At 70.3% G+C, this 56,125-nt stretch carries 53 protein-coding genes, 2 tRNA genes and 1 pseudogene (2 of these 56 cut by a window edge); 33 read left to right on the forward strand and 23 right to left on the reverse strand.

All coding sequences use genetic code 11. The features are described 5' to 3' along the window. A protein-coding gene (gene araA / locus QH948_RS05670; protein WP_281145883.1) for an L-arabinose isomerase crosses the window boundary here: on the forward strand, positions 1 to 140 show its final stretch. The gene continues 1,372 nt to the left of window position 1, outside the view; the window shows 140 of its 1,512 coding nt (coding positions 1,373-1,512); its start codon lies beyond the left edge, outside the window; it ends in the stop codon at positions 138 to 140. A gap of 65 nt (positions 141 to 205) precedes the next feature. Here the strand turns inward: araA and QH948_RS05675 are convergent, their stop codons facing one another. Next, the gene (locus QH948_RS05675) at positions 206 to 976 is read right to left on the reverse strand and encodes an MBL fold metallo-hydrolase (RefSeq protein ID WP_281145884.1); all 771 of its coding nucleotides are present in this window, start codon (positions 974 to 976) and stop codon (positions 206 to 208) included. A 71-nt stretch (positions 977 to 1,047) separates the two neighbouring features. Here QH948_RS05675 and hrcA point away from each other — a divergent pair, with 71 nt between their 5' ends. The 5 genes from hrcA to QH948_RS05700 are packed head-to-tail and all read left to right on the forward strand — an operon-like array spanning position 1,048 to position 6,184. Further along, entirely contained in the window at positions 1,048 to 2,049 is a 1,002-nt protein-coding gene (gene hrcA, locus QH948_RS05680) for a heat-inducible transcriptional repressor HrcA (protein WP_281145885.1), read from the forward strand. 20 nt (positions 2,050 to 2,069) lie between these two features. Then, entirely contained in the window at positions 2,070 to 3,242 is a 1,173-nt protein-coding gene (dnaJ, locus tag QH948_RS05685) for a molecular chaperone DnaJ (RefSeq protein ID WP_281145886.1), read from the forward strand. Then, positions 3,239 to 3,967, forward strand: a complete 729-nt coding sequence (locus QH948_RS05690) for a 16S rRNA (uracil(1498)-N(3))-methyltransferase (protein ID WP_281145887.1) — start codon at positions 3,239 to 3,241, stop codon at positions 3,965 to 3,967. The genes dnaJ and QH948_RS05690 overlap by 4 nt, the downstream gene beginning before the upstream one ends. Further along, entirely contained in the window at positions 3,964 to 5,199 is a 1,236-nt protein-coding gene (gene tgt, locus QH948_RS05695; protein WP_281145888.1) for a tRNA guanosine(34) transglycosylase Tgt, read from the forward strand. Before QH948_RS05690 ends, tgt begins: the two co-directional genes overlap by 4 nt. A 34-nt stretch (positions 5,200 to 5,233) precedes the next feature. Then, positions 5,234 to 6,184 carry an aldo/keto reductase gene (locus QH948_RS05700; protein ID WP_281145889.1) on the forward strand — a complete coding sequence of 317 codons (951 nt, stop codon included), beginning with the start codon at positions 5,234 to 5,236 and terminating at the stop codon, positions 6,182 to 6,184. Positions 6,185 to 6,203: 19 nt separating this feature from the next. On the opposite strand, the gene QH948_RS05705 is transcribed toward QH948_RS05700, so the two are convergent. Further along, complete coding sequence (locus QH948_RS05705) at positions 6,204 to 6,926, reverse strand: queuosine precursor transporter (protein ID WP_281145890.1); 723 nt, start codon at positions 6,924 to 6,926, stop codon at positions 6,204 to 6,206. Between the two features lie 141 nt (positions 6,927 to 7,067). Here QH948_RS05705 and QH948_RS05710 point away from each other — a divergent pair, with 141 nt between their 5' ends. The 6 genes from QH948_RS05710 to leuA all read left to right on the forward strand — a co-directional run bounded on the left by QH948_RS05710 (position 7,068) and on the right by leuA (position 13,882). Further along, entirely contained in the window at positions 7,068 to 7,496 is a 429-nt protein-coding gene (locus QH948_RS05710) for a DUF5709 domain-containing protein (RefSeq protein WP_281145891.1), read from the forward strand. Positions 7,497 to 7,613: 117 nt separating this feature from the next. Next, positions 7,614 to 8,570, forward strand: a complete 957-nt coding sequence (locus QH948_RS05715; protein ID WP_281145892.1) for a PhoH family protein — start codon at positions 7,614 to 7,616, stop codon at positions 8,568 to 8,570. Next, a complete protein-coding gene (gene ybeY, locus QH948_RS05720; protein WP_219080127.1) occupies positions 8,567 to 9,019 on the forward strand; it encodes an rRNA maturation RNase YbeY in 453 nt (150 codons plus the stop codon). Before QH948_RS05715 ends, ybeY begins: the two co-directional genes overlap by 4 nt. Next, a complete protein-coding gene (locus QH948_RS05725; protein ID WP_281145893.1) occupies positions 9,016 to 10,332 on the forward strand; it encodes a hemolysin family protein in 1,317 nt (438 codons plus the stop codon). The genes ybeY and QH948_RS05725 overlap by 4 nt, the downstream gene beginning before the upstream one ends. Beyond that, the gene (gene era / locus QH948_RS05730) at positions 10,325 to 11,251 is read left to right on the forward strand and encodes a GTPase Era (protein WP_219080123.1); all 927 of its coding nucleotides are present in this window, start codon (positions 10,325 to 10,327) and stop codon (positions 11,249 to 11,251) included. The genes QH948_RS05725 and era overlap by 8 nt, the downstream gene beginning before the upstream one ends. 885 nt (positions 11,252 to 12,136) lie before the next feature. Then, entirely contained in the window at positions 12,137 to 13,882 is a 1,746-nt protein-coding gene (gene leuA, locus QH948_RS05735; protein ID WP_281145894.1) for a 2-isopropylmalate synthase, read from the forward strand. 30 nt (positions 13,883 to 13,912) lie between these two features. On the opposite strand, the gene QH948_RS05740 is transcribed toward leuA, so the two are convergent. Continuing rightward, positions 13,913 to 14,704 carry a transglutaminase-like domain-containing protein gene (locus QH948_RS05740; protein WP_281145895.1) on the reverse strand — a complete coding sequence of 264 codons (792 nt, stop codon included), beginning with the start codon at positions 14,702 to 14,704 and terminating at the stop codon, positions 13,913 to 13,915. A 137-nt stretch (positions 14,705 to 14,841) separates the two neighbouring features. On the opposite strand from QH948_RS05740, the gene QH948_RS05745 reads away from it, so the two are divergent. Both QH948_RS05745 and QH948_RS05750 read left to right on the forward strand, forming a co-directional pair. Beyond that, the gene (locus QH948_RS05745; RefSeq protein ID WP_281145896.1) at positions 14,842 to 15,609 is read left to right on the forward strand and encodes a C40 family peptidase; all 768 of its coding nucleotides are present in this window, start codon (positions 14,842 to 14,844) and stop codon (positions 15,607 to 15,609) included. Positions 15,610 to 15,915: 306 nt separating this feature from the next. Then, a complete protein-coding gene (locus tag QH948_RS05750) occupies positions 15,916 to 18,450 on the forward strand; it encodes a DEAD/DEAH box helicase (RefSeq protein ID WP_281145897.1) in 2,535 nt (844 codons plus the stop codon). A 611-nt stretch (positions 18,451 to 19,061) separates the two neighbouring features. On the opposite strand, the gene QH948_RS05755 is transcribed toward QH948_RS05750, so the two are convergent. Next, positions 19,062 to 20,462, reverse strand: a complete 1,401-nt coding sequence (locus QH948_RS05755; RefSeq protein ID WP_281145898.1) for an HNH endonuclease signature motif containing protein — start codon at positions 20,460 to 20,462, stop codon at positions 19,062 to 19,064. Between the two features lie 309 nt (positions 20,463 to 20,771). Continuing rightward, positions 20,772 to 21,545 carry an isoprenyl transferase gene (locus tag QH948_RS05760; protein WP_281146145.1) on the reverse strand — a complete coding sequence of 258 codons (774 nt, stop codon included), beginning with the start codon at positions 21,543 to 21,545 and terminating at the stop codon, positions 20,772 to 20,774. Positions 21,546 to 21,566: 21 nt separating this feature from the next. On the opposite strand from QH948_RS05760, the gene recO reads away from it, so the two are divergent. Together recO and QH948_RS05770 are read left to right on the forward strand one after the other, a co-directional pair. Beyond that, positions 21,567 to 22,286, forward strand: coding sequence for a DNA repair protein RecO (gene recO, locus QH948_RS05765; RefSeq protein ID WP_281145899.1), 720 nt, complete (start codon positions 21,567 to 21,569; stop codon positions 22,284 to 22,286). Positions 22,287 to 22,296: 10 nt separating this feature from the next. Beyond that, the gene (locus tag QH948_RS05770) at positions 22,297 to 23,100 is read left to right on the forward strand and encodes a Cof-type HAD-IIB family hydrolase (protein WP_281145900.1); all 804 of its coding nucleotides are present in this window, start codon (positions 22,297 to 22,299) and stop codon (positions 23,098 to 23,100) included. Between the two features lie 38 nt (positions 23,101 to 23,138). Here the strand turns inward: QH948_RS05770 and QH948_RS14145 are convergent. The 5 genes and pseudogenes from QH948_RS14145 to QH948_RS05790 all read right to left on the reverse strand — a co-directional run. Next, positions 23,139 to 23,471: pseudogene (locus QH948_RS14145) on the reverse strand (hypothetical protein); the annotation flags it as partial. Further along, on the reverse strand, positions 23,435 to 23,851 hold the full coding sequence (locus QH948_RS05775) for a Fur family transcriptional regulator (protein ID WP_281145901.1): 417 nt from the start codon (positions 23,849 to 23,851) through the stop codon (positions 23,435 to 23,437). The gene QH948_RS05775 and the pseudogene QH948_RS14145, both read right to left, overlap by 37 nt. Further along, complete coding sequence (locus QH948_RS05780) at positions 23,838 to 24,824, reverse strand: metal ABC transporter permease (RefSeq protein ID WP_348634946.1); 987 nt, start codon at positions 24,822 to 24,824, stop codon at positions 23,838 to 23,840. The genes QH948_RS05775 and QH948_RS05780 overlap by 14 nt, the downstream gene beginning before the upstream one ends. Beyond that, positions 24,821 to 25,576 (reverse strand): metal ABC transporter ATP-binding protein, encoded by a 756-nt coding sequence (locus tag QH948_RS05785; protein ID WP_281145902.1) that lies wholly within the window; start codon positions 25,574 to 25,576, stop codon positions 24,821 to 24,823. Before QH948_RS05785 ends, QH948_RS05780 begins: the two co-directional genes overlap by 4 nt. Continuing rightward, positions 25,563 to 26,513, reverse strand: a complete 951-nt coding sequence (locus tag QH948_RS05790) for a metal ABC transporter substrate-binding protein (protein WP_281145903.1) — start codon at positions 26,511 to 26,513, stop codon at positions 25,563 to 25,565. The genes QH948_RS05785 and QH948_RS05790 overlap by 14 nt, the downstream gene beginning before the upstream one ends. Positions 26,514 to 26,596: 83 nt before the next feature. Here QH948_RS05790 and QH948_RS05795 point away from each other — a divergent pair, with 83 nt between their 5' ends. Next, positions 26,597 to 26,896: an antibiotic biosynthesis monooxygenase family protein gene (locus QH948_RS05795; protein WP_219080093.1), complete on the forward strand. Its 300-nt coding sequence runs from the start codon at positions 26,597 to 26,599 to the stop codon at positions 26,894 to 26,896. 18 nt (positions 26,897 to 26,914) lie between these two features. Then, positions 26,915 to 29,047, forward strand: coding sequence for an alpha-galactosidase (locus QH948_RS05800; RefSeq protein ID WP_281145904.1), 2,133 nt, complete (start codon positions 26,915 to 26,917; stop codon positions 29,045 to 29,047). Between the two features lie 21 nt (positions 29,048 to 29,068). Here the strand turns inward: QH948_RS05800 and QH948_RS05805 are convergent, their stop codons facing one another. Further along, the gene (locus tag QH948_RS05805; RefSeq protein WP_281145905.1) at positions 29,069 to 29,758 is read right to left on the reverse strand and encodes a GNAT family N-acetyltransferase; all 690 of its coding nucleotides are present in this window, start codon (positions 29,756 to 29,758) and stop codon (positions 29,069 to 29,071) included. A gap of 147 nt (positions 29,759 to 29,905) precedes the next feature. Here QH948_RS05805 and QH948_RS05810 point away from each other — a divergent pair, with 147 nt between their 5' ends. From QH948_RS05810 to QH948_RS05840, 7 genes are all read left to right on the forward strand, one after another. Beyond that, positions 29,906 to 30,952 carry an iron-siderophore ABC transporter substrate-binding protein gene (locus QH948_RS05810; RefSeq protein ID WP_281145906.1) on the forward strand — a complete coding sequence of 349 codons (1,047 nt, stop codon included), beginning with the start codon at positions 29,906 to 29,908 and terminating at the stop codon, positions 30,950 to 30,952. Between the two features lie 73 nt (positions 30,953 to 31,025). Then, positions 31,026 to 31,997, forward strand: a complete 972-nt coding sequence (locus QH948_RS05815) for a FecCD family ABC transporter permease (RefSeq protein ID WP_281145907.1) — start codon at positions 31,026 to 31,028, stop codon at positions 31,995 to 31,997. After that, positions 31,994 to 33,022, forward strand: coding sequence for a FecCD family ABC transporter permease (locus tag QH948_RS05820; protein WP_281145908.1), 1,029 nt, complete (start codon positions 31,994 to 31,996; stop codon positions 33,020 to 33,022). Before QH948_RS05815 ends, QH948_RS05820 begins: the two co-directional genes overlap by 4 nt. Then, positions 33,019 to 33,825, forward strand: a complete 807-nt coding sequence (locus QH948_RS05825; protein WP_281145909.1) for an ABC transporter ATP-binding protein — start codon at positions 33,019 to 33,021, stop codon at positions 33,823 to 33,825. Before QH948_RS05820 ends, QH948_RS05825 begins: the two co-directional genes overlap by 4 nt. Positions 33,826 to 34,403: 578 nt before the next feature. Beyond that, positions 34,404 to 35,567 (forward strand): tRNA dihydrouridine synthase DusB, encoded by a 1,164-nt coding sequence (dusB, locus tag QH948_RS05830; protein WP_438874124.1) that lies wholly within the window; start codon positions 34,404 to 34,406, stop codon positions 35,565 to 35,567. A 108-nt stretch (positions 35,568 to 35,675) separates the two neighbouring features. Continuing rightward, positions 35,676 to 37,013, forward strand: coding sequence for a citrate synthase (locus tag QH948_RS05835; protein WP_281145911.1), 1,338 nt, complete (start codon positions 35,676 to 35,678; stop codon positions 37,011 to 37,013). A gap of 41 nt (positions 37,014 to 37,054) precedes the next feature. Beyond that, positions 37,055 to 38,119, forward strand: a complete 1,065-nt coding sequence (locus QH948_RS05840) for an HD domain-containing protein (protein WP_281146147.1) — start codon at positions 37,055 to 37,057, stop codon at positions 38,117 to 38,119. Between the two features lie 6 nt (positions 38,120 to 38,125). Here the strand turns inward: QH948_RS05840 and QH948_RS05845 are convergent, their stop codons facing one another. Further along, positions 38,126 to 38,890, reverse strand: coding sequence for an ABC transporter permease (locus QH948_RS05845; protein WP_281145912.1), 765 nt, complete (start codon positions 38,888 to 38,890; stop codon positions 38,126 to 38,128). A 71-nt stretch (positions 38,891 to 38,961) separates the two neighbouring features. On the opposite strand from QH948_RS05845, the gene dnaG reads away from it, so the two are divergent. Next, positions 38,962 to 40,803 (forward strand): DNA primase, encoded by a 1,842-nt coding sequence (gene dnaG / locus QH948_RS05850; RefSeq protein WP_281145913.1) that lies wholly within the window; start codon positions 38,962 to 38,964, stop codon positions 40,801 to 40,803. On the opposite strand, the gene QH948_RS05855 is transcribed toward dnaG, so the two are convergent. Continuing rightward, on the reverse strand, positions 40,800 to 41,636 hold the full coding sequence (locus QH948_RS05855) for a sigma-70 family RNA polymerase sigma factor (protein ID WP_281145914.1): 837 nt from the start codon (positions 41,634 to 41,636) through the stop codon (positions 40,800 to 40,802). The genes dnaG and QH948_RS05855 overlap by 4 nt on opposite strands. 206 nt (positions 41,637 to 41,842) lie before the next feature. On the opposite strand from QH948_RS05855, the gene QH948_RS05860 reads away from it, so the two are divergent. From QH948_RS05860 to QH948_RS05870, 3 genes are all read left to right on the forward strand, one after another. Continuing rightward, on the forward strand, positions 41,843 to 42,337 hold the full coding sequence (locus tag QH948_RS05860; RefSeq protein WP_281145915.1) for a hypothetical protein: 495 nt from the start codon (positions 41,843 to 41,845) through the stop codon (positions 42,335 to 42,337). A 234-nt stretch (positions 42,338 to 42,571) separates the two neighbouring features. Next, positions 42,572 to 42,647 (forward strand) — tRNA-Asn (locus tag QH948_RS05865). A 237-nt stretch (positions 42,648 to 42,884) separates the two neighbouring features. Then, entirely contained in the window at positions 42,885 to 43,538 is a 654-nt protein-coding gene (locus QH948_RS05870; protein WP_281145916.1) for a GNAT family N-acetyltransferase, read from the forward strand. A gap of 50 nt (positions 43,539 to 43,588) precedes the next feature. Here the strand turns inward: QH948_RS05870 and QH948_RS05875 are convergent, their stop codons facing one another. Further along, entirely contained in the window at positions 43,589 to 44,983 is a 1,395-nt protein-coding gene (locus tag QH948_RS05875) for an alpha,alpha-trehalose-phosphate synthase (UDP-forming) (RefSeq protein WP_281145917.1), read from the reverse strand. A gap of 220 nt (positions 44,984 to 45,203) precedes the next feature. Here QH948_RS05875 and otsB point away from each other — a divergent pair, with 220 nt between their 5' ends. Beyond that, positions 45,204 to 46,031, forward strand: a complete 828-nt coding sequence (gene otsB, locus QH948_RS05880; protein ID WP_281145918.1) for a trehalose-phosphatase — start codon at positions 45,204 to 45,206, stop codon at positions 46,029 to 46,031. Positions 46,032 to 46,137: 106 nt separating this feature from the next. After that, positions 46,138 to 46,770, forward strand: coding sequence for a bactofilin family protein (locus tag QH948_RS05885; RefSeq protein WP_281145919.1), 633 nt, complete (start codon positions 46,138 to 46,140; stop codon positions 46,768 to 46,770). On the opposite strand, the gene QH948_RS05890 is transcribed toward QH948_RS05885, so the two are convergent. The 6 genes from QH948_RS05890 to QH948_RS05915 form a co-directional block, all read right to left on the reverse strand. Beyond that, positions 46,760 to 47,689 carry a ketopantoate reductase family protein gene (locus QH948_RS05890; RefSeq protein ID WP_281145920.1) on the reverse strand — a complete coding sequence of 310 codons (930 nt, stop codon included), beginning with the start codon at positions 47,687 to 47,689 and terminating at the stop codon, positions 46,760 to 46,762. The genes QH948_RS05885 and QH948_RS05890 overlap by 11 nt on opposite strands. Positions 47,690 to 47,734: 45 nt before the next feature. Beyond that, positions 47,735 to 49,441, reverse strand: a complete 1,707-nt coding sequence (locus QH948_RS05895) for a hypothetical protein (protein ID WP_281145921.1) — start codon at positions 49,439 to 49,441, stop codon at positions 47,735 to 47,737. After that, on the reverse strand, positions 49,438 to 51,132 hold the full coding sequence (locus tag QH948_RS05900; RefSeq protein ID WP_281145922.1) for a hypothetical protein: 1,695 nt from the start codon (positions 51,130 to 51,132) through the stop codon (positions 49,438 to 49,440). Before QH948_RS05900 ends, QH948_RS05895 begins: the two co-directional genes overlap by 4 nt. Before the next feature lie 4 nt (positions 51,133 to 51,136). Then, positions 51,137 to 51,406 (reverse strand): hypothetical protein, encoded by a 270-nt coding sequence (locus QH948_RS05905; RefSeq protein WP_281145923.1) that lies wholly within the window; start codon positions 51,404 to 51,406, stop codon positions 51,137 to 51,139. Beyond that, entirely contained in the window at positions 51,403 to 52,611 is a 1,209-nt protein-coding gene (locus QH948_RS05910; protein ID WP_281145924.1) for a serine/threonine protein kinase, read from the reverse strand. The genes QH948_RS05905 and QH948_RS05910 overlap by 4 nt, the downstream gene beginning before the upstream one ends. A 128-nt stretch (positions 52,612 to 52,739) precedes the next feature. After that, positions 52,740 to 53,294: a KH domain-containing protein gene (locus QH948_RS05915; protein WP_281145925.1), complete on the reverse strand. Its 555-nt coding sequence runs from the start codon at positions 53,292 to 53,294 to the stop codon at positions 52,740 to 52,742. A 195-nt stretch (positions 53,295 to 53,489) separates the two neighbouring features. Between QH948_RS05915 and QH948_RS05920 the strand changes: the two genes are divergently transcribed. After that, a complete protein-coding gene (locus QH948_RS05920) occupies positions 53,490 to 53,987 on the forward strand; it encodes an ASCH domain-containing protein (RefSeq protein ID WP_281145926.1) in 498 nt (165 codons plus the stop codon). 18 nt (positions 53,988 to 54,005) lie between these two features. Here QH948_RS05920 and QH948_RS05925 read toward each other — a convergent pair whose 3' ends face one another. The 3 genes from QH948_RS05925 to QH948_RS05935 all read right to left on the reverse strand — a co-directional run bounded on the left by QH948_RS05925 (position 54,006) and on the right by QH948_RS05935 (position 55,630). Then, a complete protein-coding gene (locus tag QH948_RS05925) occupies positions 54,006 to 54,473 on the reverse strand; it encodes a hypothetical protein (protein ID WP_281145927.1) in 468 nt (155 codons plus the stop codon). Positions 54,474 to 54,597: 124 nt separating this feature from the next. Next, positions 54,598 to 54,674: transfer RNA gene (locus QH948_RS05930), tRNA-Ile, on the reverse strand. A 38-nt stretch (positions 54,675 to 54,712) separates the two neighbouring features. Next, positions 54,713 to 55,630 (reverse strand): hypothetical protein, encoded by a 918-nt coding sequence (locus QH948_RS05935; RefSeq protein WP_281145928.1) that lies wholly within the window; start codon positions 55,628 to 55,630, stop codon positions 54,713 to 54,715. Positions 55,631 to 55,691: 61 nt separating this feature from the next. Here QH948_RS05935 and QH948_RS05940 point away from each other — a divergent pair, with 61 nt between their 5' ends. Further along, positions 55,692 to 56,125 carry the 5' end (the start) of an AAA family ATPase gene (locus QH948_RS05940; RefSeq protein ID WP_438874125.1) on the forward strand. Its footprint extends 709 nt past the window's final position, so only the first 434 of its 1,143 coding nucleotides appear in the window; its start codon is at positions 55,692 to 55,694; its stop codon lies beyond the right edge, outside the window.

Raw genomic sequence — 56,125 nt, forward strand, 5'->3', positions numbered from 1 at the left:
GCCTCGAGCACTTCGAGGACTTCTCCGACATGGCCGACATCGAACTGGCGCTGATCGACGAGAACACCACCACCCGTGGGTTCGCCGCCGAGCTGCGCTACACCGCCGCGGTGCGCAAGTTCACCGACGGCCTGCGCTGACCTGACACCAGAGGGCGGCGCCTCCCATGGGGGGAGGCGCCGCCCTCTCCTCGTGTCCGGAGGTGTCAGAGGCCGAAGATCGGCAGCTGCTTCCTCGGCGTGATGCCCTTGGCGGCCAGCTCCGCGTAGGCCTTCGGCAGTGCGACGGCGAGCGTCTCGGCAGAGAACGGCCACTCGGTCGCGGCCGCCGCGTCCTCCAGCGCGGTGCCCTGCTGGATCAGCATCTCCGTCTGCCCGTAGAGCATCGAGATCTCGGCGCGGGCGATGAACGCGAAGTCACGGTCGACCACGTCGCCGTGGCCTGGGACGAACCGCGTGGTCGCGTTGGTGGCGCCCAGCACTCCGTCGAGGAACGTCGGCCAGTTGCTGAGGTTGCTGGTCTCGTCCACCTGGATGTCCGCGCCCTCCTCGAGCAGGTCCCCGGCGATCACCACGTTTTCGCCAGGAACGAACACCACGACGTCGCTGCGGGTGTGGGCCTCGCCGAAGTGGAGCGCCTCGACCCGCTGGTTGCCCAGGTCCAGCGAGACGGCCATCGAGAAGGTGCGGGTCACCGGCACCGCCGTCAGGTTCTCGTGGGCCAGCGACTCGACCTCTCCCATGCCCTTCAGGCCGCCGTAGTGGTCCTCGTGTGCGTGCGTGAGGATCACGTGCGTCACGGGCACACCCGCTCGCTCCTCGGCTGAGGCGAGCAGCTCCGCCCCTTGCGCGGGCGTGTTCCCGGCGTCGACGAGCAGGGCGGCGTCCTCGCCGATCACCAGCGTCGAGTTCACCCGGTGGGGCTCGAGGCGGGTCACGAGTACGCGGTTCGTCACGGGGGCCCAAGTCATCGACATGGGTCACATCATAATTCGGCGCTACACTGGCACTCGGCATCCGAGAGTGCCAGGAATCCACGGGAGGTGACATGCTGGACGACCGCAAACTCGAGGTCCTCAAGGCCATCGTTACCGACTACGTGGCCAGCCGCGAGCCCGTCGGCTCCAAGGCCCTTGTCGAGCGCCACCAGCTCGACGTGTCCGCCGCCACCGTGCGCAACGATATGGCCGCGCTGGAGGAGGAGGGCTACATCATGCAGCCCCACACCAGCGCCGGACGCATCCCCACGGACAAGGGCTACCGGCTGTTCGTCGACAAGCTGTCGAAGGTCAAGCCGCTGTCGACCGCGGAGCGCACGGCCATCACGACCTTCCTCGGCGGGACGGCCGACGTCGACGACCTCGTCAGCCGCACGGTCAGGCTGCTCGCCCAGCTGACCCGCCAGGTCGCCATCGTGCAGTACCCCATCGCGCAGCGCGACGTCATCCGGCACCTCGACCTCGTGACGCTGAGCCCCGAGCGGCTCCTGGTCATCGTCGTGCAGTCCAACGGGCGCGTCGACCAGACGACCCTCGAGGCCCCGGTGCTCGACGAGCCGCGCCTGCAGGCGCTGCGGGGCCGGATCGCCTCGGCGATCATCGGTCAGACGGCGGCCGACGCCGCCAGCGTGCTCGCCGGGTTCCTGGAGACCATCGCCCCGGAGGACCGGGCGCTGGCCGGCCCGGTCGTGGCCGCGGTCCTCGAGGCCATCGCGACGCAGCCCGCCTCGCAGGTTCTCGTCGCGGGCGTCCCGAACCTCGCTGGCACCGCGTTCGAGGCCAACATGCGGCCGCTGCTGGAGGCGCTCGAGGAGCAGGTCGTGCTGCTCCGGCTCCTGGGCGAGGCCGCGGGCGACGACGTCACCGTGCGCATCGGCCAGGAGAACCGGGCGCAGGGCTTCCACGCGACCAGCCTGGTGGCCGCTGGCTACGGCGCCCAGTACGGCGCCTCGCTGGGGGTCGTCGGACCCACCCGCATGGACTATCCCTCCACCATCGCCGCGGTCCGCGCCGTGGCACGCTACGTGAGCCGAATCCTCACCGAAGGCTGACGTCCCAACCGAGAAGAGACATGACCAAGGACTACTACGACATCCTCGGCGTCGAGCGCGACGCAACCCCTGAGGCCATCAAGAAGGCGTACCGTCGCCGCGCCATGAGGGTGCACCCCGACGTCGCGCCCGACGACGCCGACGCGGCCGAGAAGTTCAAGGAGCTCAGCGAGGCCTACGAGGTGCTGAGCGACTCGAACAAGCGCGCCGTGTTCGACCGCGGCGGAGACCCGATGTCCGGCGCCGGTTCCGCGGGCTTCAGCGGCTTCGGCGGCGGATTCTCCGGGGGCTTCGATTTCACCAACCTCGTCGACGCGATGTTCGGCCAGGCCGGCGGCCGCGGCCCGCGCTCGCGCGTGCGCCAGGGCCAGGACGCGCTGGTGCGCGTCACCCTGCAGCTGCACGAGGCCGTCTTCGGGGTGACCAAGCCCGTCAAGGTCGCCACCGCTGTCGTGTGCCCGAAGTGCTCCGGCAAGGGCGGCGAGCCCGGCTCCGAGCCCGTCACGTGCTCGACGTGTGACGGCGCCGGCGAGGTCACCGCGATCCAGCGCAGCTTCCTCGGCGACATCCGCACCACGCAGGCCTGCCCGACGTGCCGCGGCTACGGGACGATCATCCCGCAGCCCTGCTCGGAGTGCTCCGGCGAGGGCCGCGTCCGCACCACCCGGACGCTGCAGGTCAAGATCCCCGCGGGCGTCAGCACCGGCATCCGCATCCACCTGGAGGCGCAGGGCGAGGTCGGCCCCGGCGGCGGCCCCGCCGGCGACCTCTACGTCGAGCTGTCCGTCGCCGACCACGAGACGTTCCGCCGCGACGGCGACAACCTCGAGATGGTCGTGAAGCTGCCCATGACGGCCGCGGCGCTCGGCACCACCGTCGACGTCACGACGCTCGAGGCCGAGTGGGAGGGCTCCGACCCGGCCGACCGCAGCGTCGCCGTCGACATCCCGGCCGGCACGCAGTCCGGCACCCGCATCGCGCTGAAGGACCGCGGCGTGCCGAAGCTGCGCGGCGGCGGCCGCGGCGAGCTCGGCGTCACCGTGCTCGTGCAGACCCCGACGAAGCTGGACGATCACCAGCGGGACCTGCTGCGCCAGCTCGCCGAGTCGCGCCGCGAGGACCACCCGGAGGCGGAGACCGCGAAGCACGGCAAGGGCGTGCTCGGCAAGCTCTCCGAGTGGTTCACCTCGTGACCTTCCCGCTGTTCCTGGCCGACTTCGACGAGTCCGTCGCCGTCGGCTCGAGGATCGCCGTCGTAGGGGAGGAGGCGCACCACGGCATCGTGAAGCGCATCGCCCCCGGCGAGTCGGTCCTGCTCAGCAACGGCGCGGGACTCGGCCTGACCGGCACGGTGGTGGCCGTCGACAAGCGGGAGTTCGTCGTCGAGGTCACGGCCCTCGAGCACGCCGGCGACCGGGCCTTTAACTGGACGGTCGTGCAGGCGCTCGCCAAGGGCGACCGGTCCGACCTCGCCGTCCAGATGGCCACCGAGCTCGGGGCCTGCCGCATCCTCGCCTGGCAGGCGTCGCGCTCCATTGTGCGCTGGTCCGGGGACAGGGGTGACAAGTCGCTCGCCAGGTGGCAGGCCACGGCCCGGGAGTCGGCCAAGCAGGCGCGTCGCATGGTCGTCCCCGTCGTCGAGGCCGCCTCGACGGCAGACGTCGTGGCCGCCATCGGCTCCGTGGACGTCGCGCTCGTGCTGCACGAGGACGCGGAGCTGCACATCGCCGACGTCGTGCTGCCCGACCGGGGGGCCGGGCTGGTCATCGTCGGCCCCGAGGGCGGCATCTCGGCCGACGAGCTCGACCGCTTCGTCGCCGCCGGGGCCATGCCGGTGCTGATCAGCGACGGCGTCCTGCGCACCTCCACCGCCGCGGCCGTCGCGCTCGGCCAGCTCGACGTCCTGGCCCGCCGATGAGCGGCTTCTCCTTCGACGTCGCGCACCGGCTCGACGGCGCGCCCGGCCGCGCCGGTGTGATCCACACGCCGCACGGCGACATCGAGACGCCAGCCTTCGTGGTCGTCGGCACCAAGGCGACAGTCAAGGCCGTGCTGCCGGAGAGCGTCGCCGAGCTCGGCGCCCAGGCCGTGCTCGCCAACGCCTACCACCTGTATCTGAGGCCCGGCTCCGACCTCATCGACGAGGCCGGCGGCCTCGGACGGTTCATGAACTGGCCCGGCCCCACCTTCACCGACTCCGGCGGCTTCCAGGTGATGAGCCTCGGCGCCGGGTTCCGCAAGGTGCTCGCGATGGACACCAAGGGGCTCGCGAACGACGACGTCATCGCCGAGGGCAAGACCCGCCGCGCGCACGTCGACGAGGACGGCGTCACGTTCGTCTCGCACCTCGACGGTACGAAGCACCGGTTCACGCCCGAGGTCTCGATGCGGATCCAGCACGAGCTCGGCGCCGACATCATGTTCGCGTTCGACGAGCTGACCACGCTCATGAACACCCGCGCCTACCAGGAGGACTCCGTCGAGCGGACCCACCGGTGGGCCGTGCGCTGCCTCGCGGAGCACGCGAAGCTGACCCGGGAGCGCGCCGACAAGCCGTACCAGGCGCTGTTCGGCGTCATCCAGGGCGCCCAGTACGAGGACCTGCGCCGCCGGGCGGCCGCCGGGCTCGCCGCCCTTGAGATCGACGGGGCGAGCTTCGACGGCTTCGGGCTGGGCGGGGCGCTGGAGAAGGAGAACCTCGGGGAGATCATCGGCTGGATGGTCGACGAGCTGCCCGAGGACAAGCCCCGCCACCTGCTCGGCATCTCTGAGCCGGACGACTTCTTCGCGGCCGTCGAGATGGGCGCCGACACGTTCGACTGCGTCAACCCGTCGCGCGTCGCGCGCAACGCGGCCATTTACACGGCCGACGGGCGCTACAACGTCAACACCGCCAGGCACCGCCGCTCGTTCATCCCGCTGGAGGAGGGCTGCGACTGCTACACCTGCGCGCACTACACGCGGGCCTACCTGCACCACCTCTTCAAGGCCAAGGAGATGCTGGCCTCGACGCTGGCGACGATCCACAACGAGCGCTTCACGGTCCGCCTGGTCGACAACATCCGGGAGGCGCTGAAGGCCGGCGAGTTCCACGCCTACCGCGACGAGTTCCTCGGCCGGTTCTACGGGGACTCCTCGCCCGTCGCCTGACCGGCCGGGGGCGGCCCCGCGGTAGCGTGGGGCCATGCAGTACGCACAGCTGGGGCGCAGCGGAGCCCGCGTCTCCCGCCTGGTGCTGGGAACCATGAACTTCGGCCCGCACACCGACGAGGCGGACGCCTTCGCCATCATGGACCGGGCCTTCGACGAGGGCATCAACTTCTTCGACACCGCCAACGTCTACGGCGGCGCCGAGCACCGCGGCTGGACCGAGGAGATCGTGGGTCGCTGGCTGGCGAAGTCCGGCCACCGCGACGAGATCGTGCTCGCCACCAAGGTGTTCGGCAAGATGAGCGAGCGCATCAACGACCGCGGCCTGTCGGCCTTCAACATCCGCCGCGCGGTCGAGGACTCGCTGCGGAGGCTCGGCACCGACCACATCGACCTCTACCAGATGCACCACGTCGACAGGGACACCGGTTGGGACGAGATCTGGCAGGCGATGGACGTCCTCGTGACGCAGGGGAAGATCACCTACGTAGGCAGCTCGAACTTCGCCGGCTGGCACATCGCGCAGGGCTCCGAGGCGGCCCGCGCCCGCCACGGCCTCGGCCTGGTGACCGAGCAGTCGCTGTACAACCTGCTCGCCCGCGACATCGAACTCGAGGTGCTCCCAGCGGCCCAACACTACGGGCTCGGCGTCATCGCATGGTCGCCGCTAGCCTCCGGTCGGCTCGGCGGCTCTTCCGGCGGCGTGCGTCGGGCCGGGTACAAGGTCGACGACGCCAAGGCCGCGGCCCTGGCGAAGTGGGAGGACTTCTGCGCCGAGCGGGAGCTCAGGCCCGGCGAGGCCGCCCTCGCGTGGCTGCTGCACCGTCCCGGCGTGCTCGGCCCCATCGTCGGCCCCCGCACGCTCGACCAGCTGATCTCCGCCCTCTCGGCGTTCGACATCACGTTCGGCGAGGAAGCCCTGGCGCGGATCGACGAGATCTTCCCAGGTCCCGGCGGCCCCGCGTCGGAGGCCTACGCCTGGTGAGCCCTCGGCCGCGCCCGACTCAGGGAACGGGATCCGGCTCCGCCGCGCGGCCGGCGTAGGACGGCTCGAGCCGCTTCACGACCCGGATCACCCGGTACGTGACGGGCAGGAAGGCGGCCTCCACGCCGACCTTCCACAGGTAGCCGACCAGGATGTAGTTGACCATCGTCGCGCCCGAGATGACGCCGCCGAAGGCGATGAGGCAGAACAGGATGGTGTCAGCCGCCTCACCGACGACCGTCGAGCCGAGCAGGCGTGCCCACAGCGACCGCTCGTCGGTGCGCTCCTTGAGCTTCACCAGCACCCACGCGTTCAGCAGCTGGCCGGCCAGGTAGCCAACCAGCGACGCGACGACGATCCGCGGGACGAAGCCCAGCACCGCCAGGAACGCCTCCTGGTTCGCGTAGTCTGCGGCCGGCGGCAGCGCCCCGACCACCACGAAGGTCAGCGACGCCAGGACGGACACTGCGAACCCCAGGAAGATGGCCCGCCTGGCACCGCGCAGCCCGTAGACCTCGGCGAGCACGTCGCCCAGCACGTAGGTCAGCGGGAACAGCAGGGCGCCGCCGTCGGTGATGAGAGGCAGCAGCGGGAACCCCCACAGCGTCAGCTCCGGCCCGAGCTGGATCAGCTTCGTCGCGGCGATGTTCGAGATCAGCAGCAGCGCGCAGAACAGGGCCACGACGATGTCGAAGATGCCGCGGGGACTCTCGGCGAAACGGGTGCGTGAGGTGGGCGTCACGGGTCAGATCCTACGGCCGACGCGCCGCGCGGCCTCATCGGGACCCTCCGCTCCGGCGACGCGGAGGCCTGATCGGAGGGGAATGCGCGACGCTCGGGGGTTTCGCCTGAACCTGTCGCCCGGGGGTGGCAGACTCAGCACATGAGCGAAGAATTCGGAGACGGCATCCCCGAGGGATCGGAGCAACTCGACCAGCTTCAGCGGTCTGACTCGCTGATCGACCGCGGCGTCGACGACGTGCTGGACGAGGGCTACATCGCCCCGGACAACTGGTCGCCCGCCCAGGGCTTCGGCAACACGCCTGAGGAGATGCGTCAGGGGGAGACCCTCGAGCAGCGCATCAGGCAGGAGATCCCCGAGCCCGTCCCGGATGTCGAGAACTGGAACCCCAACAACGAGAAGCGTGAGGTCGGAGCCGAGCGGGCCGGCCGGCTGATGCACGTGCAGGGGAGCGGCCGGGAGGACACGCTCGGCGTGGATGTCGGCATCAGCGGCGGCGCGGCGTCGGCCGAGGAGGCTGCGATGCACATCATCTCGGACGACCAGAGCGACGACGACATCATCGAATGAGCCGGGCCGCGCCCCGGTAGTAAGCTGGGACGCCGGGCGAGAGACGCCCACACCGACCAGGAGTGAACCCTGAACAGCAGCAACGCACCCGGCCTGCAGCTCGCGACCCGCACCGTGATGGTGCCGAGCTCGATCGACATGGTCACCCTGCTCGGCCCGAGCGACGCCTTCCTGCGGATCCTCGAGGACCAGCTGGCCGCCGACATCCACGTGCGCGGCGCGCGGGTCACGATCAGCGGCGCCGCCGACCAGGTCGCGAAGGCGGCGGAGATCGTCACCGAACTCGTCACCATCCTGCGCACCGGTCAGGGGCTGACCAGCGAGACCGTCGAGCGCGTCATCGGCATGGCGGACGACCCGCACGCGGCCGCCGCCGAGATCCTGACGCAGAACATCGTCAGTTCGCGCGGGCGGGCCGTGCGTCCCAAGACGCTCAACCAGAAGCGGTACGTCGACGCGATCGACCGCCACACCGTCGTGTTCGGCATCGGGCCCGCGGGCACCGGCAAGACCTACCTCGCCATGGCGAAGGCGGTGCAGGCCCTCCAGAACAAGGAGGTCAGCCGCATCATCCTGACGCGCCCCGCGATCGAGGCGGGGGAACGTCTCGGGTTCCTGCCCGGCACGCTGAACGACAAGATCGACCCCTACCTGAGGCCGCTCTACGATGCGCTGCACGACATGGTCGAGCCCGACTCGGTGCCGAAGCTCCTGACGTCCGGGACGGTGGAGGTCGCGCCGCTGGCCTACATGCGCGGACGCACGCTCAACGACGCGTTCATTATCCTCGACGAGGCGCAGAACACGTCGATGGAGCAGATGAAGATGTTCCTCACGCGACTCGGCTTCGGCTCGAAGATCGTCGTCACGGGCGACGTCACCCAGATCGACCTGCCCGGCGGCACCCGCTCGGGGCTCCGGGGCGTGCAGGACGTCCTCGACGGCGTCGACGACATCGCCTTCTGCACGCTGACGTCGCGCGACGTCGTGCGGCACAAGCTCGTCGGCCGGATCGTCGCCGCCTACGACCAGTTCGAGAGTCTCAACCAGCCACGGGAGCAGCACCGCCGATGATCGACATCAACAACGAGTCCGGCCTCGAGGCCGACGAGCTGGGGCTGGTGGCGCTCGCGCGCTTCGCGCTGGCGCAGCTGCGCATCCACCCGCAGGCCGACCTGTCGATCCTGCTGGTCGACGAGAAGACCATGGAGGACTACCACGAACGGTTCATGGACCTCCCCGGCCCGACCGACGTGATGAGCTTCCCCATGGACGAGCTCCGCGCGCCGGCCGAGGATGAGGAGCCTCCGAGCGGTCTGCTCGGCGACATCGTGCTGTGCCCCGCCGTCACAGCCAGACAGGCGGCCGAGAACGGACGCCTCCCGAACGCCGAGGCCGAGTACCTGCTCATCCACGGGCTGCTGCACCTGCTCGGGCACGACCATGCCGAGCCGGAGGAGAAGGCCGTCATGTTCGGGCTCAACGACAAGATCATCGCCGCCTGGGAACTGGCCCGCCCGTGACACAGGCCGAATGGATCCAGGTCATCGGCGCGCTCGTGTGCGCCGTCGCCGCCTCCCTCCTGGCCGCCGTGGAGACCGCATTGAGCGTCATCAAGGGCTCCAGGGCCGAGCGGCTCGTCGAGCAGGGATCCCGCGGCGCCGAGCGCATCCGGCTCATCGCGGCCGACCCCGCACCGTCGATCAACGCGGTGATGTTCACGCGCGCCGCCTTCGAGACCGCCTCGATCGTGCTGGCGGCCATCGTGATGTTCACGCAGTTCTCGGCCGACTGGGTGCGCGCCCTGGTGACGATCGCCATCATGCTCACGGTGTCGTTCATCCTGTGGGGGGTGGCCCCGCGCACGCTGGGCAGGCAGAACCCCGAGAAGACGCTCACCATCTTCGGCCCGCTGGTCACCGGCCTCACCACCGTGCTTGGCCCCGTCGCGCAGCTGATGATCCTCATCGGCAACGCGTTGACCCCGGGTCGCGGGTACGCGGACGGGCCGTTCGCGAGCGAGGCCGAGCTGCGCGACCTCGTCGACATCGCCGAGGCGAACGAGGTCATCGAGGCCGGCGAGTCCAAGATGATCCACTCGGTCTTCGAACTGGGCGACACGATCGTCAAGGAGGTCATGGTCCCGCGCACCGACATGGTGTACGTGACCCGCGACAAGACGCTGCGCCAGCTGCTGAGCCTCGCCCTGCGCTCGGGCTTCTCGCGCATCCCCGTCATCGGCAAGGACCTCGACGACATCCTCGGGGTCGTGTACCTCAAGGACGTGTCCAAGCGCATCTACGACTTCCCCGACGCGGAGCGGCAGGAGAGTGTGGGCGACATCATGCGGCCCGCCGCGTTCTGCCCCGACTCCAAGCCGGTCAGCGAGCTCCTGCACGACATGCAGCTCAGCCACTCGCACCTCGTCGTCGTGATCGACGAGTTCGGCGGCACAGCGGGGCTGGCGACGATCGAGGACATCCTCGAGGAGATCGTCGGCGAGATCGTCGACGAGTACGACACCGATCAGCCCGCGGTCCAGGACCTGGGGGAGGGACGGTTCCGCGTCTCGGCGCGGCTTCCCGTCGACGAGCTCGGCGCCCTGTTCGACGAGAGGATCGACGACGACGACGTCGAGACCGTCGGCGGGCTGATGGCCAAGCAACTCAACCTCGTGCCCATTCCCGGATCGCGCACCGTGGTGAGCGACATCGAACTGATCGCCGACCGGGCGATCGGCCGCCGCCACCAGATCGGCACCGTCCTGGCCCGCAGGCTCAGCGACGAGGAGCTCGCGGAACTCCGCGGCGAAGAAGGAGAACCCGAAGATGACTGACACCGCATTCCACTCGGGCTTCGCCTGCTTCGTGGGGCGCCCGAACGCCGGCAAGTCGACGCTGACCAACGCGCTCGTCGGCCAGAAGATCGCCATCGCCTCCAGCAAGCCGCAGACCACGCGCCACGCGGTGCGCGGCATCATCACGCGCGACGACGGGCAGCTCGTCCTCATCGACACCCCCGGGCTCCACCGCCCCCGCACGCTGCTGGGCCAGCGCCTCAACGACCTCGTCTACGAGACCTGGAGCGAGGTCGACGTCGTCGGCGTCTGCCTGCCCTGCGACCAGCGCATCGGCCCCGGCGACAAGTTCATCATCTCCGAGATCGCCAAGCTGCCGAAGAAGCCGACGCTCATCGCGCTGGCCACCAAGACCGACCTCGTGACGAAGGAGCGGCAGCTGTCGCACCTGGTGGACGTCGCCGCCGTGGCAGAGGAGCTCGGCGTCACGTGGGCAGAGGTCATCCCCTGCTCCGCGACGGCGGGGGACCAGGTCGACACCGTGCGCGACGTCCTCATCTCGCTGCTGCCCGAGGGCCCGGCCTACTACCCGGACGGCGAGATCACCGACGAGCCCGAGGAGACGCTGATCGCGGAGCTGATCCGCGAGGCCGCTCTGGAAGGCGTCCGCGACGAGCTGCCCCACTCCATCGCCGTCGTCATCGACGAGATCATGCCGCGCCCCGACCGCCCGGAGGACAAGCCGTTGACCGACGTGTTTGCGTCGATCGTCGTCGAGCGGGAGTCCCAGAAGGGCATCATCATCGGCCACAAGGGCGCCCGGCTGCGCGAGATCGGCACGACTGCCCGGGAGCAGATCAACCGCCTGCTTGGCACCCGAGTGCATCTGAACCTGCACGTCAAGGTGCTCAAGGAATGGCAGCGCGACGCGAAGTACCTGAACCGGCTGGGATTCTGACACGCCCCCGGTTCCCTGAGCGCCGTGCCCGGTTCCCCGAGCGCCGTGCCCGGTTCCCCGAGCGCCGTGCCCGGTTCCCCGAGCGCCGTGCCCGGTTCCCTGAGCTTGTCGAAGGGCGCCGAGCGGAGCGAGGCGGGCTTTCCGGGTGTAGATGTGTCTCATGGGCGGCGGGTCGCCGGGTTGGGACTGTCCCCTTCGCTGCGCTCAGGGCGCTTCGACAGGCTCAGCGAACCGGCGTGCTGATCTTTTCGAAGAGCGCCGTGCCCGGTTCCCTGAGCGCTTCGACAAGCTCAGCACAGGCCTGTCGAAGGGCGCCGTGTCCGGTTCCCTGAGCTTGTCGAAGGGCGTCGAGCGGAGCGAGGCGGTGTTCCGGGTGTAGATGTGTCTCATGGGCGGAGGGTCGCCGGGTTGGGACTGTCCCCTTCGCTGCGCTCAGGGCGCTTCGACAAGCTCAGCGAACCGGTTGCCTGAGCTCGGCGAGGGCGCTGAGCCGTCCGGCTGGAGGTCCGACCGCTCCCGACCTCACAGACGCCACCCTTACGTGCAGACGCCACCCTTCTTCGCACATGCCACCGCCATGGCGGTGGCATCTGTGTCCAGCGGTAGCGCCTGCACGAAAGGGTGGCGTTTGACGAGAAGGGTGGCGTCGGGACAATCCCGAGGGTCGGTGGGCCAGGCGGACAGGCGGACCGGCCGTTCCCATGCTGAGAAGTCCGGCCATGTCTCTTGCCTCTGCACCCGAGCCGGGTTAATCTCGGCTCCGTGCGTGGCAGGCTTCTCCTCCTTGGCCGCCGCAGCGGGGCCCAGTCCTGAACGACCAGCCGGCCTCCTCGCTGCGGTGAACTCCCGTGCCCGGCACCACACCCCACCGAGGAACCCGAGGACATGACCACCACCTTCAACACCCGCACGCAGTCCGTGCCCACGCAGCAGCCGACGCCGATGCCGGTGCACCGCTACACCCCGTTCCAGCCCGTCGACGTGCCGGACCGCACTTGGCCGACGAAGCGCATCGAGAAGGCGCCGCGCTGGCTGTCGACCGATCTCCGCGACGGCAACCAGGCGCTCATCGACCCCATGACGCCTGCGCGCAAGATGCGCATGTTCGAGCTCCTCGTCTCGCTGGGGTTCAAGGAGATCGAGGTCGGCTTCCCGTCGGCCTCGCAGACTGACTTCGACTTCGTCCGCCAGCTCATCGAGGGCGACAGGATCCCCGAGGATGTCACGATCTCGGTCCTGACGCAGGCGCGTGAGGACCTGATCTCCCGCACGGCGGAGTCGCTGATCGGGGCTCGAAGCGGCACGATCCACATGTACAACGCGACGGCACAGCTGTTCCGCGACGTCGTGTTCCGCATCTCCGAGGCCGAGTGCGTCCAGCTGGCCGTGCACGGCACGGAGACCGTCATGAAGTACGCGGACAAGTTCCTGGGCGACGTCGAGTTCGGCTACCAGTACTCGCCGGAGATCTTCACGCAGACTCCCACCGACTTCGCCGTCGAGGTCTGCAATGCCGTCAGCGACGTGTGGCAGCCCGGCGAGGGTCGCGAGATCATCTTCAACCTGCCTGCCACCGTCGAGCGTTCCACGCCCAACACGTACGCCGACCAGATCGAGTACTTCATCCGCAACGTCAACAACCGCGAGCACGTCGCGGTGTCGCTGCACCCGCACAACGACCGCGGCACGGCCGTGGCCGCCGCCGAGCTGGCGCAGATGGCCGGCGCTGACCGCGTCGAGGGCTGCCTGTTCGGCCACGGGGAGCGCACAGGCAACGTCGACCTCCTCACCCTGGCGCTGAACCTGTACACGCAGGGCGTGGACCCGCAGTTGGACTTCTCCGACATCGACGCCGTACGGCGCACCGTCGAGTACTGCACAGGTCTGCCCGTCCACCCGCGTCACCCGTACGCCGGCGACCTCGTCTACACGGCCTTCTCCGGCTCCCACCAGGACGCCATCAAGAAGGGCCTCGAGCATCTGGAGGCCGAGGCGCTCAGGGCCGGCAGCACCGTCGGCGACATGCCGTGGGAGGCGCCGTACCTGCCCATCGACCCGCACGACGTGGGCCGCACGTACGAGGCCGTCATCCGCGTGAACTCGCAGTCGGGCAAGGGCGGCATGGCCTACCTGATGAAGTCCGAGTACAAGATGGAGCTGCCGCGCCGGCTGCAGATCGAGTTCAGCCGCGTCGTGCAGCAGCACACCGATGCCCGCGGCGGCGAGGTGTCCCCGCAGGAGATCATGGACATCTTCACCGACGAGTACCTCAGCGAGGGAGCGTGGAAGCTGATCAGGGAGGGCTCCACGTCGGCGAACGGCCAGTTCCACGTCGCCGCCGTGGTCGACGGCCCGACGCGCAAGGGCGTCTCCGTCGAGGGTGAGGGCAACGGCCCGCTGTCGGCCTTCGTCGACGCGCTCAGCCGGGAGGGCGCGAGGATCACCGTGCTCGACTACTCGGAGCACGCGCTCCAGTCCGGCGGCGACGCGAACGCCATCGCCTACGTCGAGTGTGAGGTCGGCGAGGGCGACGACGCCCAGGTGCTGTGGGGCGTCGGCATCGACCCGAGCATCACATCCGCTTCGAAGAAGGCGATCCTGAGCGCCCTGAACCGCGCACAGCGCGGCTGAGCCGCCGCCTGCACGCCCTGAATGAGCTGGTCAGCCGAGGCTGACCAGCTCATTCACGTTGTCGGTGGGGAGGCGATCCGCGACGGCCGTCACCTGCATGGCGTCCAGGGACGCCATGCCGTGGTGCACGGACATGAACGCCGTGTCCGCCGCGTCCCGACCGGTCGCGATGCGCAGGAACGCCTGTCGCGGCGCCAGCGTCGTGGCGTCGACAACCCGCCACTGACCGTCGACGAAGGCCTCGGCGACGGCGTGGAAGTCCATGGGGTCCAGTCCTGGCGCGTAGACGGACACCAGGCGAGCCGGGACGTCGAGCGCGCGGAGCAGCGCGACGACCAGGTGGGCGTAGTCTCGGCAGACGCCCTGCCGGGCCAACAGTGTGCGGACGGCGCCATCGGTGGGAAGCGAGGAGCCGGGTACGTAGGTCAGCCGCGTGCCGACCCATGAGCTCACGGCCGCCAGGAGGTCGGCCCCCTGCAGACCTGAGAACTCGGCGTGCGCGGTGGGGGAGAGCTGGTCCGACTCGCAGTAGCGGCTCGGTCGCAGATAGTGGAGAAGGTCGTAGTCGTCGATGGGCGCTGGGGCGCTCAGGCCCTCGATCTCCAGCCGGTAGTCGACGGTTACCTGCCCGGCCCGAACATCCAGCACGTGCCACCGGGCGCCGTGCGGAGCCGGGATGTTGCGGATCGTTGGCGGGTGGCCCGAAGCGGTCGCGGAAAGCGTCTTCGCTCCGTCTCCGCCTGCGGCAGCGGCGATCTCCAGGACGATCGTCGCGTCGGTGGCGGCTGTGATCTCAAGATGGGCGGTCACGGTCCGGTGCATGCGGTTCTCCTGTCTCGGTGGCGTCACCCTACAGCCTGCGAAATTCTAAGAACTTGCATTCAAATCTGAGAAAACTTAAGGTAGCGTGCGGTCAGCCCCCAAGAACGGCCAGCCCGGCCGGACGAAAGGACCACACCATGAACCTGCGAAGGACCATCGCCTCCGTGTTCGTCGCCGTAGCTCTCCTGGGAGCCGGCTTCGTTCCCGCCGCGTCCGCCGACGCGCCGGCACTGCCGGCCAAGTCGTCGGCCTCCGCACCGAAGTCGAGCAAGACGAAGGTGACGTCGAAGCCGTCCACGGTGACGAACAAGACGAAGTTCACCGTCAAGGGCAAGGTGTCCCCGGCACGCAAGGGCGCGGTCGTCGAGCTTCAGCGTCTCAACGGCAAGAAGAAGTGGGTCAAGGTCGCTTCCACGAAGACCAGCTCGTCGGGTGCCTACAAGCTGAGCGCCAAGATCTCGCGGACCAGCAGCAGCGCGACGCTGCGCGTCGCGACGAAGAAGACGGCCAAGTACGCGAGCTCCGCGACGGGCCGCTTCCGGGTAGAGATCCTGACGAAGAAGGCCGCGAAGGCCGTGGCAGTCGCGAAGAAGCAGGTCGGCAAGCGGTACCGCTACGGAGCCACCGGCCCCAGCGCCTTCGACTGCTCAGGGCTGACGAGCTACGCCTACAAGTCGGCGGGCGTGAAGCTGAGCCACTCCGCGAGGACGCAGTCCAGGAACGGGAAGAAGGTCGCCAAGAAGGATCTGCAGGCGGGAGATCTGGTGTTCTTCTACGCTCCCATCAGCCACGTCGGGATCTACATCGGCAACGGCAAGATCGTGCATGCCGGATCCTCGCGCACCGGCGTCGAGATCGCCAAGCTCTCCTGGATGCCCTACAGCGGAGCCCGACGGGTCGGCTGAGTCGGCTGCTCGCCCGCCGGAGTTCTCCCGTCGGCGCGACACGACCGGCGCCAACCGACGCATCCGCAGGGAGTGTAGATCGGCCGGCGAGAGACAACGACGCGGCCATCGAATCCCTTCAGGTGGGTAGGCGGTGGGGATGATGGCGCCAACCCGCAGACAGTCCAGGCACACGTCGAGGGCCCCGGGAAGCGCGCCCGACTAGGCCGGCCGCCGGCGGCGGGCCACCGCGGTACCTCCGAGACGAATGCCGGGGCCGGGAGACCTGGCTCTGCACGTCGACGCCCGGAAGGTAGGGTGAACGCCATGCCGAAGCTCACCGACCGCGTCGCCGGTGACGCCGACACCCTGTACGAGCACTTCACGGCCTGGGCTGAGGGCGAAGGCATCCAGCTGTATCCCCACCAGGACGAGGCCGCGATCGAGCTGTTCAGCGGAAACAACCTGATCCTCGCGACGCCAACGGGATCGGGAAAGTCGATGGTGGCGTTGGCCGCGCACTTCGCGGCCCTCGCCACGGACCGGGTCTCCTTCTACACGGCACCCATCAAGGCACTGGTGAGCGAGAAGTTCTTCGCGCTGTGTCAGGTCTTCGGGGCCGACAACGTCGGCATGGTCACCGGCGATGCCTCCGTCAACGCGGACGCGCCCATCATCTGCTGCACGGCCGAGATCCTCGCCAACATCGCGCTGCGTGAGGGGCGCGACGCCGACGTCGGTCTCGTGATCGCGGACGAGTTCCATTTCTACTCCGAGCCCGATCGCGGCTGGGCCTGGCAGGTCCCTCTGCTGGAGCTGCCTCAGGCGCAGTTCCTGCTGATGAGCGCCACGTTGGGCGACGTCTCCGAGATGGCGGCGCAGTTGAGTGAGTTCACCGGGCGCCCCACGAACGTCGTCGACGACGCCGAGCGTCCCGTCCCCCTGCTGTTCGAGTGGTCGACGAGGCCGCTGCAGGAGCAGGTCCTCGAGCTGGTGCGCGAGCAGAAGGCACCCATCTACATCGTTCACTTCACACAGGCGGACGCCCTGGAGCGCGCCCAGTCCCTGCTCAGCGTCAACCTCATCACCCGACACGACGCGGACCTGCTCGCCGAGGAGATCGGGGCATTCAGGTTCGGACCCGGTTTCGGGAAGACCCTGCAGGGGCTCGTGCGGCGCGGCATCGGCGTGCACCACGCCGGGATGCTGCCGAAGTACCGGCGCCTCGTCGAGCAACTCGCCCAGACGGGCCTGCTGAAGGTCATCTGCGGCACCGACACGCTCGGCGTCGGCATCAACGTGCCCATCCGCACCGTGTTGTTCACGGGCCTGACCAAGTACGACGGCAACCGGGTACGGCGCCTGAAGTCGCGTGAGTTCCACCAGATCGCCGGCCGGGCCGGGCGGGCGGGCTTCGACACCGTCGGCTTCGTCGTGGTCCAGGCGCCCGAGCACGTGATCGAGAACGAGCGGGCGCTCGCCAAGGCCGGCGACGACCCGAAGAAACGCCGGAAGGTCACGCGGAAGAAGCCGCCGGAGGGCTTCGTGAACTGGAACGGGGAGACATTCGACAGGCTCAAGGTCGCCGAGCCGGAACAGCTCGTCAGCCGGATGCAGGTCAACCACGGGACGCTTCTGAACATCGTGCAGCGACCCGGCGACGCGGCCTCCGCGCTCAAGAATCTCATCGAGACGAGCCACGAGTCGCCGGACCGGAAGCGCGCGCTGAAGCGTCGTGCCGTGTCCCTCGCCCGTGGTCTCGTCGCCTCCGGCGTCATCGTTCGCGGCGACGACGGCTACCGGCTGGCTGACGACGTGGCCGAGGATTTCGCGTTGAACCAGCCGCTCGCCCCGTTCGCGGTGGCCGCGTTGGAACTGCTCGACCCCGAGGGCGACTCCTACGCCCGCGACGTCGTCTCCGTCATGGAGTCCGTGCTCGACGACCCGTTCCAGGTCCTTCTTGCCCAGCAGCATCAGGCCCGCGGCGAAGCCGTCGCGCAGCTGAAGGCCGACGGCGTCGAGTACGAGGAGCGCATGGAGCGCCTCGAGGCGATCACCTGGCCGAAGCCACTTGCCGATCTGCTCGAACCCGCCGTCGACATCTACGCGCAGGCCCACCCCTGGGTGGACGCCACCGCGCTGTCCCCGAAGTCCGTGGTGCGTGACATGTGGGAACACGCGATGAACTTCACGCAGTTCATCGGCTTCTACAAGCTGCAGCGCAGTGAGGGCACTGTGCTCAGGTACCTGTCCGACGCGTACCGGGCGCTCCGGCACACGGTCCCGGACGATTACCGCAACGAGGAATTCGAGGACATCGTCGAGTGGCTGGGGGAGACCATCCGCCAGACCGACTCGTCGCTCCTCGACGAGTGGGAGTCGCTCACCGACCCCGAGAAGGTCGCCGAGGCCGCGGCGCTCGCCGCCCAGGGAGCGCCCCCGCCGCCCCCGCGTCCCGTCACGGGCAACGAGCGGGCGTTCACCGCAATGATCCGCACCGCCATGTTCCGCCGCGTCGAGCTCGCAGCCCGCGACAGGTGGGAGCAGCTCGGAGCGCTGGAGGAGTCCGCGGCCCAGCTCGTCGAACCGCCGCTGGAGGTCCCGTTCGACGCCGAGGCCTGGGACGACGCGCTCGCCGACTACTGGGACGAGCACGACGACATCGGCATCGACGGCGGCGCCCGCAGTCCCGGGCTCTTCTCGCTGGCGAAGGCTCCGAAGGTCTGGACCGCGACGCAGATCATCGACGACCCAGCGGGTAACCACGACTGGCGCATCACCGCCGACATCGACCTCGCCGCGAGTGACGCTGCCGGCTCGGCTGTCGTCCGGACCACGTCCTTCGGCCGCCTCGACGGCTGACAGCAGACCCACACCTTCGCAGTCGACCCGGTAGCCGTCAGGGCCTGGGCCGGTGCTGGCCGTGGGCGTGCCGTCGGGTCAGCGCCTCCACACCTCTGTCGATCCGGACGGCTGGCCGCGACAATGGCAGCCAGCAGCCAGCCGGCGGTCAGGGTGGCGGGAGCCCGAGGTGTCGGGGCTGGCGACAGTCGTTGCTTGGCTGTCCACCCGCCCTGCGCTGACCGTGCCTGGGCAGCGCGTCCAGCCGGGTCCTGCGTCGGGCGTCCCGCACCGTCCGATGCCCGCTGCTGTGCGCCGCACGATGCCTTGCGTCCGGACGCCGCCCGTTGCCCGCTGCTGTGCGCCGCGCGATGCCTTGCGTCCCGACGCCGCCCGCTGCTGTGCGCCGCACGATGTGCTGCGCTCGGACGCCGCCCGATGCCCGCAGTCCGAGAGGCCACGCGCCGTCCCGACGCTTGGCAGCGTGCGTGGAGTCGCTCGGCCCGTCTCGGCGCGGCGCTGCCTGGCGCCGGGCGCTTCCAGGTGGGTGCGTGCGGCATCCAGGGCCCGAACCGGGCGGCCCTGCGTCGTCCGTTCTCCGGAGTGGGGGTGTGTCGGGGCGCGTCGCTGGGTCAGCTGGTGTCTGGGGGTTCTCGGCCGAGTGTGGGTCTGCCGGTGTGGGGGTTGAGGGTGATGTGCCAGCCGTCGGGGGAGGTGGTGCCGGCGGCGGGGCCGGTGTGGGTGGGTTCGACTTTGGGGTGGTGGTAGGGGCAGAGCAGTGCGAGGTTGGTCAGGGATGTGCTGCCGCCTGCCCACCATGGGGTGATGTGGTGGGCGTCGCATTCGAGGGCGGTGGCGTGGCAGCCGGGGAAGATGCAGCCGTTGTCGCGGAGGTTGAGGGCGTGGCGGATGGCGGGGGTGACGAAGCGGTGTGCGCGGCCGACGTCGAGGATTTCGGACTGCGCGCCCAGGACGATGGGGATGATCTGGGCGTCGCAGGCCAGCCGACGTAGTTCTTTGGCTGGGAGGCGGGCTCCGGAGGGGAGCTGGCCGGAGGCGTGGAGTTGGGTGGCGAGTTCGGTGTAGTCGATGGTCACGATAAGCGTCGCGGGTGTGTATGGGTCCGGGCTGTTGCTCGCGTCGGAGCCTTCAGATCCGCGGTTCGTTGAGCTTGTCGAAACGCCCTGAGCCTGTCGAAGGGTTGGCGGCTTCGGCTGTGGGGGATCGGCTGGCGGTGCTGCCGCGGTCGTGAGGGTGGTGAGGGCGTCGGCCTGGCGTTGGTCCCAGCGGGGTGTGTCGTGTCGGCGGTGCTGGCGTCGTTGGGCGCGTTTGGCGTGGTTGACCTGGATGGTGATGGCCCGGATGACCTGCTCGGCCTCGAGGGTGGGGAGGGAGCCTTTGAAGTACCAGGAGCCGGGATGGGTGGTGTCTTCGCCCCAGGTGAAGGAGCGGCGGGCCAGAGCGTCGGCGCGTTGCCGGGCGAGTCGGGTGTCGCGTTCCTCGGCGGTGGGGACCAGGTCGGGTGCGACGGCGGCCAGCACGTCGTCGGTGGAGGCGGTCAGGCGGCCCGGAGTCTGATTCGCGGCCTTCGCGATGAGGAACTCTCGCGCTCTTTCGCGCTGCTGGGTGTTGAGGGTGTGGGGGAGTGTGTCGAGGGTGCGGCGGATGGCCTGGGCGTGCTGGGGTGAGAGGTTGCCGTCGATGACGCGGCGGGCGACGTCGTTGTGGTGGGCGATGTCGCGGGCCTGGGTGACGGTGCGGAGGGTGTCGCGGACATCGAGGTGTTCCTGCTGGCCGAGCAGGGTGGGGAGTTGGGTTCCGGTGACGGCTTCGGCTGAGTGGTTGGCTTCTGCTTCGCCGGTGAGCATGGCCACGAGGCCGGCGAGTTGTCCCTGGGCGCGGCGGGCGGTCTGGAGGAGGGTGAGGCGTTCGTGGTGGCTGATGTGGGTGCGTTGGGGGTGGTCGATGGCGGCCAGCGCGGCACGGATTGCGGTCAGTGCCGCGTCGGTGGTGAGTCTGGTCGTGGGTTCCATGTCTTCACGGTAGAGATCGGCACCGACAGAAATCGTTCGCATGTTCGACGTGTTCGCTGAGGGTGAAACCTCGTGCGGGGTGTTGGTCGTTTTTCGTGACGGGACCGGGGAGAAGCGGGCAATGCCCGATTTTCGGCACCGGCCGGGGGTGCGCTGGGGGAAGGAAGCAACCGAGCTGAGGAAGCGTCCGGGCGCTGAAGGGGTGCCACGGAGGGGCGGTGTGCGTTTCTCGTGACGAGACCGGGGAGAACCGGGCACTGCCCGATTCTCAGAAGCGGCCGGGAGGGGACGGGTGGTGAACGAGGGCGGTCAGGCGGTGCCGAAGCGGCGCTCGCGCGACACATACTGCTCCACGGCCGCCCAGAGGTCGCGGCGGTCGAAGTCCGGCCATAGACGGTCGAGGAAGATGAACTCCGCGTAGGCCGACTGCCACAGCAGGAAGTTCGACGTGCGCTGCTCACCGGAGCTGCGGAGGAACAGATCGACGTCGGGGATCTCCGGCTCGTCGAGGAACTTCGCGAAGCGGTCCTCGGTCAGCCTGTCGGGGTCGAGCTTGCCGGCCTTCGCCAGGCGGGCGATCTCGCGGGCCGCGTCGACGATCTCCGCCCGGCCGCCGTAGTTCACGCAGAATTGCAGCGTCAGCGTGGTGTTGTCCCGGCTCATCTCCTCGGCGACCTCGAGCTCCCTGATCACCGACCCCCACAGCCTCGGGCGGCGCCCGGCCCAGCGGATCCGGACGCCGAGGTCGTTGAGCTCGTCGCGACGACGGTGGATCACGTCCCGGTTGAAGCCCATCAGCCAGCGCACCTCCTCCGGCGACCGCTTCCAGTTCTCCGTCGAAAAGGCGTAGGCCGAGAGGTACGGGATGCCCTGCTCGATGGCCCCGTGGACGACGTCGAGGAGCGAGGCCTCGCCCATCGCGTGACCCTCCGTGCGCTTCAGGCCGCGCTGCTTCGCCCAGCGGCCGTTGCCGTCCATCACGATCGCGACGTGTCGGGGCAGCGCCTTCTTCGGCAGGTCGGGCGGGGTGGCGCCACTGGGGTGAGGCGTGGGGCGACGGCGAGGCTCAGGCACGCTCCAAATCTAGCGGCCTACAATTCTCCGGTGCCCACCTACCGTGACGAAGCCGTGGTGCTGCGGACTCACCAGTTCGGTGAGGCTGACCGCGTCATCATTCTGCTGACACGCGCCCACGGCAAGGTGCACGCCGTCGCGAAGGGGGTCCGGCGAACCTCGTCGAAGTTCGGTGGCCGGCTCGAGCCGTTCCAGCACATCGACATCCAGTTCGCCCAGGGACACGGCCTGGACATCGTGACGCAGGCCGTGTCGCTGCACAGCAGCAGCCTCGGCGCCGACTACTCGAGATTCACGGCGGCCCAGGTACTCGTCGAGACGGCCGAGCGACTCGTCTCGGAGGAGGGAGTCCCCTCCCTGCAGCAGTACCGTCTCCTCCTCGGTGCGCTGCTGGCACTCGACGCCGAGGACCGGCCTGCGCCGCTCATCGTCGACTCCTATCTCCTGAGGGCACTTGCCATCGCCGGCTATGCCCTCGCGACGGAGGCCTGCGCGGGCTGCGGAGACGTGGACGTCCGCTGGTTCTCCCCGCAGGGCGGTGGTGCGGTATGCACGGCGTGCCGGACCCCCGGCTCCGCCCAGCTGTACCCGGGGGACTCCGCGTACCTCGGGGCGCTGCTCGCCGGTGACTGGGCCGCGGTGACCGCCGCCGACCGCGCCACGCAACAGCGCGTCGACGGGATGGTCGTGGCCTACTCCACCTGGCACCTGGAGAGGGCGCTCCGGTCGCTCCCGTTCTTCGAACGTTAGGGTTGAGGCCATGCGCCTCATTGCCACCGACGTCGACGGGACCCTCATCCGCAGCGACCACACGCTCTCCACGCGGACCCGCCGAGCCTTCCAGGCGGCGCGCGACGCGGGCATCCGGGTGCTGGCGATCTCGGGCAGGCAGCCCTACTCCATCGGCGCCATCGTGCAGGGCACCGCGCTCATGGGGCCGTGCGTCGGCAGCAACGGCGCGGTCATCACTGACCTCGAGACCCGCCAGGTGCTCTGGCAGGCGACCGTCGCGATCGACGTCCAGCAGCGACTCGTCGACGAGATGACGGTGCTGTTCCCGACGCTGAAGGCCGTGTCCGTGCGCGATGGGGGAGACCTCTATTTTGCCGAGGCCGGTTACCAGGGGTTGGCCGACCCGGGTGAGCTCGAGACCCTCTGGCCGGTCACCCAGCGCATCGGCGACCGCGAGGAGGTGTTGGCGGCACCCTCGGGCAAGCTGGTCCTGCGTGACGACCACCACGACCCGGCGGATCTCCTGGCTGCCGCTCGCGGCCTGGGCATCGACGGCTTCCACGCCACCACCAGCGGTGCGCCGTTCCTGGAGGTCGGCCCGGTGGGCGTCACGAAGGCAGTGGCCCTGGCGCGCCTGTGTGACCGATGGTGCATCGACCGGGCCGACGTCGTGGCCTTCGGCGACAACCTCAACGACGTCGAGATGCTGCGCTTCGCCGGCCTCGGCGTCGCGATGGGCAACGCCGAGCCGGAGGCGGTCGCGGCGGCCGACCGTGTGACGCTGACCAACAACGAGGACGGCGTCGCCGCCGTGATCGAGACGCTGCTGTAGCCGGTCAGGCCGGAGTCGGCGAGGACCAGCCCGAACGCCGCCGCGGCCGAGCCCGTCGCCGGATCCTCGGGGACGGCCTCACCCGGGATGAACACCCGGGCGTGCGTGGCCACGGTCCCGTTCGGGGCCTCGCTTAGCGCGTAGACGACGGTTCCGTCGAACCTATCGGTGGGCTTGGGACCCGAGAAGATCGACGCGCGGCCGACGGCCTCGTCGTTCACCCGCAGGAACGAGAACGGCAGCCCGGCGCTGGCGTTATGACCGGTCAGCAGGTCGTCGGCGGCCAGGCACGGCGTGGGTACTGAGGTGATCCTGGCACGTCCCCCGCGGTTCCTCAGGCGTCGTCCGCCAGGCGGGAGCAGTCCTGACACAGCCCGAAAATCTCGAGCTCGTGGCCGACCTGCGTGAAGCCGTGCTGCTGCGCGACGGTGGCCGCCCAGGCCTCCAGGTCGGTCGGCTTGATCTCGATCGAGAAGCCGCAGCGCCGACAGACGAGGTGGTGGTGGTGACCGGCGGAACAGCGCCGGTAGGCCGCCTCGCCGTCGGGGGTGCGCAGCACGTCCACCTCGCCGGCCTCGGCCATCGCCTGCAGCGCCCGGTAGACCGTGGCGAGCCCCACCTTCGCCCCGATTCCGCGCAACTGGTCGTGGACCTGCTGCGCGGTGCGGAACTCGCGTGCTCCCTCCATCAGGTCACGCACCGCGGCGCGCTGCCAGGTCTGGCGGGTGACCGGGCTGTTAGTGCTCGTCATAGTGGTCTCCGTGGAGGGCATGCCGGTGCCCGTCGTGGACGTAGTCGACATGGTCTCCGTGCTGGATCACCTTGACCCCGGACTTGTGCGCGTGGCCGTCGTCGTGGTTCTCGGCGGGGGTGTGGTCGTGGCCTCCGTGGTCCTCCACGAACGGGATGAACTGGTGAGCCCTGCGGATCCGCCCGCCGAGCAGCCAGGCTATGCCGAGCAGCACGATGGAGGTCACGACGATGGTGGCGCCGGTGGCGGTGTCCAGGTAGTAGGAGCCGACGGTGCCGCCGAGGGCCGCAAGGACGCCGACGACCATCGACCCGAAGAAGGCGTGGTAGAAGCCGACGAACAGCTGCTGGGCGGCGGCGACGGGGATGACCATCAGGGCACTGATCAGCAGCAGGCCGACGGTCCGCATCGCCGCCGTGATGCTGATGGCGGCCAGCACGACCACGAGCAGGTTGATGACCTTGACGCGGATGCCGAGCACCCGGGCGAAGTCCTCGTCGACGCACACGGCGAACAGCCGGGGGGCCAGCCCGATGCACGTGACGAGGATCACGACGCCGAGCACGGCGATCAGCACGATGTCGGTCTCGCTGACCGAGGTGAGCGAGCCGAACAGGTACGACGACAGTCCGCCGGCGCCCTGCCCGGCGATGCCGGCCATCAGCACGCCGGAGGCGAGGCCGCCGTAGAACAGGATGGCCAGGCCGAGGTCTCCGGTCGCCTTGCCGTGCTGGCGCAGCAGTTCGACGGCCACCGCCCCGACGACGCAGACGACGACGGCGACGGGCATGGTCGCCCAGCCCGTCATCAGCGCCAGGCCGACGCCCGCGATCGCCACATGGCCGAGCCCGTCGCCCAGCAGGCTCATGCGCTTCTGGACGATGAAGGTGCCGATGGCGGGCGCGATGAGGCCGCTCAGCACGGCGGCGATGACCGCGCGCTGCATGAACGGCAGGGAGAGGATCTCGATCATGATGCCGCTCCTGCGATGGGGTCGGAGAGTCCGATCAGCGACGGCTCGGGGGCCGGGTGGTCGCGTTCGGTATCGACGGGGTGGTTCTCGTCTGTCACGACGCGTCCGTCGCACAGCGTGACCGTGCGGTCGAGGACCTGGGCCATGGCGCCGCGTTCGTGCAACACGACGAGCAGGCCGAGCCCCGCGTCTCGGAAGCCACGCAGCAGCTCCGCCAGCCCGGCCTGGCTGTGCAGGTCGACGCCGGCCAGCGGTTCGTCCATCACGAGCAGCTCGGGCTCGGCGGCCAGTGCGCGGGCGATCAGCACCCGCTGCTTCTGGCCTCCGGACAGCGCGCTGAACGGCCACTTCGCGCGGTCGGCCAGCCCGACCTGTTCGAGGGCGTGGTCCCTGGCAGCCCGGTCGGCGGCGGACAACCACTGGAAGGGCCTGCGGTGTGCCAGCCGCCCGGCCGACGCGATCTCGCGCACGGTCGCGCCCGCCACGTTCACCGTCGACAGCTGTGGCACGTAGCCCACGCGCCGCCAGTCGTGGAACCCTGGCAGCCGCTCGCCGAAGAGCTCGACGACGCCCTCCTGGTGCGGGATGAGCCCCAGCACGGCGCGGATGAGTGTCGACTTGCCGGATCCGTTGCCGCCGATCAGGGCGACGGCCTCACCGGCCGCGACGTCGACGTGGACGTCGCGGAGGATGGGCATCCCGCCGAGGGAGACGTAGACGCCCTCGGCGTGGACGAGGTCAGCTGCAGCCATTGGCCGTCCGTAGTGCTTCGAGGTTTGCGCGCATGATTGAAGGGTAGTCAGTGCCGGGCGACTTTTCCGTGACGCCCTCGAGGGGGTCGAGCACAGCGGTCTTCAGGCCGAGGTCGCTCGCGATCGACGAGGCGACTGCGTCGGAGCTGAGGGTCTCGAAGAAGATCGTGGTGATGTTGTGCTCCGTCGCCTCCTCCTGGATGGCGGCGATGCGGGCCGGCGAGGGCTCCTCGTCTGGGCTGATGCCCGAGATGCCGATCTGGGTGAGGTCGTAGCGGTCGGCGAGGTAGCCGAAGGCCTCGTGCGTGGTGATGAACTCGTTGATCGCACAGTTCTGCAGGCCCGTGGTGAACTCGTCGTCGATCCTGCTCAGCTCCGCGGTCGCGGCGTCTGCGTTGGCGCTGAAGGTCCCCGCATTGCCGGCATCGACCTCGGCGAGCGCGTCGGAGATCGCCGCGACGACCTTCTGCATCCGGGTCGGGTCCTGCCAGAAGTGCGGGTCGAAGTCGCCGTGGTCGTGCTCGTCCTCGGTGGCCTCCTCTTCGTGCTCGTCCGCCTCGTGGTCGTGGTCCTCGACAGGGGTCAGCAGATCGACGTACTGGGCGACGTCCAGCACGTTGGTCGCGCCGGACTGCTCGATGGCGTCGTCGACGGCGCTCTGAAAGTCGGAGAGGTAGATGACCAGGTCGGCGTCGGCCAGGGATGCGACCTGTTTCGGCGTGAGCTCCAGGTCGTGCGGCTCGACGCCCGGCGCCGTCAGCGTCGAGACCGACCCGATGTCGCCCATCACCTGGGTGCTCGCCCACTCCAGCGGATAGAAGGCGACGACCACGTCGGGGCCGTTGTCCTCGGCGTCGGTCGAGCTGGTGGCAGCGGTCGAGCCACAGGCCGCGAGGCTGAGCGCTGCGGCGGCGGCAAGTGCGGGCTTCAGGTCCATGAGAACCATTATCAACTGGTGGAGGGTTGCTGTCAAAGCCGAGGGCGTGTGACCACCGGAGATCGTCCGCTAGTGTCGTGACCATGCTCGCCATCAGCCGCTTCCGCGACCAGGGCGACGGGTTCCGAGACGAGGCTCAGCCCGTCGTCGACTGGTGGTCGGCCCGTCCCGGCTGCGTCAGCATGGACCTCGTGCAGAACCTCGACGAGCCGGGTCTGTGGGCCATTGTCGGCCGCTGGGCGTCCGTCGGCGCCTACCGCCGCTCCTTCAACGGGTACGACGCGAAGATGCTGCTGACCCCACTGCTCAGCCGCGCCGTCGACGAGCCGAGCGCCTACCTGCCGCCCGACGAGGTCGGCGAGAACCAGCCCCGCAACACCTGATACGACTGAGGAGTCATCGTGGACACCCGCCTCGTCCTTTCCGCCGCCGGGGTCAGCATCGCCCTGGAGACGACGGGGGGAGACCTCCCCGAAGTGCTGCACTGGGGAGACCACCTCGGCCCCGTCTCTGAGACCCAGCTCACCGAGCTGTCGGCGGCGACCCGCGCCACCGTCGCGCCCAGCGCGCCGGACAGCCCCGTGCGCTACGCGGTCCTGCCGGAGGCCAGGCGCGGCATCACGGTGCGGCCCGGGCTGATCGGCTCGCGCGACGGCCGCGACTGGACGCCCGACTGGCGGGTGAACGCCGTCACGGTCGACGGGGCGCCAGCCCCCGCCTTCGCCTCACTCGGCGCCGCCAGCGTCGACTTCCACGCCGTCGCGCCCGGTCTCGAGCTGACGATCACGGTGCAGCTGACGCCGCAGGGCCTGGTCGCGGCGCGGGCCGCGGTCACCAACCGCGGGGAGGGGGCGTTCACCCTCGACGAGATCACGCTGGCGCTGCCGGTGCCGACCCGCGCCACCGAGGTCCTCGACTTCGCCGGGCGCTGGGGCGTCGAGCGGTTCCCGCAGCGCACGACACTCGGCACGGGCGCCCACCGCAGGGAGGGGCGACACGGCCGCACCGGCGCCGACGCCGCCTATGTCCTGCACATCGGGGAGGCGGGCTTCGGGTTCGGCGCGGGCGAGGTCTGGTGCGTCCACACGGCGTGGAGCGGCAACCACATCCACCAGGTCGAGCGCGACCTCTACGGCACCCAACTCATCTCCGGCGGCGAGCTGCTGCTGCCTGGGGAGGCCAGGCTGGCGACGGGGGAGAGCTACACGACCCCCTGGCTGTACTTCGGCCACGGGCATGGCCTCGACGCGGTCGCCGATCGCTTCCACGGCTTCCTCCGCGCCCAGCCGCACGCCCCGTCGGCCGACCGCCCGGTGACGCTCAACGTCTGGGAGGCCGTCTACTTCGACCACGACGCCGACCGTCTCGTCGACCTCGCCCGCCGCGCGGCGAGGGTGGGCGTCGAACGGTTCGTGCTCGACGACGGCTGGTTCGGTGGCCGCCGCCACGAGCGCGCCGGCCTGGGCGACTGGGTCGTCTCCCCCCAGGCGTGGCCCGACGGCCTCCACCCCTTGGTCGATCAGGTCAAGGACCTCGGCATGCAGTTTGGGCTCTGGTTCGAGCCCGAGATGGTCAACCTCGACTCCGACGTCGCCCGGGCGCATCCAGAGTGGGTGCTGCAGCCCGCCGGCCGGCTGCCGGTGGAGTCCCGCTTCCAGCAGGTGCTCAACCTCGCCGACGAGGGCGCCTTCGCACACGTCCTCGGCCAGGTGGACGCCGTGCTCGCCGAGTACCGCATCGACTACGTGAAGTGGGACCACAACCGCGACCTGGTCGACGCCGGCAGCGGGCCGGACGGCCGGCCCGGCGTGCACGCGCAGACCGCCGCCTTCTACCGGCTGCTCGACGAGCTGCGCCGACGGCATCCGGGCGTGGAGTTCGAGTCGTGCAGCTCCGGTGGCGCCCGTGTCGACCTCGAGGTCCTCAAGCGGACCGAGCGGGTGTGGGTCTCCGACATCATCGACCCGGCCGAGCGGCAGCGGATGCTGCCGTGGACCGGCCAGCTGATCCCGCCGGAGTTCCAGGGCAGCCACATCGCCTCGGGACGTTCGCACACGACGGGGCGCTGGCATGACCTCACCTTCCGTGCCGTCACCGCCGTGTTCGGGCACCTGGGCATCGAGTGGGACCTCGCGCAGGCCACCGAGGACGAGCTGGCCGAGCTGGGCTGGTGGATCGACTGGTACAAGGCCAACCGGTCAGTGCTGCTCGGCGGTCGGCAGATCCGCGTCGACACCCCGGATCCCGGCACCTGGTTCAAGGGCGTCGTCACGAATGACAAGGCGATCTTCTCGCTGGCTCAGCTGTCCGCCACGCCTGGCGCCAACCTCGGCCTTGTGCGGTTCCCCGGCCTCGACAGTGACGCGGACTACCGGCTGACCGTCATCGATCGGCAGCCGGTGCCGCCGCAGCTGCGCCCCGCGTGGGAGGCGCAGCCCGTCGTGCTGCCGGGCAGACTGCTCGGCACCGTCGGCGTGCGCGCACCGATGATGCTGCCCGAGTCGGCCGTCCTGTTCGAGCTGGAGCGCCTCTGAGCCGGGTGGCAGGCCCGCTGGTCAGAGGGGAACGGTGTCCACAGTGTCGCCTCCCAGGGCGTCCAGCAGCTCGACGGCCTCGGGGTCGGTGGGCGGGCGCTCTTCGGTGGCCGCGATGTAGTCGGCGATGAATGCCCGCAGCGGCGGCGCCGAGACGCTGAGGTGCCCGTCGACCTCCTCGCCCACCCTCGCGGAGGGGGAGATGTGCAGCAGCATGAGGTACATCGGGATGCGGTGGCGTGCCGGCGCGATCCCGGGCTGGAAGAACGGGGCGACGACGCGCCGCGCACCGAAGCGGCGGTAGAACCGCAGCCTGGCTTCCGGGTCGCCGTGTTCCTCGACCACGTCGGCGCGATCGCCCGGCCGCTCGACCTCGCCGATCACGAAATCCGGGGAGAAGATCTCGTCCCACCGCTGGAGAGAACCCGCCATCAGCGCGTTGCCGTACCCGCCGCCGCGCGTGCCCGGCCGGACCGCCAGATAGGCGAGCAGCAGTACTCCCGCGCCGGCGTCGTGGAAGGCGATCGACACGGCCAGGTCCAGGCCCTCGTCGTCCCGCAGAGTCAGGACCAGCGAGCCGGGATCACCGAGGTCGGCCTGGAGCGCCTCCAGCGAACCTAGCTCGTCGGCGGGGAAGCTGGGCTCCAGCAGCTCGCTGTAGATGCGCGCCAGTTCGTCCGGGTCGGAGACGGCGGTCAGGTGCGTGCTCATCGGGGGTTCCTCATGAAGGCAATGCTGCCCTATCCCGCCGTCGCTGTGGCGACTGAGTGTCCGCCCCGGTTTAGCTCTATATTGTCCTTGCTTTATTCCAGACCGGCCCGCGGCCCTGACAAAGGCCGCCTCCGAAAGGTTCCCCCCATGCATGCCATCGCCAAGCGAGCAGCCCTCGGCGTCTCGTCGGTGCTGGTCGCCGCCCTCGCGCTGACCGGTTGCGGTTCCAGCAGCGACGCGACGACCGATGCCGCCTCGACCTCCTCGTCCGCCGCCGACGACGCATTCCCCGTCACCATCACCTCCGCCCTCGGAGACGCGGTGATCGAGTCCAAGCCCGAGCGCGTCGCGACCTGGGGCTGGTCCGCGCAGGATGCCGTGCTCGCGCTCGGCGTCGTGCCCGTCGCGATGCCCGCCAACACCTACGGCGGCAACGAGGACGGCGTCCTGCCCTGGGACGCCGACAAGATCACCGAGCTGGGCGGTGAGACTCCGACCCTGCTGACCGGCACCGAGAACGGGGAGCCGGACGTCGAGGAGTTCGTGGCCGTCAAGCCCGACGTCATCCTCGCGCCCTACTCCGGCCTGACGCAGGAGCAGTTCGACTCGCTCAGCCAGATCGCTCCGGTCGTCGCCTACCCCGACCAGATGTGGGCCACCACCTGGCAGGACCAGACGACGCTCGTCGGCCAGGCCCTCGGGCTGGAGGACGAGGCCGCCGCTCTCGTGCAGCAGACCGATGATGCCGTCGCCAAGCTTGCCGCCGACAACCCGGTGCTCGCCGGCAAGACGTTCGTCTACGCCGCGAACAACCAGCCCGAGGTGCTCAACATCTTCCGCGACACCGACCCGCGCGTGCAGCTGCTCGCCCAGCTCGGCATGACCGTCGCACCCTCGGTCGACGAGCTCGACCCGAAGGAGGACGACTCGTACTTCTTCCCCGTCTCGTTCGAGAACCTGCAGAAGGTGGAGTCCGACGTGCTCGTGGCCTACTTCGGTAGCCAGGACGAGGCCGACGCGTTCGTCGCCGACCCGCTGGTCGCGGCCATGCCGCAGGTCAAGGAGGAGCGCTTCGCCCCGATCGTGGGCGAGTCCTTCGTGATGGCCTCCAGCGCCCCGACCGTCCTGTCCATCCCGTGGATGCTCGACCAGTACGTGCCGCAGCTCGCCGCGGCCGCTGAGCGTGTCAAGTAGCACCAGCACCTCCAGCAGACCGGCCCCGGGGCTCGACCGGGGCCGGTCCACGAACCGGCGCGCCCCGGGGGCGGTGGTCCTGATCGTCGCGCTGGTGGCCGCGTCGTTCCTCAGCCTCGCCGTCGGCAGCGCCGACATCTCGCTCGAGAGCGTGTGGCGGGCGATCGTCGCCTACGATGCGGCCGACCCTGAGCACATCGCCATCATCGACAAGCGGCTGCCAAGGACGGTGGTCGGCATCGCCGTAGGGGCCGCTCTGGGACTCGCGGGGGCCGTCGCACAGGGCCTGACCCGCAACCCCATCGCCGACCCGGGCCTGCTCGGCATCTCTCCCGGCGCGGCGCTCGCCGTGGTGGTGGGCATCGTTGCCTTCGGCGTCACGAATCCCGCGGGCTACCTGTGGTTCGCCTTCGCCGGCGCCTGCATCGCCTCCGCGCTCGTGTGGTTCATCGCCTCGCGCGGTCGGGACGGCGCCACGCCCGTCAAGCTGACGCTCGCCGGCGCCGCGATCGGCGCCGCCACCACCTCGCTCGTCTCCGGGCTCCTGATCGCGCGCGCCGAGGCGCTCGACACCATGCGCTTCTGGCAGGTCGGTGCGCTCGCCGGCCGCGGTTTCGACGTGCTCGGACCGATCGCGCCGTTCCTCATCGTCGGGGTTGTCGCCGCGCTGTTCCTCGGCCGGCCCCTCAACCTGCTCGCGCTTGGCGACGACACCGCGGCAGGTCTCGGCCTGAACGTCGGCCGCACCCGGCTGCTGGTCGGCGCGATCCTCGTGGTGCTCGTCGGAACCGCCACCGCCGTCGCCGGCCCCATCAGCTTCCTCGCGCTGGTCGTCCCGCACGCCGTGCGCCGCTTCACGGGGCCTGACTACCGCTGGATCCTGCCCTACAGCGCGCCCGCGGCCGCCGCGATCCTGTTGTTCGCCGACGTCGCCGCGCGGATCGTCGCCCGACCGAGCGAGCTGCAGGTGGGCATCGTCGTGGCCGTCGTCGGCGCCCCGGTGTTCATCGCATTGATCCGACGGGGAAGGGCGGCCGGCCTGTGAGCGTCACCGCGACCTGGCGGCGGAACCTCCGCCGCCGCACCATGACCGTCGGCCTGTGCATGACGACTCTGGCCTTCGCTCTGTTCGTCGTCGCGCTGATGCTCGGCCAGGCGGGGCTCTCCCCGACCGAGGTGCTCGAGGCGCTCACCGGACGCGGCGACCGGATCACCAACTTCGTCGTGCTGCAGAACCGCCTCCCACGGGCGCTGGCCGCCGCGCTCGTCGGCGGCTGCCTCGGCGCCTCCGGCGCCGTGTTCCAGGCGGTGCTGCGCAACCCGCTCGCCAGCCCGGACATCATCGGCGTCACGTCGACGGCGGGCACCGCGGGCGTTGTCGGCGTGCTGCTGCTCGGCCTCTCCGGGCTGCCGCTCACCCTGCTGGTCGCCGTCGGCGGCGTCGTCGGGGCCGCGATCGTGGCCGGCCTGACCTGGAACCGCGGGCTCGTCGGGATGCGCCTGGTGCTGGTCGGCATCGGCGTCGCGGCCGTCGCCACGGCGTTCACCAGTTATCTGATCACCACGGTCGACAGCCGCGAAGCGGCCGTGGCCTACACCTGGCTGGTCGGCTCGCTGAACGGGGCGGGGTGGCCGGTCGTGACCGTCACCGCCGTGGTCGGCATCCTGGCGCTGGTCGCGCTCGCGCTGCAGGCCAGGGGACTGCGCGCGCTCGAGCTCGGCGACGCGACCGCCGCAGGGCTCGGGTTCCGGGTCGAGCGCACCCGCATCCTGGTGATGCTCACCGCCGTAGTGCTGGCCTCGGTCGCGGTCGGGGCGGCGGGCCCCGTCGGGTTCGTCGCGCTGATGGCGCCCCAGATCGCGCGCCGCCTGGTCGGCCACGCGTCAGCGTCGCCCGCCGCGGCCACCGCCGTCGGCGCCGCGCTCGTCATCGGCGCGGACCTCATCGCCCAGTACGCCGTCTCGGGCGTCAACCTGCCGGTAGGCGTCGTGACCGGCGCCCTCGGCGCCCCGTACCTCGCCTGGCTGCTCGCCAGGAACGACATCAACCGCCCGGGAGGCCGATCGTGACCACGTCGCACCAGCTGAGCGCCGAGAGTGTCAGCCTCGGCTACGACCAGCGCACCGTCGTCGACGGGCTCGACCTCGACGTGCCCCCCGGCCGCCTCACCGTCATCGTGGGCGCCAACGCGTGCGGCAAGTCCACGCTGCTGAGGGGCCTGGCGCGCCTGCTGGCGCCTACCTCCGGGAAGGTGCTGCTCGACGGCCACGACATCCACACCATGCCGACCTCCCGGGTCGCCACACTGTTGGGCCTCCTGCCGCAGTCGCCCATCGCGCCCGACTCGATCACGGTGGCCGACCTCGTCTCCCGTGGCCGCTACCCGCACCAGGGCTGGCTGCGGCGAGGCACGGCGAACGACGACGAGATCGTCGACGAGGCGATGGCCTCCGCCGGGGTGATCGACCTGGCCGAGCGCAGTGTGGACGAGCTGTCCGGCGGCCAGCGCCAGCGCGTCTGGATCGCCATGGCGCTGGCACAGGACACCGATCTGCTGCTGCTCGATGAGCCGACCACCTACCTGGACATCTCGCACCAGATCGACGTGCTGGACCTCCTGGTCGACCTGAACGAGCGTCGCGGCACCACCGTCGTGATGGTGCTCCACGAACTGGCGCTGGCCTGCCGCTACGCCGAGCATCTGATCGCGATGAAGGACGGCCGGATCGTGGCGCAGGGCGCCCCCGTCGACATCGTCGACGCGGCTCTGGTGAAGGAGGTCTTCGGCATCGACTCCGAGGTCCTCTCGGACCCCGTGAGCGGCACCCCGATGGTCGCTCCCTACAGCCGCCGCCACCGCCCGGTCGGCTGAAACTCTCCGCTCGGCGACTCCTCTCGCTGCGCTCGAGGCACCTCCACAGGCCCGGCGACTCCTCTCGCTGCGCTCGAGGCACCTCGACAGGCTCGGCGACCCGTCCGGTTCCCTGAGCCTGTCCCGGTTCCCTGAGCACTTCGACGAGCTCAGCACATGCTTGTCGAAGGGCCCTGAGCGGAGCGAAGGGGATCACTCGGGGGTTTCCTCTCGCTGCGCTCGAGGCACCTCGACAGGCTCGGCGACCCGTCAGGTTCCCTGGACCTGTCCCGGTTCCCTGAGCCTGTCCCGGTTCCCTGAGCACTTCGACGAGCTCAGCACATGCTTGTCGAAGGGCCCTGAGCGGAGCGAAGGGGATCACTCGGGGGTTTCCTCTCGCTGCGCTCGAGGCACCTCGACATGCTCGGCGACCCGTCCGGTTCCCTGAGCCTGTCCCGGTTCCCTGAGCCTGTCCCGGTTCCCTGAGCTTGTCGAAGGGCCCTGAGCGGAGCGAAGGGTTCCACCCCGACGACGATTCTCGCCACGCCTCACCCGCGACGTAGACTGTCACGTCGCCCTGCTACCCAGAGGAGCCCGCGTTGACCGTGACCGACACCACCTTCGCCCCGCTGCGCCTGCACGCGCCGAGCCGGCGCGACGCCGTCGTCGTCGAGCTGCCGGTGGTGCTCGCGCCCATGGCGGGTGTGACGAACGCCGCATACCGGCAGCTGTGCCGCGAGCAGGGCGCCGGGCTGTACGTGTGCGAGATGATCACGTCGCGTGGGCTGGTCGTCGGTGATCCGAAGTCGCGCGACATGGTGCGCTTCGACGACGGCGAGACCACCCGCTCGGTGCAGCTCTACGGCGTCGACGCCCCGATCATGGCCGAGGCCGCCCGCATCCTCGCCCGAGACTTCGCCGTCGACCACATCGACCTCAACTTCGGCTGCCCTGTGCCGAAGGTCACCAGGAAGGGCGGCGGGGGAGTGCTGCCCTACAAGCGGGACCGGCTGCGCGCCATCGTCCGTGAGACGGTCGCCGCTGCCGACGAGTTCGGCGTGCCCGTCACCGTCAAGACCCGCATCGGCATCGACGACGCCCACACCACATTCCTCGACGCGGGCCGCATCGCCGAGGAGGAGGGCGCGGCGGCGATCACCCTGCACGGCCGCACCGTCGCGCAGGCGTACTCGGGGGAGGCCGACTGGGCCCGGATCGCGGAACTCAAGCAGGCGGTCGGCATCCCGGTGCTCGGCAACGGCGACATCTGGGAGGCCGAGGACGCGCTGACCATGATGGAGGAGACCGGCTGCGACGGCGTCGTCATCGGCCGAGGCTGCCTCGGCCGCCCCTGGCTGTTCGGCGACCTGGCGGCCGCCTTCCGCGGGGAGGGTCAGCGGATCCGCCCGACGCTCGGCGAGGTCGGCCGGATGATCATCCGCCACGCGGAACTGCTTGCCGAGCACCAGGGCGAGCGGCACGGGCTGACGGACCTCCGCAAGCACATGGCCTGGTACTTCAAGGGCTACCCCGTCGGCGAGCTGCGTCGGTCGTTCGCCATGGTCTCCTCCCTGGGCGAGCTACGCGGGCTCGTCGACCAGCTCGACGCCGACGCGCAGTTCCCCGTCGCGGAGCTCGGGACCCCACGCGGCCGGCAGGGCTCGCCGCGCGGCAAGGTCGTCCTGCCGCACGGCTGGTACGACGACACCTCGGGTTGCGACCTCGACCTGAGCGACGCGGAGGTCGGCGTCTCGGGAGGCTGAGGATTCCCGTTATCCGACCCGTCTCAGCAACGTCACAGGTGGTCGGAGTAGATTCCCCGAAACGCGGTTGCTCCTTGTGGGTGGCCTTTCGATCGGAGGTAATCCCCAATGACCGAATCTGTGACTCTAGTCGTCGACGGGGTCGAGCACGTCCTGCCCGTCGTGACCGGAACCGAGGGTGAGCGGGGGATCGACATCAGCTCGCTGCGCGCCACGACCGGGCTCATCACGCTCGACGACGGCTACGGCAACACCGGCTCGTGCGAGTCGGCGATCACCTTCATCGACGGTGAGAAGGGCATCCTGCGGTACCGCGGCGTGCCCATCGAGGACCTGGCCGCCCGCTCGAGCTTCATCGAGACCGCCGAGCTGCTGATCTTCGGCTCGCTGCCGGACAAGGAACAGCGCGACGAGTTCCGCGACCTGCTGACGGAGAACTCGTCGCTGCACCGCGACATGCGCAAGCACTTCGACGGCTTCCCCGTCAACGCGCACCCAATGAGCATTCTCTCGTCGATGATCAACGCGCTGCAGAGCTACGAGCCGCACCAGGAGTTCGACGACGAGGCAGGGTTCCGTCGGGCGGCGGCCAGCCTGCTCGCCAAGACGCGCACGATCGCGGCGGCGTCCTACAAGTCGCACCTGGGGCAGCCGGTCACCTACCCGCGCTACGACCTGCCCTACGCCGAGAACTTCCTGCACATGATGTTCTCGGTCCCGTACCGCGACTACGAGGCGACGCCCGAGGTCGCCCACGCGCTCAACATGTTCCTTGTCCTGCACGGGGACCACGAGCAGAACTGCTCGACGTCGACCGTCCGGATGGTGGCCTCGTCGAAGGCGAACCTGTTCGCGTCCGTGTCCGCCGGCGTCAACGCCCTGTGGGGTCGCCTGCACGGCGGCGCCAACATGGCCGTCATCGAGATGCTGGAGCGGATCCAGGAGGGCGACCTGACGGCCGCGGAGTACGTCGCGAAGGTCAAGGACAAGTCATCCGACGTCAAGCTGATGGGCTTCGGACACCGCGTCTACCGCAACTTCGACCCACGGGCGAAGATCCTCAAGGAGGCCGCGGACTCGCTGCTCGACTCGATGCACGTGACCGATCCGCTGCTGGACATCGCCCGTGAGGTCGAGCAGATCGCGCTCGCTGACGACTACTTCACCTCGCGCCGCCTCTACCCGAACGTCGACTTCTATTCCGGCATCATCCTGCGCGCCATCGGCATCCCGAAGGATATGTTCACGGTGCTGTTCGGGATCGGCCGCACGCCGGGCTGGATCGCGCACTGGAAGGAGGTCCACGACAACCCGGGTCAGCGGATCTACCGGCCCCGGCAGATCTACACAGGGGAGCCGCTGTCGGAGTGGATCCCGCAGGGCGAGCGGCCGGCGGTTCCGCCTACGCGCTTCCGCCGTTGGCGTGGTCTACGTTTGAGGGGATGAACGACAACCTGTTGCCGCGCGCACGGGCCTGGGCCGAGACGATGCACGGCCACGGCTCGGACGTCACCGTCGCCCACTCGGCCTCGCGGGCGCGCGTCTCGCCCCGCGAGCCACGCGGCCGGGAGACCCGAGAGGAACTCGAACGGCTGACACTGGTGCCGGAGGCGGCGTTCTCGCGCGGCTCGGGTGAGCGGGCCCGCGAGGAGGAACCCGACCCGCTGCGCACCTGCTTCGAGCGTGACCGCGACCGGATCGTGCACTCCGCGGCCTTCCGCAGGCTGGCCGGCAAGACGCAGGTGGTCGTCTACCCGACCGACCACCAGCGCACCCGCCTGACGCACGCGCTCGAGGTGGCCCAGGCCGCCGTCGCGATGGCGCGGGGCATCGGCGTCAACGTCACGCTGACCGACGCGATCGCGCTCGGCCACGACTGCGGCCACGGACCAGGCGGCCACGCCTCCGAGGACGCGTTCGACGAGTTCATCACGGAGGGCTACGACCACGGCCCGTGGGGGGCCGACGTCGTCCTGGCCGACCTGAACCTCACGGTCCAGACGCTCGACGGCATCCGCAACCACTCCTGGTCGCGCCCCGCACCGCTGACGGTGGAGGGGGAGATCGTCTCCTGGGCCGACCGCATCGCCTACTGCGCTCACGACCTCGAGGACGCCATCCACGCGGGCATCGTCACGATCGACGACGTGCCCCCGATCGTGCGCGAGGTGGCCGGCACGCGACGGAGCCAGCAGCTCGCCACGTTCATCAACGCGGTGATCGACACGACGGCCGCGACCGGCACCGTCGGCATGGACAAGGTGACGGCGGAGGCACTCGCGGAGCTGCGTCGCTTCAACTACGAGCGGATCTACACCCGTGAGGAGGCCGTCGCCCAGTCGCTGACGGTCGTCGCGGTGCTGCGCGATCTGGTCAACTACTACCTCGAGAACCCCGATTCCCTGCCGCCGGAGTATACGCGCGCCAACCTGATGCACGGAGCTGTCGCCTACGTCGGTGGCATGACGGACCGTTTCGCGTTCGAACGGGCGCGCCTGCTGCTCGGCTGGGACCCCAGGCGGCTGCCCCGCTACATCGGCCGCGGAGCCTGACGGCCCTCAGGGATGCAGTCGCTCCTGCAGGTCGGAAGGCAGCAGCCAGCCTGCTGCCATCAGGGCCCGCGCGAGTGTCACGACGATCACCTGGGCAGCGTTGATGCCCACCAGGACCAGCACCTGTGCCGCCGCGGCCGCCCACGGGTCGCCGCCGCCCAACAGGACGCCGATGTAGGCGCCCGGCAGCGAGACCAGTCCGACGGTGCGGGTCTGATCCAGCGCCGGGAGCAGCGACTCGTGCAGTGTGGGGGAGACCACGCCGGAGATCGCCCTGTCCCGCGTGAACCCCAGCGACAGCCACGCCTCGTACTCGGTGACGTGCTGCCGCAACTCGTCGAAGGAGCGCCGGCCCACCAGCGTGTGCACCGTCATCATGTTGCCGACAATGATGCCGGCGATCGGCACGATCGCAGGACCCGTCAGCGGCGCGGTGCCGCCGAGGAAGATGATGGCCAGCACCGGAACGGCTCCCGAGGCCATCGCCAGCGCCGCGGCCAGGTGCGGTCGGATCCCCTTCAGGCCCGTGCGGCGGCCGGTGGTGATCACGCCGACGGTGAACATCAACGCGACGAACGCGAACGCCAGCCACGGGTTCGACAGTGCCACGCCGACGATCAGCGAGACGACCATCAGCTGCAGACCCGCGCGCACCGCGGCCCAGCCGATCGCCGCGCGCACGGGCAGGCGAGCCAGGTGGGCCACGGTCATGCCCAGCGCGACGAGCGCCAGGAGCGCCACCGCCAGGGGCCAGCCGAGTTCCACCGTCATGACAGGCACCCTACTGCTGCGCCGGAGGCTCCTGTCATGGGGCCTGGGAGGGTGCCACTACACTTCGCAGCATGGCGGGTCGAATCAACGAGGAGGACATCGCCCAGATCCGTGAGCGCAGTCGAATCGACGACGTCATCCGCGGCTACGTGCAGCTCCGGAACGCGGGCGGCGGGTCCCTGAAGGGACTGTGCCCGTTCCACGACGAGAAGACCCCCAGCTTCACCGTCACCCCGTCGCGCGGCTTCTACTACTGCTTCGGCTGCGGCGAGGGCGGAGACGTCATCACGTTCCTCCAGCGCCAGCAGAACCTGTCCTTCGTCGAGGCGGTGCAGGTGCTCGCCGACCGTGCAGGCATCGTGCTGCGGATCGACGACGACGGCCAGCCCGGCCAGCAGCCGGGGCTCCGCAAACGGGTGCTGGAGGCCAACCAGGCGGCCCAGGAGTTCTTCAGCGGCCAGCTCGACTCCGCCGAGGCGGTGGAGGCGCGTCGCTTCCTGAACGGCCGCGACTTCGACCGGGCGGCCGCGCAGCAGTTCACCGTCGGCTACGCGCCGCGGCACGGGCAGGCGCTACGCCAGACGCTGCGCGGCAAGGGCTTCGACGACACGGTGCTCAAGGCCGCCGGGCTGATCCGCGACGGTGGCCGGGACTTCTTCACCGGCCGCGTGCTGTGGCCCATCCGCGATTCGGCGCAGGCCGTCCTCGGGTTCGGCGCGCGCCGCATCTACGACGACGACCGGCTGCCGGCCAAGTACATCAACACGCCGGAGTCGCCGGTCTACAAGAAGTCGCACGTCCTCTACGGGCTCGACCTTGCCCGACGCGAGATCGGCCGCAGGTCGCAGGCCGTGATCGTCGAGGGCTACACCGACGTGATGGCCGCGCACCTCTCGGGGGTCACGACCGCCGTCGCGTCGTGCGGCACCGCGTTCGGTGAGGACCATGCGCGGCTTCTGCAGCGCCTGATGGGCAGCTCCGATGGCCTGCACGGCGAGGTCATCTTCACGTTCGACGGCGACAAGGCCGGCCAGGCCGCGGCTCTGAAGGTCTTCAAGGGGGACCACAACTTCACGGCCCAGACGTACGTCGCGGTCGAGCCGAGCGGGCTGGACCCCTGCGATCTGAGGATGCAGCAGGGCGACGCCGCGGTCCGGGAGCTGGTCGCGAGACGTGTGCCGCTGTACCGCTTCGTGATGAGCAACATCGCCAAGAGCTACGACCTGGACCGCGCCGACGGCAGGCTGTCGGCTGCCCGTGAGGGCGCCGAGCTGGTCGGCTCCATCCGCGACCAGTCGCTCGTGACCCAGTACCTCCGCGAGCTTGCCGGGGTGCTCGGGATGGACGTCGAGGACGTGCGACGCGAGGCGCAGCGGGTCGCCCGCCGGGGCCAGCACGCTGAGCCGCCGCGCAACGAGCCTCCGCCGGAGGACGCGGCCTCGAGCCCGGACCCCGACTGGCCTCGGCCCGACGACCCGGCACTCAGGCTGGAGCGCGACACGCTCAAGCTGATGCTGCAGTTCCCCCTCACGTTCGACACGGCCTGGAACGCGGTGACGGCCGACGACTTCACGCATCCCGGCTACCAGGCGGTGTTCCGGCTGATCAGCTCGGTCCCGTTCGGGGAGGGATGGACGGATCAGCTGCGTTCACAGGCGCCGAACGACCTGGTGCGCCAGCTGCTGGTCGCGTTGCTCGTCGAGCCTCTGCTGCGGGTGCCGGACGAGGGCTACTCGCTGGCCTACAGCTCCCGGCTGCGGCTGACGCATGTGACCCGCGACATCGCTCAGGTGAAGTCGCGGCTGCAGCGCACGGATCCGCTGAAGGACCCCACGGGACACCGCGCCCAGTTCGCGCAGCTGACGGAGCTGGAGATGCTGCGCAAGAAGCTGCAGAGCGTCTCGCTGGGCTAGGCGCAGCCCTCATCATCGAGCGACGCGCCGCGGCTCCGAAGCGCCGTCGTCCGCTCTTCCTCGAGGATCCGGCGGGCCGCCCGCAGCGCGCCCTGGTGCACCCGCAGCGCCGTGGACGACGAGATTCCCAGGACGGCCGCGGCCTCCTGGAGAGTGTGGGCGGGGCCGTCGAGGCCGAATCTCAGCTTCAGCATCGTGCGATGCCGGGGATGCAGCAGCTCGAGGAAGTCAGTGCCCAGCTCGTCGATCCGGTGAAAGGCGAGGGCTGCGTCGGGGTCGGCGAGCGGTTCATCGGGGAGGCCGACGATCATCGTCGCGCCCCTCGCGGCCGCCGTCGCGGACACGCCGGCCAGGGCCGCGATCTCGTGCGGGGCCAGCCGGATGCCCCGCTCGGCGAGGCGTGAGTGCTCGTCCGCGACGACCCGCGCCGCGCGCCGGTCACCCTTGCTGGAGGACCAGGAACCGCCCCTATGGCGGCCGACGCTCTGCATGGCAAAACTCACGAGGTGGTACACGTGCGTCGTGAACGAGGCGCCTCTGCGGCAGTCCCAGGTGCAGACAGCCTCGGAGACCGCGACGCACGCGTCCTGGAGGACATCGTCGACCGGAAGGCCGCTACGGGCCGCATGTCGGTAGGCGAGCGAGGCGGCGGTGCGGACCCCGGCCCACCAGAGCCGCTCGCGGGCCTCGTCTCCGGCGGCGACTATCGCGCGGAGCTCACGCCGCTCCGGCAACGTCGCCGCGTACACGCCCGCCTCCACGGCCAGGGCGAGGTGGGTGTCTTCTCCGGGCAGGAGGGTGACCATCGGGAAATCCAGGGTGGTTGTGCTCATGGCAGGAGATACTGCTGCGCGACGGTGGCCGCGGCGCCGGGGTGTTGGCGGGTGTGGAGAACTCCACGACGGACAACACGACTTCTCCACAGGCGCGCAGTCGGTTCGCGCCGGTCGATTCGCCCGTTGCCCTGCGGTCGGCTCCGGCCCGACCTCCCGCGGTGCAGCGGCTCTGCCCGCTTTCGGGGGTCGGGCAGAATGGGGACATGCCGCTGTTTCGACGCTCCACCCCCGACCACTTCGCAGGCCTCGCCGAGGCGGTTGGACACGCGGTCAAGCCGCTCGCCTTCGGGACCGGCGAGGGCTCGACGGTGCTGGTCGGCACGCACGAGGAGCTCGCGCTGTGCGTCGACGGAACGTGGACCAGCTGGCCGTGGGAGACGATCGCAGGCGGCTCCTGGAAGGGTGAGTCGAAGACCTTCCGCTGGCGCACCGTCGAGGCCGACGAGCACGAGGTGGTGCTCGAGGACGCCAACCGGCTGCCGCAGCTGTTCCGTGAGCGGATCGAGGCGTCCACCGTCGTGCAGTCGGTGATCGCCACCGACCCGGGACACGTCCAGGTGGTGGGCCGCCGCGGCCTCGGAGCCGACGAGACCGTCCGCTTCTACGCCGTCCCCTCGGGTGGCGCGGACCTCCTCGACGACGCCACCCGAGCGGCCATCGTGGCCGAGACCGACCGCCTGCGGGCCGAGTACTTCTGACCCCGAACCTCCCGGCCCGACCCCGGCTCACCTCCGACCCGACCCGGGACTCACCTCCGACCGGACCCGGGCCTCACCTCCGACCCGAAAATCGTTCAGTGGTCGATTCTCCCCGGTACGGTCCGAGAATCGCACACTGCCTCCGCTGTTCCGGGGTCGGCGACGGTGACGCCTGGCCGATTGGCGTGTCCCGCGCGGGGTCTGCTAGAGTTTTATCTCGCGCGAGGGCGCTGATCCCTGGTAGCTCAATTGGCAGAGCATTCGACTGTTAATCGAAGGGTTACTGGTTCGAGTCCAGTCCGGGGAGCCATTGAAGACCGCTCCGACAAGCATAACCGCTTGTCGGAGCGTTTTTTATGCAGAGCCCGGGCCGTGAGCCGCGAGGCCCAGAACGCAGGCAACGACTCCAGGTGGCCGATGCGACAGAGGTTGCATGGGCTGGGGGCGAAACTCGTTGCCGGACCGGGGAGAATCGACCACTGAACGTTTTTCGGGTGGGGGACGGGGATCGTGGCGGCGGGGGAGACGCGGCGCTAACGTCGGGCGGGTGAGAACCTGGTCAGAGATCTATCCACCCTTCGGGGTGGCCATCCGCTGCGGCGACGTCGAACTGAGCGCCCTGACGCCCGACGTCGTGCCGGAGCTGGTCGAGCTGGCCATTGCCGGCACCGTGCGGCCCGACACCGGATACCCGTTCGTCACGAACTGGGCGCTCCTTCCACCCGCGGAGTTGAGGCTCAGCGCCGCGCAGTTCTACTTCGACACGTGGGGTTCCGCGCGGCCGGAGAGCTGGCAGCTGCTGATGGTCGTGCGGCGGGGCGGGCAGCTCGTCGGCTGCCAGGATCTCCGGGCGACGCAGTTCCCGACGACCCGGATCGTGCACACCGGCTCGTGGCTCGGGCTCGCACACCAGGGCCGGGGGACCGGTACCGTGATGCGCCAGATGGTCTGTGCCTTCGCCTTCGACGTACTGGGCGCGACCCAGTGCCGCACCGAGGCCTTCCTCGACAACCCCGTCAGCCAGCGCGTCAGTGAGAAGGTCGGCTACGAGCGCTTCGACCAGCGCCCGGTCGAGCGACTCGGAGAGCCGGCCGAGGAGGTGTACTTCCGGATGACCGCGGAGCAGTTCAACCGGCCGACCGAACCCGTGACCTTCGCTGGCGTGGTCGCCTTCCGGCACTTCATCGACCTCGTCGACTGAGTCACGCGCAGGCGAACGGCCTCTGCAACGCTAGGTCCGATGCGGTCGGGCTACGACGTGAGCTCGCGGAGGTCGTTGAGGAAGCTGTCGGCCCAGCTGTCGATCGTGTTGGCGAGCACCTGCTTCTTCAACGCCCGCATCCGGCGCTGCCTGACTATTCGCGGGTCGGTGACGGCCCGCATGATCGACTCCTTGAGCCCGTTGAGGTCGTAAGGGTTCACCAGGTAGGCCTGGCGCAACTCCTGTGCGGCGCCTGCGAACTCGCTCAGCACGAGGGCGCCGCTGGTATTCGGGTGGCACGCGACGTACTCCTTGGCCACCAGGTTCATGCCGTCGGCGAGCGGGGTGACGACCATCACGTCGGCGATCCGGTACATCGCTGCCATCGTGGTGCGGGGGAAGCTGGCGTGCCGGTACACGATGGGCGGGCGCCCGATGCCGCCCACCTCCGAGTTGATGCGGCCGACCAGCTGATCGATGTCGTCGCGGAGCCGCCGGTACTCGTCGACCCGTTCCCGCGACGGCGTGGCGATCTGCATGAACACCACATCGGCCGGGTCGAGGCGCCCCTCCTCGAACAGCTCGCCGATCGCGCGGACCCGTTGCCGCAGGCCCTTGGTGTAGTCGAGGCGGTCGACGCCCAGCAGCACCACCTTGGGATGCCCGAGCTCCTCGAGCAGCGCATCGGACTCGGCGACGACGTCGGGGTCCTGCGCCATCTCGATGAACCCCTCGGTGTCGATGGAGATGGGGTAGGCCTTCACGTTGCACGCGTGGCCGGGGAGCAGCACGCGGTCACGGTCGAGCTTCAGACGGGTCCGCTTGCGGACCAGCCGCCGGAAGTTCGACGCGGCGCCCGGCACCTGGAAGCCGACGAGGTCGGCGCCGAGCAGCCCCTGGATGATCTGCTCGCGCCACGGTAGCTGCAGGAAAATCTCGATGGGCGGGAACGGGATGTGCAGGAAGAAGCCGATCTTCAGGTCGGGCCGCATCTCGCGGAGCAACTGCGGCACCAGCTGCAGCTGGTAGTCCTGGATCCACACCGTCGCGCCCTCGGCCGCGACCTCCGCGGTCCGCTCCGCGAACCGACGGTTGACCTCCACATATGCGTCCCACCACTCACGGTGGAACTCGGGGAAGGCCACGGTGTCGTGGTACAGCGGCCACAGCGTGGCATTGGAGAATCCCTCGTAGTACTCCTCGAACTCCTGCTGGCTGAGCGGGATCGGCACGATCTGGTAGCCGTCGTGGTCGAACGGGTCGAGTTCCTCGTCGGGTGCGCCGTGCCAGCCGATCCAGGCGCCGCCCTGCTTGCGCATCACGGGCTCGAGGGCTGTCACCAGGCCGCCCGGAGATGTGCGCCAGTCGACGCTCCCGTCGTCGGCCACGACCCTATCGACTGGCAGACGGTTGGCGACGACGACGAACTGGGCATCTCTGTTCACTGGTGAACCTCCTGGTTGCGTTCCACCCTATCGACCCGTCAAGGCCTGTCGGTGCTTCCCGGCGAACCGGGTGAGACGCAGCGCCGGACGCGTGGATGAGCACGACACACTTCTCATCGCGGAAAACGGCCCGAAATCGGCCGATTCCGGCCGTGACCAGTGTGTCGTGCTCATCGAGTTCGCGGCGGCAGGTGCCCGGAGGCTGGCTAGGTTGGAGCCCATGAGTGACTTCGAGCTCCGCACCGACGACGCCGCCGCCTTCTTCGACAAGGCGGTGGCCGACCCGGCCCGAACCCTGGTCGCCATGGACTTCGACGGCACCCTGGCGCCGATCGTGCCGGACCCCACCGACTCCCGTCTGCTGCCCGCCGCGGCCGACGCCCTTGCCATGCTCGGCCCCCGGGTGGGCCGCATCGCGATCGTCACCGGACGTGGCGTCACGACGGTGCGGGAACTCGGAAGGCTCGACGAGCGACAGGGGCTCGAGAATGTCGTCGTACTCGGACAGTACGGCGCCGAGCGCTGGGACGCGTCGACGGGCGAGGAGACCCCCGCCGACGTGCCCGACGGGATCGACGAGGCCCGCGCCGAGATCGTCGACCTGCTGGCCGACTACCGCTTCGCCGGCGTCCACCTGGAGGACAAGGGGCGCGCGCTGGGCGTCCACACCCGCCGCGCGGTCTCCCCGCACGAGTCCTTCGCCGCGCTGGAGGGGCCGCTGAACGGGATCGCGGCGCGTCACGGCCTCACGCTGGAGCCAGGCCGCAGCGTGCTCGAGCTGCGTGCCTCCACCGTCACCAAGGGCGACGCCCTGCGCGGCCTGGTCGCCGAGACCCGCGCGACGGCCGTCGCGTTCTGCGGCGACGACCTCGGCGACCTGCCCGCCTTCGACCTCCTCGACGAGCTGGCCGGCGAGGGCGTCGCCACCTGCCGCGTCGTCAGCGCCTCGGCTGAACAGGCGGTCCTGGCGGCCCGGGCCGACGTGCTGGCCGACGGTCCCGACGGGGTCGCCGCCTGGCTGAAGACCCTCGCCGAGCGCCTGCGATGAACATGAGAGGTCTCTCACAACGGCGTCACTGGCGTCTCATGCATGGCCGACAGGATGAAGCCATCACAGCGGAAGGCAGCTTCCGCGGCTCACGAAAGGCACCACGATGAAGACCTCCCGCATCCTCGCCGGCACCGCCGCGATCGGCCTGATGGCCACCCTCGTTCCCATGACCGCCAGCGCGGCCCCAACCACCGAGAAGAAGGGCAGCTACACCGTCGCCGCCCGCACCGTCATCCGTGGCGACCTGATCGTCCGCGACGGCAACCTCACCATCAACGGCAAGGTCACCGGCAACGTCCGCCAGACCGGCAACGGCACTATCACCGTTGGGCGCACCGGCGAGGTCGAGGGCAACGTGACCGAGACCGGCAGCGGCTCCGTCATCGTCGTCGGCGAGGTCGACGGCAAGGTCACCGAGACTGGGTCGGGCAACGTGCGCGTCTCCGGCAGCATCGACCGCGGCATCTCCGAGGCCGACCACGGCGGCGTCATCATCCGTCTCTCCGGCGAGATCGACGGCTCCATCACCGAGAAGGGGGAGGGCGGCCTGCGCGTCTACGGAGAGGTCGACGGCAGCGTCACCGAGCGCAACTCCGGCAACCTGACGCTCCACTCGGCCGCCGAGATCGACGGCAGCGCCCGCGAGTACGACGCCGGCAACCTGCTCACCTACCGCGGCTACGACGTCGACGGCAGCGTCGTCGAGTCCGGCTCCGGGTCCCGCGTCAGGCGCTGATCCCGGCCGAGGTGCGGGCCCGCGCGACGCGATGGGTCCGCACCTGCAGCAGGGCCGCGTCCAGCAGGGGCGTCGGCACCCCCACCGACCTCGCCCGATGCGCGAGGTCGCCGAGGATGTGCTCGGCCTCCAGCGGGTCGCCGAGCCTGAGGTCCCGGTAGAGCGACGACGTGAAGTGCGAGCCGGGCTCCGTCAGCATGGCGACCGAACCCTCATGGCCGTGCCGACCGACGGTGTGGCCGGCGGCCGCGGCCACCCGCTCGCACTCCTCGATGGCCCGCAGGATCTGCTCCTCGCCGCCCGCCTCGAGAATGTCGCCGACCTCCCCGCGGAACAGGCAGGACACCACGCCCGCCGCGGCGATGAAGGCCCACTTCTCCCACAGCCGCCCGATGATGTCGCCGCTGACGGACAGATGGATGCCGGGCACGTCGAGCGCCTCGCGGACCGCGTCGGGGACATCGCCGCCGTCGAGCCGTCCGAGCGTCATGGAGCTGAGCGTCGTCAATTGGACCGCCTGGGCGTTGCGGTCGAGCGTGGCCACGATCTTCACCAGCCCGCCCAGCACGCGTGCCCCGAACACCTCCACCAGCGATTCGATGTGGCGCATGCCGTTGAGCAGGGGGAGGATCAGGGTGTCGTCGCCGACCGCGGGGCGGATCGTGCCGATCACCGCGTCGAGGGCAGGGGCCTTCACCGCGACGATGATCAGGTCGTAGACGTCGCCCTGCGCCACCGAGGTGATGCACCGCACGTCGAGACGCGTCGTCACGTCCGGGGCGGAGAACGCCAGTCCGTCGCTGCGCAGCTGCTCTGCCCTGTGCTCCCGCACCAGGAAGGTGACGTCGCGCCCGGCCTGGATCAGCCTCGCTCCGAACGCGCCTCCGGTGGCCCCGGCCCCGACAATGAGAATCCTCATAACGACTCCTTACGTCTGGCCCCCACACTAGTGACGCATCGCCGCCTACAGCAGCCCTCCGAGGACGAGCCAGCCGAGCAGGATGCCGACGACGAGCCCGGTCGAGGCGCAGATGAGCGCGACCAGCCACCGCGGCGCCCGGCGCGCGGGTGCCCGCTGCGGCAGACCCAGCATGAGGCGGAGGGCCGCGGCCGACTGCTGGTCCGTGAACGGTTCGGCGAGCAGTGGTGTCTCCTCGCCGGAGGCGGAGTGCAGCTGCCTGAGCAGCGAGACGACGAAGCGGTCGGGATCCTTCAGCCGGCCCTGCAACCGTTCCGCTGCCACGATCAGGTCGGGCACCTCGTCCGGAGCCAGGGCCGTTGGGTGTTTCCGTAGGAAGCTGGCGAGGGCGTTCGACGGCGCCAGGGCGACGAGCAGGTGGAGCCTGGCCGCGGGGGCGGCCTCCATGAGGGCGGCCAGCTCCTCGTCCCAGCGTGCCTCCCCACGGGCGAACTCGATAGCCCCGGCGACGTTGCGGGGGGCGGCGCGCAGCTGGGCGGCGACGTCGGAGCGGCCGGGGGGGAAGAGGTCGTCGTTGCCTGACCTGTCCAGGCCGAGGGCCTCCAGCCACGGCGCGGCCGCGCGGAGCTCAGGCGCCGTGCTGCCGTCGAGCACGTCGCGGGCCAGCCGGGCCCTGTCGACAGGCGCCAGCGACCGCAGGGCCGCGGGGGCGGTCCGTCCCCGCCGGACGGCGGCCTTCTGCAGCCGGACCAGCTCGGGCCAGGGCGCTTCCCGGGTCACGACGTCGGCCACGCCCTCGGCGACCCAGGTCATGCGGTGCCCGAGCAGCGGTCCCAGCCAGGCGGGGTCCCTGGCCACGAGCTTCGCCGCGTGCCCGCCGTCAGTCCACCGCTGGCGGTCGGCCTCGACCAACGCGTCCGAGCGCAGCAGGCCTGCCGCCTCGCGGTCGGTCAGCGGCCGCTGGTACTCCAGTGCCGCGGCCCACTCGAGCGGGTCGGCGGCGTCGACGAGCCGACCAGGGTGGCGACCGGCGGATGCCTCCCGCGCTGCCCAGATGACGGCCTTCGGCGGCTGTGGAGGCGCGCCGGTCGACGCGGCGGCGAGCTTGAGGAAGGCGGCGTGCTCCTCCGGGTATCGGGCCGCGAGGTCTGCTGGCCAGGGTCCGCTGATCAGCGGGCCGTCCCGGCCCGGCCGACGCACCGTGGCCGACGTGGACCAGGCGGTGCGCCGCAGGGTCCCCTCCGGCAGTGCGCGGGAAGCGGCGGCGAACAGCGCCGCCGGCGACGCGGTCTCGACGACGGTGAGCGCAGGCGGTGTGGGCTGGTCGAGCAGCGTCGCGAGGAGCCGGAGGAGTTCGTCGGGGCGGCACCGCGGCGGAGCAGTCGGGCCTCCGTCATGCAGTGGACTCAGCCAGCCGCCGACCTCGACGTCGGCCAGCGCCCTCGTCACGCAGTCGGCCATCGTCCAGCCGGCAGGGGCGAGCGCGAACTGCGTCGCGCCGGCGTTGCCGTACCGCCCGCCCGAGCCCTGGAGCACGGTCAGCCAGGCTCCCGCCTCCGGGCTGAAGCGCCACGTCAGCACGTACAGGGCCTCCAGCGCCCCGTCGGCGACGGGCAGCTGCCGGTAGCTCTGCTCGAGTGACCCGAACAGCGACCTGGTGGGGCCGTCGATCATCGCCGACGAGAGGTCGGCGTTGGGGTGGTAGCCGGCCCCGGTGTCCGACTTCGTCTGCAGCGTCCAGTCGCCGCTCATCTCAGCGCCCCCTGCAGGACGTCGGCCAGCACCTGGAGCACGCCGGAGTTCTCCGCCAGCCTGGCCCGTGGGTCGTCGTCCGCACGGACGGGGCCGTCGCCGGGGAGGAACTCGCGGGTGCTGGTGAGCGCGAAGCGCAGGTGTGAGCTGTGGGCGCTGATCCCTGCGACCCGGTCCCGGCCGTAGTCGGTGGCGAGCAGCGCCTGCACGAGGACGGAGCAGGCGACATCGCGGGCCATGAGGTCGAAGCCGGCGGTGGACAGGAACCAGTAGTCGCGGGCGCTCTCCATGGAGACGATGCCGCCGCCGGGCAGGTTGAGGTCCACCGGCCCCTCGGAGACGATCAGCCGGTGGAACGCCCCGGAGTCCCCGAGGTCCGCGAGCAGCGACGCTGACAGCGCCATCGCCCGCGCGAACCGCTGCCCTCCTGGCAGGGCGGAGATGGGCTGCAGCAGACGGTCGGCCGCCGCGGTCCGTGCCCCGTCGAAGCCGCAGAGGTGGACGAGCGCGGCGGCCCCGGCCTCGACGAAGGCGTTGAGCGAGGCAGCCTTGTCGGTGGCCTCGGCCCAGAGGAACGACCAGCGGTCCAGGCCGTGGTGGCCGACCTGGCGGCGGGCCAGGATGCGGTGCAGCGCGTCGGACTTGGCCAGGCACAGGGTGAGCGGGATGCTGCGGGTCGCCCCGTCGGCGACGCTGCCCATCGACTGCAGGAAGACCAGCAGGGACTCTGTCTCCTTGCGGCTCATCCGGTGGGCCACCTCGGGGGTCACGTTCGACCTCTTGCGCAGGGCGGCCTCCCGCTCCGTCGGGTCGAGCGCGCCGAAGACGCCGCCCAGCGACATGCAGTCGATCACGGCGACGAACTGGTGGGTGTAGCTCAGCTGCGCGAGGTCGCTGCGGGACATGGGAGGGAGCGGCTCGTCGGAGCCGGTGCCGCCGGAGAGGTGACGGACGATCTCGCCGGGCAGGTCGATGATGGGGGTGATGGATTTGGCGGTGGCCCCGCCGCGCTCCTGGTACGTCGTGAGCACGTAGGGGGTGCGCACGCTGCCCCAGTCGCGGATCTCCTCGCCGGTGGCGAAGGGCAGGAGGCGCGCGAGCAGGTCGTCGAGCTCCTGCGCCTGCTCCCAGCCGCCCAGATAGGCGAGGTAGTTCTGGAGGGTGTCGCGCGCTGTCTTGTCGAAGCTGGTCGTCGGCAGCAGCGCTCCGTCGTCGAGGGTCGGCCCCTCGGCGGGGCTGGGCAGCCGGTCGATGTCGATGGCCGAGGCCGAGATCCCCTCAATCATGCAGAACGTCGGGTCGGGCGTCTGGGCCTCGAAGCGCAGCGCCCGGACGAGCTGCGACTTCCCACTGCCCGTGGAGCCGAGGAGGCGGATGACGTTGGGCGACTCCCGCAGCGGCTCGGCGGGCGCGTCGGTTGGGGCGGCGTCGGCGCGCAGGACCCAGGCGACCAGCCGCTGGTGCCAGGCGCGGCGCCTCCCGGGCTGCGCGATCGGGCGCGGCCGCATGTGGCCGAGGCGGCAGATCGTCCAGCGCTGGTTCGGCTCGCCCGACCCATCCCACCGGCCCATGCCCTCCCGCTGGCCGGTGGCCGTGTGGAACAGGCGGAACGTCTGGGCGTGGCCGACCTGGCAGACGAGCAGGGTCAGCCACTCGCCGTCCTCGTGGCCGCAGAAGTAGCACGCCGTCATCGGTTCAGCCCGCCCAGCCGATGAGGTGCGCGACCCAGCCGAGCACGAGGCCGGCGACGCCCATGGCGAGCACAAGGATCGCCTGCAGGTAGCGGCGTCCGGTCCGCAGCGGGGCCTCCTTCTCCCTGAGGTAGGCGTCGACCGCCAGCTGCGACGTCCGCGACGGGGTCGTCAGCCGGGTCCTGACGGCACGGTCGTCGGCGCCCGAGAAGGGGTAGTCGTCGGGGACGACGGTGCGGAACAGGTAGTCGATGAGCCTGTCGAGGGTCTTCACGGCATCCCCCAGGTGATGAGAAAGGCGATGATCGCGACGATCACGCCCAGCGCGATGGTCGGCGGGAGAGAGCGGCGGATGTCTCGTCGGAAGCGTTCCTCCAGAGCCCCGCGGATCGTCGCCTGGAACACGGCCGCGTGCCGGTCGATCCGCTCCCGGGCTGCCGTGACAGCCCTGTCGAAGACGGCGCGGTTCTCGTCGCTGACGAGCTCGATCGCCGACGCCGTCGGGACGGCAAGGGGAGCCTCGACCCGGGTGTGCGCCAAATCGGTCGGCAGCACCTGCGTCCCCTGCGGGCCCGGCCCGGCTGCCCTGAGGGTCGTCGCGGTGTCGGACGCGATGGTCTGCGTCGCGGTGCCGCCGAACGACGCAACGTGCAGCACCGCGTCGGACATCGAAGCGGCGGTCGGGTAGCGGTCCTCGGGGCGAGGCGACAACGCCGTGATCAGCAGCTGCCCGACGGCGGCTGATCCGGGGAAGGACTGGAAGATCGCACTCCAGTCGGGCGACTGTTTCGCCCGCATCGTCGCGGGGGAGTCACCGACGGGGAACGGGTGGCGGCCGCTGAGCAGCTCGAAGAGCACCACGGCGAGGCTGTACAGGTCCGTGCGAGGGTCGACGGGGCACGCGTCCATCTGCTCGGGCGACATGTACCTCCACTTGCCGATCACGGAGCCGACCTCCGTGAGCCGCGGCGAGGACGACGGGCTCAGGGCGATGCCGAGGTCGATGATGGTCGCGTGACCATCGGGCCCGATCATGATGTTGCGTGGGCACAGGTCGCGGTGGATGATGCCGGCTGCGTGCAGGTGCTGGAGGCCGTTCAGGACCCCGACGGCGATGCCGGCCGCCTCGTCCCAGCCCATCGGCCCTGTCAGGCGCATCCGCTCGTCGAGCGTGACGCCGTCGACGTGCTCCAGCACGAGGTAGGGGACCGGGGTCCGCGAGCTGGCCTGGGGGTGGACGTCCATCCCGGAATCGATCAGCCGCACGGTGTTCGGGTTCGGTGCGGCGAGCAGCGCCCGCCCCTCGGCCTCGAATCTGGCGCGCATGGACTCGTCGGCGTCGACCTTCGAGAACTTGATCATCGCCCTTGTGCCGGCGCCGTCGACGGCTGGGAACAGCACGCTCATGCCGCCGCGGGTCGGAAGCCCGTAGATGCTCCACCGGCCGCCGATGATCGTGTGCGGATGCTCTGATATCAACGCGCCTCCCCGTCTGCTCGGGCAAGGCTACTGGATCCGCGCTGCCCGGCGGGTGCCAACCCAGGGGCCCGCGGTACGATCCCGGGTCCGGTCAGGGGAAGCCCTGACCGGACGCCGTGCACCGTCAATCAGATCCGCGCGGCCCGGCGGATGCTCTGCTGGGCCCGCCGCACGCTGTCCGCGTCGTCGGCGCTGATGCGGAAGGTGGTGCCGTCCTGCACGATGCGTGCGTCGTGGGCGCTGCGGATGCCGCGGATGGTGGCTCCGCCCTTCCCGATCACCCGCCCGAGGGAAGCGCGGGGGACGGTCACCTCGCCGGTGTAGTCGGCCCATGCCGTCGACTTGACGACCGCCTCCCGCTCGGGAGGCCAGGGCGCGACGACCCACACCTTCAGCGTGCGGCCGCCGAGGTCGCGCTCCAGCCGCACGCTGCCCTCGGCCGCGTCCGCCACGGCCCGCTCGGGCCTGGTGACGACGGCGCGGACGTTGTCGATCGAGACCCCGCGCTGGGACATGCGCTCACGCGCGTGGGTCGTCCACCGGACCTCGGCACCGGCGGGCAGCCGGGGGACGGCCGGCCGCGTCGGCGCGGTGGGGCGCGTCGGGCGGCGCAGGAGACGTAGCGCGACGAGCGCCAGCACGGCGATCAGCAGCGCGACAAGCAGCACCTCGGTGGGGGGCATCGTTCTCCTCGGGGTCGATCCGGCCTCCGATGCTAGGCCACCGCGCCCCGGGGGCACGAGACGCGTCCCGATCAACTACATTGGGTAGTGGACATGGTGGCGAGGATGCCGTCGACCCGGGACATCGACGTCCCAGGCGATTCGGTCCCCGCGGCGATGTCCGGGGACTCGTATCGATCAAGGAGGATCATCACCGTGAGTACCGCCGCCGCCTTCGCACCTGCCCGCCGGACGGGCCTGCCTGAGATGCGGTTGCTGAGCGTTCGCCAACCCTGGGCCTGGCAGATTCTGCACGAACACAAGGATGTCGAGAACCGGATCATCCCCACCAGCGGGTACCGGGGCTGGGTGGCGATCCACGCCGCCAGGACGCCCGATGAGGAGGCCCTCGGCCTCCTGCCCGCCGTCCCCCCTCAGTGGGTCGACGCCGACCGCCAGTTCGAGTACGAGGCCGTCATCGGTGTCGTCAGGCTCGTCGACGTCCACGACGCCTCCTGGTGTGGTGAGGACCAGTACGGCCGCCCTCTGGAGATGTGCTCGCCGTGGGCGCTCAGGTCCTTCCTGCACCTCGTGCTCACGGACCCCCACCCGCTGCCGCAGCCCATCCCGCGGATCGGGCGCCTCGGGCTGGGCCTCGCGCGCCCTGACCGCCACCTCGTCGAGAAGGTCTGCGAGCAGCTGCCTTTCCTGTGACGCCGACGCCCTCGGCCGTCAGCGGCCAAGGGCGTCCTCGGGGATCACCTCCGCGAGAGCTTCCGCCTGCGCTGGCGGGTCGGGGAACCGGATCATCACACTCTCTGCGCTGCCGGAGAAGGCGGTGTTGACGACTTCGCCCCCGCAGTCGAAGGTCGCGGACGAGATGGGTGTGTCGTCAACGACGAGCTCGTAGCTGATGCGGTCTACCCCCACGCAGGCCGCGCGCACGACGTAGCTGCCGTCGGTGGCCGGACCGACATGGGTCCCCACCTCACCGTCCCCAGCTTCCGCGTACGCGACCGCCTCGGCGCAGGGGGATTCGGGCACCTCGAAGGAGGCGCCGGTGGGGGAGACCGTCGGCGAAGCCACCGGCGTCGAGGCTCCCGTCGAGCTCGGCGGGTCTGTCGCCACGGGTGCGGCGGTGCAGGCTGCCAGCCCAGCGAGCACGATCGCCGACAGCGCCAGCGGAATGCGTCGTCTCATGAGAAGACCTCCTGGTTCGATACTCGGGAGGCTACTGGGACCAGAGCGTGTGCGCGGGCGATCGCCCGGTCTCGACGCGAGGTCCACTCGGGGAAGCACCAGCGTGCTGTTGTGGCGGCGGAGATGGTGGGGCGTGCGGGGCTCGAACCCGCGACGGGCGGATTATGAGTCCGCTGCTCTAACCGGCTGAGCTAACGCCCCTCGTGCGGCCCCAACCCTAGCGGGCCAGCGCCGGATCGTCAGAGCTTGGGGTTGGGAGACGGGTCGCCGGGGCCGGACTGCGAGCCGCTCGGGATGTTCATCGACGGTGAGTGCGAGTACGGGTTGTTGTCGTCGCCGGGCGACGGGCTGCCGCTGGGGGAGCCGCCCGACGGGGACGGCGACCCGGATGCCGAGCCTGACGGGGAGCCGGAACCCTCGGAGGGCGAGCCGCTCGGGGATCCGGAACCGCCGGACCCCTCGGCTGACGACGGGATCGGCTGGGGAGCGTTGACGAGCGGCTGGTTCTGGAACACGAGGATCGCGAGCAGCAGCGCCAGCGCCGCTATCAGCGCCATCAGCAGGAACGAGACCAGGATGGTGATCCAGCCGGCGCGGTCCTTGCGGCCCGGCCAGGAAAGCGGCCACACGCGGGTCGTGCCCGTGGCGGTGTCGTCGATCCAGTGCAGCTTGTAGTCCGGCCCCGACGGCTCGCTGAGCGGAGGCGACATCATCAGGTCGATGGCGCGCAGCACCCGCATGGCCTCGCGGGCGGCATCGGCGGACCCGTCGAAGGCGAGGGCGGCCCACGGGGCAAGTGGGGTGTGACCGACCAGCGTCGGGTCGTCGTCCTCGGGCCGGAACCGGACCTTGAGGAGACCCTCGTCCTGGTCCTGGCCCCCGCGGGCCACGACGGTGTCGATGTGCATGGCATTGATCTCGCCGGAGAACCGCGACCTCGCCGCCGCGTCCCGCGCCGCGCCGGCCGAGAGCAGGATCAGCATGACGGCGTCGCCGCCACTCTCGTGGGCCACGTACGTGGTCCCGGCAGGGGTCGCGTTGAGGCGGGCGTCGAGCCAGAAGTCGCCGACCTTGACCGGGTCCGTGTCCAGCAACGGTGCATGCGTCGCCAGCGGGGCGGAACCGGTGCCGTCGTCGGGGACTGACTCGTTGCTCATCGGGACTATCGAACCACACCGGGCCAAGTGGCCGCCCCTCATCGCGGCCGCCGTGGACCCGATGTCGCCGCGACGGTGTGCTGGTGTGGGGGCGCTATCGTTGTGGCGGACCCGACGACACATCCCAAGGAGTGACCGCGTGAGCACACCGCAGGCGCCAGATTCCCAGCTGCCCACCAGCGTCGCGGATGCAGCAACGCTCCTGGGCAAGGCCATCTCCCAGGTGCAGCGCGTCATCGTCGGCCAGGAGCACATGGTGCAGCAGTTGATGGTCGCGCTGCTGGCCAAGGGCCACTGCCTGCTCGAGGGCGTCCCCGGCGTCGCCAAGACGCTGGCCGTCCGCTCGTTCGCGACCGTGGTCGGCGGCGACTTCGCCCGCGTGCAGTTCACGCCCGACCTGGTGCCGTCCGACATCGTCGGCACCCGCATCTACTCCGCGAAGGCCGAGAGCTTCGAGATCGAACTGGGACCCGTCTTCGTGAACTTCGTGTTGGC

This window comes from Tessaracoccus lacteus (assembly GCF_029917005.1).
GTDB classification, from domain to species: domain Bacteria; phylum Actinomycetota; class Actinomycetes; order Propionibacteriales; family Propionibacteriaceae; genus Arachnia; species Arachnia lactea.

What these genes read in the sequence shown, in the direction of transcription:
- QH948_RS05675 (WP_281145884.1), bottom strand. Translation starts at nt 976, where the DNA reads ATGTCGATGACTTGGGCCCCCGTGACGAACCGCGTACTCGTGACCCGC.
- hrcA (WP_281145885.1), top strand. Translation starts at nt 1,048, where the DNA reads ATGCTGGACGACCGCAAACTCGAGGTCCTCAAGGCCATCGTTACCGAC.
- dnaJ (WP_281145886.1), top strand. Translation starts at nt 2,070, where the DNA reads ATGACCAAGGACTACTACGACATCCTCGGCGTCGAGCGCGACGCAACC.
- tgt (WP_281145888.1), top strand. Translation starts at nt 3,964, where the DNA reads ATGAGCGGCTTCTCCTTCGACGTCGCGCACCGGCTCGACGGCGCGCCC.
- QH948_RS05700 (WP_281145889.1), top strand. Translation starts at nt 5,234, where the DNA reads ATGCAGTACGCACAGCTGGGGCGCAGCGGAGCCCGCGTCTCCCGCCTG.
- QH948_RS05710 (WP_281145891.1), top strand. Translation starts at nt 7,068, where the DNA reads ATGAGCGAAGAATTCGGAGACGGCATCCCCGAGGGATCGGAGCAACTC.
- QH948_RS05715 (WP_281145892.1), top strand. Translation starts at nt 7,614, where the DNA reads ATGGTGCCGAGCTCGATCGACATGGTCACCCTGCTCGGCCCGAGCGAC.
- ybeY (WP_219080127.1), top strand. Translation starts at nt 8,567, where the DNA reads ATGATCGACATCAACAACGAGTCCGGCCTCGAGGCCGACGAGCTGGGG.
- era (WP_219080123.1), top strand. Translation starts at nt 10,325, where the DNA reads ATGACTGACACCGCATTCCACTCGGGCTTCGCCTGCTTCGTGGGGCGC.
- leuA (WP_281145894.1), top strand. Translation starts at nt 12,137, where the DNA reads ATGACCACCACCTTCAACACCCGCACGCAGTCCGTGCCCACGCAGCAG.
- QH948_RS05740 (WP_281145895.1), bottom strand. Translation starts at nt 14,704, where the DNA reads ATGCACCGGACCGTGACCGCCCATCTTGAGATCACAGCCGCCACCGAC.
- QH948_RS05745 (WP_281145896.1), top strand. Translation starts at nt 14,842, where the DNA reads ATGAACCTGCGAAGGACCATCGCCTCCGTGTTCGTCGCCGTAGCTCTC.
- QH948_RS05750 (WP_281145897.1), top strand. Translation starts at nt 15,916, where the DNA reads ATGCCGAAGCTCACCGACCGCGTCGCCGGTGACGCCGACACCCTGTAC.
- QH948_RS05755 (WP_281145898.1), bottom strand. Translation starts at nt 20,462, where the DNA reads ATGGAACCCACGACCAGACTCACCACCGACGCGGCACTGACCGCAATC.
- QH948_RS05770 (WP_281145900.1), top strand. Translation starts at nt 22,297, where the DNA reads ATGCGCCTCATTGCCACCGACGTCGACGGGACCCTCATCCGCAGCGAC.
- QH948_RS05775 (WP_281145901.1), bottom strand. Translation starts at nt 23,851, where the DNA reads ATGACGAGCACTAACAGCCCGGTCACCCGCCAGACCTGGCAGCGCGCC.
- QH948_RS05780 (WP_348634946.1), bottom strand. Translation starts at nt 24,824, where the DNA reads ATGATCGAGATCCTCTCCCTGCCGTTCATGCAGCGCGCGGTCATCGCC.
- QH948_RS05785 (WP_281145902.1), bottom strand. Translation starts at nt 25,576, where the DNA reads ATGGCTGCAGCTGACCTCGTCCACGCCGAGGGCGTCTACGTCTCCCTC.
- QH948_RS05790 (WP_281145903.1), bottom strand. Translation starts at nt 26,513, where the DNA reads ATGGACCTGAAGCCCGCACTTGCCGCCGCCGCAGCGCTCAGCCTCGCG.
- QH948_RS05795 (WP_219080093.1), top strand. Translation starts at nt 26,597, where the DNA reads ATGCTCGCCATCAGCCGCTTCCGCGACCAGGGCGACGGGTTCCGAGAC.
- QH948_RS05805 (WP_281145905.1), bottom strand. Translation starts at nt 29,758, where the DNA reads ATGAGCACGCACCTGACCGCCGTCTCCGACCCGGACGAACTGGCGCGC.
- QH948_RS05810 (WP_281145906.1), top strand. Translation starts at nt 29,906, where the DNA reads ATGCATGCCATCGCCAAGCGAGCAGCCCTCGGCGTCTCGTCGGTGCTG.
- QH948_RS05835 (WP_281145911.1), top strand. Translation starts at nt 35,676, where the DNA reads ATGACCGAATCTGTGACTCTAGTCGTCGACGGGGTCGAGCACGTCCTG.
- QH948_RS05840 (WP_281146147.1), top strand. Translation starts at nt 37,055, where the DNA reads ATGCACGGCCACGGCTCGGACGTCACCGTCGCCCACTCGGCCTCGCGG.
- QH948_RS05845 (WP_281145912.1), bottom strand. Translation starts at nt 38,890, where the DNA reads ATGACGGTGGAACTCGGCTGGCCCCTGGCGGTGGCGCTCCTGGCGCTC.
- dnaG (WP_281145913.1), top strand. Translation starts at nt 38,962, where the DNA reads ATGGCGGGTCGAATCAACGAGGAGGACATCGCCCAGATCCGTGAGCGC.
- QH948_RS05855 (WP_281145914.1), bottom strand. Translation starts at nt 41,636, where the DNA reads ATGAGCACAACCACCCTGGATTTCCCGATGGTCACCCTCCTGCCCGGA.
- QH948_RS05860 (WP_281145915.1), top strand. Translation starts at nt 41,843, where the DNA reads ATGCCGCTGTTTCGACGCTCCACCCCCGACCACTTCGCAGGCCTCGCC.
- otsB (WP_281145918.1), top strand. Translation starts at nt 45,204, where the DNA reads ATGAGTGACTTCGAGCTCCGCACCGACGACGCCGCCGCCTTCTTCGAC.
- QH948_RS05885 (WP_281145919.1), top strand. Translation starts at nt 46,138, where the DNA reads ATGAAGACCTCCCGCATCCTCGCCGGCACCGCCGCGATCGGCCTGATG.
- QH948_RS05890 (WP_281145920.1), bottom strand. Translation starts at nt 47,689, where the DNA reads ATGAGGATTCTCATTGTCGGGGCCGGGGCCACCGGAGGCGCGTTCGGA.
- QH948_RS05895 (WP_281145921.1), bottom strand. Translation starts at nt 49,441, where the DNA reads ATGAGCGGCGACTGGACGCTGCAGACGAAGTCGGACACCGGGGCCGGC.
- QH948_RS05900 (WP_281145922.1), bottom strand. Translation starts at nt 51,132, where the DNA reads ATGACGGCGTGCTACTTCTGCGGCCACGAGGACGGCGAGTGGCTGACC.
- QH948_RS05915 (WP_281145925.1), bottom strand. Translation starts at nt 53,294, where the DNA reads ATGCCCCCCACCGAGGTGCTGCTTGTCGCGCTGCTGATCGCCGTGCTG.
- QH948_RS05925 (WP_281145927.1), bottom strand. Translation starts at nt 54,473, where the DNA reads ATGAGACGACGCATTCCGCTGGCGCTGTCGGCGATCGTGCTCGCTGGG.
- QH948_RS05935 (WP_281145928.1), bottom strand. Translation starts at nt 55,630, where the DNA reads ATGAGCAACGAGTCAGTCCCCGACGACGGCACCGGTTCCGCCCCGCTG.